Source organism: Halorubrum alkaliphilum, from assembly GCF_017873815.1.
Lineage (GTDB): Archaea > Halobacteriota > Halobacteria > Halobacteriales > Haloferacaceae > Halorubrum > Halorubrum alkaliphilum.
On record NZ_JAGGKQ010000022.1, the window covers coordinates 1 to 45,359 of the forward strand.

40 protein-coding genes are annotated in these 45,359 nt (G+C 66.1%); 15 read left to right on the top strand and 25 right to left on the bottom strand.

The window, feature by feature from the left end:
• Window positions 1–349 precede the first annotated feature (349 nt).
• Together nreA and J2751_RS12125 are read right to left on the bottom strand one after the other, a co-directional pair.
• Window positions 350–1,636, bottom strand: coding sequence for a DNA repair protein NreA (nreA, locus tag J2751_RS12120; RefSeq protein ID WP_209486352.1), 1,287 nt, complete (start codon window positions 1,634–1,636; stop codon window positions 350–352).
• 92 nt (window positions 1,637–1,728) lie between these two features.
• Entirely contained in the window at window positions 1,729–2,745 is a 1,017-nt protein-coding gene (locus J2751_RS12125; protein ID WP_209486353.1) for a transcription initiation factor IIB, read from the bottom strand.
• A gap of 369 nt (window positions 2,746–3,114) precedes the next feature.
• Between J2751_RS12125 and J2751_RS12130 the strand changes: the two genes are divergently transcribed.
• From J2751_RS12130 to J2751_RS12140, 3 genes are all read left to right on the top strand, one after another.
• Entirely contained in the window at window positions 3,115–5,226 is a 2,112-nt protein-coding gene (locus J2751_RS12130) for an acetate--CoA ligase family protein (RefSeq protein ID WP_209486354.1), read from the top strand.
• The gene (locus J2751_RS12135) at window positions 5,223–6,281 is read left to right on the top strand and encodes a phosphotransacetylase family protein (RefSeq protein ID WP_209486355.1); all 1,059 of its coding nucleotides are present in this window, start codon (window positions 5,223–5,225) and stop codon (window positions 6,279–6,281) included. Before J2751_RS12130 ends, J2751_RS12135 begins: the two co-directional genes overlap by 4 nt.
• A 103-nt stretch (window positions 6,282–6,384) precedes the next feature.
• The gene (locus tag J2751_RS12140; RefSeq protein ID WP_209486357.1) at window positions 6,385–7,416 is read left to right on the top strand and encodes a DUF7139 domain-containing protein; all 1,032 of its coding nucleotides are present in this window, start codon (window positions 6,385–6,387) and stop codon (window positions 7,414–7,416) included.
• A gap of 94 nt (window positions 7,417–7,510) precedes the next feature.
• Here the strand turns inward: J2751_RS12140 and J2751_RS12145 are convergent, their stop codons facing one another.
• Window positions 7,511–8,620 (bottom strand): DUF373 family protein, encoded by a 1,110-nt coding sequence (locus J2751_RS12145; RefSeq protein ID WP_209486359.1) that lies wholly within the window; start codon window positions 8,618–8,620, stop codon window positions 7,511–7,513.
• A gap of 80 nt (window positions 8,621–8,700) precedes the next feature.
• Window positions 8,701–9,438, bottom strand: a complete 738-nt coding sequence (locus J2751_RS12150; protein WP_209486361.1) for a DUF6517 family protein — start codon at window positions 9,436–9,438, stop codon at window positions 8,701–8,703.
• Between the two features lie 111 nt (window positions 9,439–9,549).
• Here J2751_RS12150 and J2751_RS12155 point away from each other — a divergent pair, with 111 nt between their 5' ends.
• Both J2751_RS12155 and pheA read left to right on the top strand, forming a co-directional pair.
• Window positions 9,550–10,548, top strand: a complete 999-nt coding sequence (locus tag J2751_RS12155) for a radical SAM protein (RefSeq protein WP_209486363.1) — start codon at window positions 9,550–9,552, stop codon at window positions 10,546–10,548.
• 95 nt (window positions 10,549–10,643) lie between these two features.
• Entirely contained in the window at window positions 10,644–11,450 is an 807-nt protein-coding gene (pheA, locus tag J2751_RS12160) for a prephenate dehydratase (RefSeq protein WP_209486365.1), read from the top strand.
• Window positions 11,451–11,993: 543 nt separating this feature from the next.
• Here the strand turns inward: pheA and cysS are convergent.
• Window positions 11,994–13,484 carry a cysteine--tRNA ligase gene (cysS, locus tag J2751_RS12165; protein WP_209486367.1) on the bottom strand — a complete coding sequence of 497 codons (1,491 nt, stop codon included), beginning with the start codon at window positions 13,482–13,484 and terminating at the stop codon, window positions 11,994–11,996.
• Between the two features lie 197 nt (window positions 13,485–13,681).
• On the opposite strand from cysS, the gene J2751_RS12170 reads away from it, so the two are divergent.
• Window positions 13,682–14,287 carry a hypothetical protein gene (locus J2751_RS12170; RefSeq protein ID WP_209486369.1) on the top strand — a complete coding sequence of 202 codons (606 nt, stop codon included), beginning with the start codon at window positions 13,682–13,684 and terminating at the stop codon, window positions 14,285–14,287.
• Window positions 14,288–14,482: 195 nt separating this feature from the next.
• On the opposite strand, the gene ilvA is transcribed toward J2751_RS12170, so the two are convergent.
• Window positions 14,483–15,724, bottom strand: a complete 1,242-nt coding sequence (gene ilvA, locus J2751_RS12175; RefSeq protein ID WP_209486371.1) for a threonine ammonia-lyase — start codon at window positions 15,722–15,724, stop codon at window positions 14,483–14,485.
• Between the two features lie 216 nt (window positions 15,725–15,940).
• On the opposite strand from ilvA, the gene J2751_RS12180 reads away from it, so the two are divergent.
• Window positions 15,941–17,572: a BCCT family transporter gene (locus J2751_RS12180; protein WP_209486373.1), complete on the top strand. Its 1,632-nt coding sequence runs from the start codon at window positions 15,941–15,943 to the stop codon at window positions 17,570–17,572.
• A 4-nt stretch (window positions 17,573–17,576) separates the two neighbouring features.
• Here J2751_RS12180 and J2751_RS12185 read toward each other — a convergent pair whose 3' ends face one another.
• Together J2751_RS12185 and J2751_RS12190 are read right to left on the bottom strand one after the other, a co-directional pair.
• Window positions 17,577–17,912: a hypothetical protein gene (locus tag J2751_RS12185; RefSeq protein WP_209486374.1), complete on the bottom strand. Its 336-nt coding sequence runs from the start codon at window positions 17,910–17,912 to the stop codon at window positions 17,577–17,579.
• An 83-nt stretch (window positions 17,913–17,995) separates the two neighbouring features.
• The gene (locus J2751_RS12190) at window positions 17,996–18,508 is read right to left on the bottom strand and encodes a DUF7523 family protein (RefSeq protein ID WP_209486376.1); all 513 of its coding nucleotides are present in this window, start codon (window positions 18,506–18,508) and stop codon (window positions 17,996–17,998) included.
• 100 nt (window positions 18,509–18,608) lie between these two features.
• On the opposite strand from J2751_RS12190, the gene J2751_RS12195 reads away from it, so the two are divergent.
• Window positions 18,609–19,478, top strand: a complete 870-nt coding sequence (locus J2751_RS12195; protein WP_209486378.1) for a CbiX/SirB N-terminal domain-containing protein — start codon at window positions 18,609–18,611, stop codon at window positions 19,476–19,478.
• Between the two features lie 2 nt (window positions 19,479–19,480).
• Window positions 19,481–20,647 carry a DR2241 family protein gene (locus tag J2751_RS12200; RefSeq protein ID WP_209486380.1) on the top strand — a complete coding sequence of 389 codons (1,167 nt, stop codon included), beginning with the start codon at window positions 19,481–19,483 and terminating at the stop codon, window positions 20,645–20,647.
• 45 nt (window positions 20,648–20,692) lie between these two features.
• Here J2751_RS12200 and J2751_RS12205 read toward each other — a convergent pair whose 3' ends face one another.
• On the bottom strand, window positions 20,693–22,183 hold the full coding sequence (locus tag J2751_RS12205; RefSeq protein ID WP_209486381.1) for an aldehyde dehydrogenase family protein: 1,491 nt from the start codon (window positions 22,181–22,183) through the stop codon (window positions 20,693–20,695).
• Window positions 22,184–22,391: 208 nt separating this feature from the next.
• Between J2751_RS12205 and J2751_RS12210 the strand changes: the two genes are divergently transcribed.
• From J2751_RS12210 to J2751_RS12220, 3 genes are all read left to right on the top strand, one after another.
• Complete coding sequence (locus tag J2751_RS12210) at window positions 22,392–22,754, top strand: hypothetical protein (protein ID WP_209486382.1); 363 nt, start codon at window positions 22,392–22,394, stop codon at window positions 22,752–22,754.
• Window positions 22,755–22,857: 103 nt separating this feature from the next.
• On the top strand, window positions 22,858–25,488 hold the full coding sequence (locus J2751_RS12215) for a DNA topoisomerase I (protein ID WP_209486383.1): 2,631 nt from the start codon (window positions 22,858–22,860) through the stop codon (window positions 25,486–25,488).
• A 314-nt stretch (window positions 25,489–25,802) separates the two neighbouring features.
• Window positions 25,803–27,215, top strand: coding sequence for a PAS domain-containing protein (locus J2751_RS12220; protein WP_209486409.1), 1,413 nt, complete (start codon window positions 25,803–25,805; stop codon window positions 27,213–27,215).
• A gap of 26 nt (window positions 27,216–27,241) precedes the next feature.
• On the opposite strand, the gene J2751_RS12225 is transcribed toward J2751_RS12220, so the two are convergent.
• The 14 genes from J2751_RS12225 to J2751_RS12290 form a co-directional block, all read right to left on the bottom strand.
• Window positions 27,242–27,592 carry a DUF192 domain-containing protein gene (locus J2751_RS12225; RefSeq protein ID WP_209486384.1) on the bottom strand — a complete coding sequence of 117 codons (351 nt, stop codon included), beginning with the start codon at window positions 27,590–27,592 and terminating at the stop codon, window positions 27,242–27,244.
• Window positions 27,593–27,653: 61 nt separating this feature from the next.
• Complete coding sequence (locus tag J2751_RS12230) at window positions 27,654–27,908, bottom strand: glutathione S-transferase N-terminal domain-containing protein (RefSeq protein ID WP_209486385.1); 255 nt, start codon at window positions 27,906–27,908, stop codon at window positions 27,654–27,656.
• Window positions 27,909–28,454: 546 nt separating this feature from the next.
• On the bottom strand, window positions 28,455–28,910 hold the full coding sequence (locus tag J2751_RS12235) for an HNH endonuclease (protein WP_209486386.1): 456 nt from the start codon (window positions 28,908–28,910) through the stop codon (window positions 28,455–28,457).
• A 49-nt stretch (window positions 28,911–28,959) separates the two neighbouring features.
• Window positions 28,960–30,390 (bottom strand): NCS2 family permease, encoded by a 1,431-nt coding sequence (locus tag J2751_RS12240; protein WP_209486388.1) that lies wholly within the window; start codon window positions 30,388–30,390, stop codon window positions 28,960–28,962.
• Between the two features lie 146 nt (window positions 30,391–30,536).
• The gene (locus J2751_RS12245) at window positions 30,537–31,253 is read right to left on the bottom strand and encodes a phosphoribosyltransferase family protein (protein WP_209486389.1); all 717 of its coding nucleotides are present in this window, start codon (window positions 31,251–31,253) and stop codon (window positions 30,537–30,539) included.
• A 116-nt stretch (window positions 31,254–31,369) separates the two neighbouring features.
• Window positions 31,370–32,638 carry an ABC transporter ATP-binding protein gene (locus tag J2751_RS12250; RefSeq protein ID WP_209486390.1) on the bottom strand — a complete coding sequence of 423 codons (1,269 nt, stop codon included), beginning with the start codon at window positions 32,636–32,638 and terminating at the stop codon, window positions 31,370–31,372.
• Entirely contained in the window at window positions 32,635–33,897 is a 1,263-nt protein-coding gene (locus J2751_RS12255) for an ABC transporter ATP-binding protein (protein ID WP_209486391.1), read from the bottom strand. The genes J2751_RS12250 and J2751_RS12255 overlap by 4 nt, the downstream gene beginning before the upstream one ends.
• 1 nt (window position 33,898) lies before the next feature.
• Entirely contained in the window at window positions 33,899–34,900 is a 1,002-nt protein-coding gene (locus J2751_RS12260) for an ABC transporter permease (protein WP_209486392.1), read from the bottom strand.
• Window positions 34,897–35,886 (bottom strand): ABC transporter permease, encoded by a 990-nt coding sequence (locus J2751_RS12265; protein ID WP_209486394.1) that lies wholly within the window; start codon window positions 35,884–35,886, stop codon window positions 34,897–34,899. Before J2751_RS12265 ends, J2751_RS12260 begins: the two co-directional genes overlap by 4 nt.
• A gap of 82 nt (window positions 35,887–35,968) precedes the next feature.
• Window positions 35,969–37,552 carry an ABC transporter substrate-binding protein gene (locus J2751_RS12270; protein WP_209486395.1) on the bottom strand — a complete coding sequence of 528 codons (1,584 nt, stop codon included), beginning with the start codon at window positions 37,550–37,552 and terminating at the stop codon, window positions 35,969–35,971.
• Between the two features lie 197 nt (window positions 37,553–37,749).
• Window positions 37,750–38,592 carry a polyprenyl synthetase family protein gene (locus J2751_RS12275; RefSeq protein WP_209486397.1) on the bottom strand — a complete coding sequence of 281 codons (843 nt, stop codon included), beginning with the start codon at window positions 38,590–38,592 and terminating at the stop codon, window positions 37,750–37,752.
• 68 nt (window positions 38,593–38,660) lie between these two features.
• Entirely contained in the window at window positions 38,661–39,329 is a 669-nt protein-coding gene (gene npdG, locus J2751_RS12280) for an NADPH-dependent F420 reductase (protein ID WP_209486399.1), read from the bottom strand.
• Window positions 39,330–39,424: 95 nt separating this feature from the next.
• Window positions 39,425–40,444 carry a carbohydrate kinase family protein gene (locus J2751_RS12285; RefSeq protein WP_209486401.1) on the bottom strand — a complete coding sequence of 340 codons (1,020 nt, stop codon included), beginning with the start codon at window positions 40,442–40,444 and terminating at the stop codon, window positions 39,425–39,427.
• Window positions 40,441–41,397, bottom strand: coding sequence for a ribose 1,5-bisphosphate isomerase (locus J2751_RS12290; RefSeq protein ID WP_209486402.1), 957 nt, complete (start codon window positions 41,395–41,397; stop codon window positions 40,441–40,443). Before J2751_RS12290 ends, J2751_RS12285 begins: the two co-directional genes overlap by 4 nt.
• 242 nt (window positions 41,398–41,639) lie before the next feature.
• Here J2751_RS12290 and rnhA point away from each other — a divergent pair, with 242 nt between their 5' ends.
• Entirely contained in the window at window positions 41,640–42,236 is a 597-nt protein-coding gene (gene rnhA, locus J2751_RS12295; RefSeq protein ID WP_209486403.1) for a ribonuclease HI, read from the top strand.
• Window positions 42,237–42,339: 103 nt separating this feature from the next.
• Window positions 42,340–42,990 (top strand): DUF7108 domain-containing protein, encoded by a 651-nt coding sequence (locus tag J2751_RS12300; RefSeq protein ID WP_209486411.1) that lies wholly within the window; start codon window positions 42,340–42,342, stop codon window positions 42,988–42,990.
• A 121-nt stretch (window positions 42,991–43,111) separates the two neighbouring features.
• Here the strand turns inward: J2751_RS12300 and J2751_RS12305 are convergent, their stop codons facing one another.
• Window positions 43,112–43,462, bottom strand: a complete 351-nt coding sequence (locus J2751_RS12305; protein WP_209486404.1) for a PadR family transcriptional regulator — start codon at window positions 43,460–43,462, stop codon at window positions 43,112–43,114.
• A 221-nt stretch (window positions 43,463–43,683) separates the two neighbouring features.
• Here J2751_RS12305 and J2751_RS12310 point away from each other — a divergent pair, with 221 nt between their 5' ends.
• The gene (locus J2751_RS12310) at window positions 43,684–44,220 is read left to right on the top strand and encodes an inorganic diphosphatase (protein ID WP_209486405.1); all 537 of its coding nucleotides are present in this window, start codon (window positions 43,684–43,686) and stop codon (window positions 44,218–44,220) included.
• A gap of 236 nt (window positions 44,221–44,456) precedes the next feature.
• Here J2751_RS12310 and J2751_RS12315 read toward each other — a convergent pair whose 3' ends face one another.
• A complete protein-coding gene (locus tag J2751_RS12315; protein WP_209486407.1) occupies window positions 44,457–45,254 on the bottom strand; it encodes a helix-turn-helix transcriptional regulator in 798 nt (265 codons plus the stop codon).
• Between the last annotated feature and the right edge of the window lie 105 nt (window positions 45,255–45,359).

Genomic DNA, 45,359 nt, shown 5'->3' on the forward strand with positions numbered 1-45,359 from the left:
ATAATTCACCGTCGATGGTTATATCTTCTATAACCCCCCACCTCTCTTTTTTTTTGGGGGGGGGGGGGGGGGGGGGGCCCGCCCCCCCCCCCCCCCCCCCGCGGGGGGGGGGGGGCCCCCCCCCCGCGACTCCCTCGCACCGTCGGTGAGCGCCGCAGCGCGGCGCTCACCGGGGCGCGCCGGCCGCATCGTTCTTTATAAGTAATCGTCCCAGCCGCTCGCAGTTGTATTAAATGCGATCTCGTCGCCGGCGATCTGATATACCCACTCCCGAGATCGCTCACGCGAGAGTATATAAACGAACGTTTCGCCCCTCAAGCAACGTATATAAACAATACAGTGGTCCCGCTTACGAGAACTCGGCGAGGTTCGCCTGTAGACCGGCCGCCATCGTCGACTTCCGCCGGAGGCGACCGAGCGATATCGGGAGGTGATCGGCGACGCCCCGTACCGCCTCGCCGAATGTCTCGGCGGTGCCGTGCTCGTCTGAAAAGGCGTTTCGGACGGCCTCGCGTACCTGCCAGACGCCGACGGGCCCCCAGTAGTCGTCGGAGACGTGTCGGCAGACGAGCGCCTTCGCCTGTCGCCCGCGGTCATCGAGGTGTTCCAGCACGCCCAGCCGCGCGGCGTAGTACGCGCCCGCCGTCTCTTCGACGTAGCCGGTGCGCCCCTCCCGCCCCTCGCTCGCAGCCGCGAGGTAGGTGCCGGCTTCGGGATCCGGGTTCCAGATCGAGCCCGGCGCTTTCAGCTCCACCAGCTCGTACTCCCAGTTTCCGGGGACGAGGACGACCCAGAAGGCGTTGCCGAGGTACTCGTTACGATGGACTTCGATGGCGTCTATCGTCGGGTTCGACCGGATCGACCCCCGGAGGAACTGTCCGACCGTGTCGTCGACGGCGGTAATCGACCACCGCGTGGGAACGAGTCGGCGGTTCGCCCCGCGTCCGAGCGCGCCCGCGGAGAGGATCGTGTTGATCTCGTACACGTCGAACCCGCGCCGGTAGAGGTAGGTCATCGCCCCCTCCGCGCGCCAGTCGTCGTCCTCCAGCGTCTTCTTCACCGGCCGCGGCACGTGCGGGTTCTCACCAAGCGCTGCGGTCCGAGCCGATGCCCGAGGGCCAGTGGGCGTCTTTACGTCCTCGACGCCGACCTCGAAGTCGAGGTCCGGCCGCCCGTCTAAGCCGATCTCGACATCGACCGGGCGGTCCGCAATTGCGACCTCGCGTTGGACGCCGAGCCACCCGTCCCACGCGTCGTGGACCCCGGCTCCGCCCCGCGCGCCGACGTCGTTCACGTCGATTCCGCGGTTCGCGTTCAGCAGGCTCGTTCGGCGTTCAAACACGTCGCCGATGGAGACGCCCTCGTCGTACCACGCAGCCGATGTTCGGAAGGCAGCAGCACGGTCCTCGCGCCCGACCGGGGAGAGCAACCCGGTCGAGACGCTCGGGTAGTTCGAGCGACCGACAAAGATCGACGGCGAGACGCTGCCGACGACCGCGTCGTCGGACACCTCCGCCTCGAAGCGCTGCTCGAAGGAGTCGAGGTGGTCGAGGATCCCGTAGTCCTTCTCGCGGGCGAGTCGCCGTCGCTCGGCGCGCTCGTTCGCCTCGAACGCCAGGTACTCGTCGAGCCGCATTCGATCGGTCGTTGGCGGCGGCGCGGCTTGAACGTTGCTCGTGGGGTCGGAGTGAGAAAAAACGAGGAGGCCGGAACGGCGCGCGGGCCGAGCTACGCGTGAATGCCCATCGCCTCGATCTGTTCCTGATACCGGTTGCGGATGGTGACTTCGGTCACCTGCGCGACATCGGCGACCTCGCGTTGGGTCTTCTTCTCGTTACAGAGCAGGGAGGCGGCGTAGATCGCGGCCGCCGCGTAGCCGGTCGGGGACTTTCCCGAGAGCAGCCCCTTCTCGGCAGTGGTCTCGATGATCTCGTTGGCTTTCCCCTGTACCTCCTCGCTCAGGTCGAGTTCCGAGGAGAACCGGGGGACGTACTTCTTCGGGTCCACCGGTCGCATCTCCAGGCCGAGCTCCTGTGAGATGTAGCGGTACGTGCGGCCGATCTCCTTGCGTTCGACCCGCGAGACGTCGGATATCTCCTCTAAAGACCGGGGGATCCCTTCTTTGCGACAGGCGGCGTACAGGGCGGCGGTGGAGACGCCCTCGATCGAGCGTCCCCGGATCAGGTCTTCAGAGAGTGCGCGTCGATAAATGACGGAGGCGACCTCCCGCACTGATCGGGGGACGCCCAGCGCGCTCGCCATGCGGTCAATCTCCGAGAGCGCGAACTGGAGGTTCCGCTCGCCCGCGTCTTTCGTCCGGATCCGCTCCTGCCATTTCCGCAATCGATGCATCTGCGAGCGCTTCTTCGACGATATCGAGCGCCCGTAGGCGTCCTTGTCCTTCCAGTCGATCGTCGTCGTCAGCCCCTTGTCGTGCATCGTCTTCGTCGTCGGCGCGCCGACGCGGGACTTCGACTGCCGCTCGGAGTGGTTGAACGCGCGCCACTCCGGACCGGGATCGATCTGTTCCTCCTCGATGATGAGCCCGGTCTCCTCGTGTATCAGTTCGCCGTCGGCCGTCCGGGTGAGCTCCGCCGGATCGAGGTCCTCGGCGTCCAGCTCCTCGGCGTCCAGATCGTCGATATCCAACTCCGCTAGCTCGTCACCCCCGGATCCGGTCCCGTCCTCGTCCTCGTCCCGCGTGCGCTGCCGGTCGTGATCCCGTTGCCGGGTTGGCCGTGTCATCGCATTTATATACTAAGCCGACCGACTGACTTAAAAGTTCGTGAGGTTCGGGGATCGAGCCGAGTTAGTGAGGGAAGCGCTCGACGACGGAGTGCGTATGAGCAAAACCGAACGCCTCGTCCGGTAATTTCACCTGACCAGCAACACCACTCCATCAGTTATAAGCAACCAACACAATACGGTAGGAGACCTACTCCCGGAGTCGCGCAAAGAGGAGTTCTCATCTGGTTCGTTCACGACGGGATTCACGTCGCTCGACGAAACCACGCCACCGATCCGTCCGTCATCCGATCGATCGTTCGTGATCGTATCGTGCGCTCACGGGCGTTTCAGGGCTATTAAACCGCTGGTCGACGTAGGTGGAGAACGATGGGTACGCTCAACGAGCTGTTCGACCCGGATCGGGTCGCGGTCGTCGGCGCAACGACTCGCGAGGGCGCGGTCGGCCGTGCCGTCACGTCGAACCTCCTCGAGGACTTCGACGGCGACACGGTGCCCGTCAACCCGAACTACGACGAGGTGCTCGGTCTCCCGTGTGTCGATGGGATCGACGACGCAGACGCCGACGTCGCCGTGATCGTCGTCCCCCCCTCGATCGTGTTGGACGCGATCGAGGCGTGCGGGGAGGCGGGCGTCCGCAACGTCGTCGTGATCACCGCGGGGTTCGGCGAGACGGGCGAGGACGGCGCGACCCGCGAGCATCGCCTTGCGGAGATAGCCGACGAGTACGAGCTGAACCTCGTCGGCCCCAACAGCCTCGGGATCATGTCGACGCCGTCCGGCATGAACGCCACCTTCGGCCCCGAGAACGCGCTCCCCGGCGGACTCTCCTTTATGAGTCAGTCGGGGGCGTTCGTCACGGCGGTGCTCGACTGGGCCAACGACAACGGCGTCGGGTTCAAAGACGTCGTGTCGCTCGGTAACAAGGCGGTCCTCGACGAGACCGACTTCGTCGACCACTGGGGCGACGACGAGGAGACCGACGTGATCATCGGCTACCTCGAAGGGATCGAGGACGGCCGTGAGTTCATCGAGACCGCCCGCGAAACCGCGCAGGACACCCCGATCGTGGCCGTGAAGTCCGGGCGCACGAGCGCGGGCGCACAGGCCGCCTCTTCACACACCGGCACGCTCGCCGGCTCCGAGAAGGCGTACGAGGCGGGGCTCGATCAGGCCGGCGTCATCCGCGCGGAGTCCGTCGACGAACTGTTCGACGCCGCCGGCATCCTCGGCAGCCAGCCGCTACCCGACACCGACAGCGTCGCCATCGTCACGAACGCCGGCGGCCCGGGCGTGATGGCGACCGACGCGGTCGGCGACACGGGTCTCGACATGGCGTCGTTCGACGACGACACGACGGCGGCGCTCCGCGAGTCGATGCCCGACGAGGCGAACATCCACAATCCCGTCGACGTGATCGGCGACGCCGATGTCGAACGGTTCCGCGAGGCGTTGGAGATCACCGTCGAGGACGACGGGGTCGGAGCCGCGCTCGTCCTTGCCGCGCCGACCGCGACGATCGACTTCGACGAACTCGCCGACGCGATCCTCGACGTGAGCGAGGAGATGGACGCTCCCGTCGCCGCCTGTCTGATGGGCGGCGACAGGACTCGGGAGCCGAAACAGCGGCTGCAGGCGAGAGGGATCCCCTGTTACTTCGACCCCGCACGCGGGATCGAGAGCCTCGCGACGCTCGCGGAGTATCGCGACATCAAGGCGCGCGAGTACGCCGAACCGATGTCGTTCGACATCGACCGCGAGCGCGCCCACGAGATCCTCTCGTCGGTCCGCGACCGCGACGACAATCGCCTCGGCGTCGAGGCGATGGAGCTACTCGACGCGTACGGCATCCCGACGCCTGCCGGCGAGATTGTCGATTCCCCGGCACGTGCGGCCGAGGTCGCAGCCGGCATCGACGGTGGCGTCGTGATGAAGATCGTCTCGCCGGACATCCTACATAAATCCGACATCGGTGGCGTCGCCGTCGACATCGACGATTCGGACGTCGCCGACACCTACGAGGATCTCATCACGCGCGCACGCAACTACCAGCCGGACGCGACGATCCTCGGCGTACAGGTGCAGGAGATGGTCGATCTCGACGCCGGCGTCGAGACGATCGTCGGCATGAATCGCGACCCGCAGTTCGGGCCGCTCCTGATGTTCGGGCTCGGCGGGATCTTCGTGGAGGTGATGGAGGACACCACCTTCCGCGTCGCTCCCGTCTCCGAGCCCGAGGCCCGTGAGATGACCGAGGAGATCCAGTCGGCACCGCTGTTACGGGGCGCCCGTGGACGTGATCCGGTCGATATCGACGCGGTCATCGGCACGATCGGCCGGCTCTCACAGCTCGTCACCGACTTCCCCGCGATCATGGAACTCGACATCAACCCGCTCGTCGCACTGCCCGACGCCGACGGGGCGAACGCCGCCGCCGTCGACGTCCGACTCACCGTCGACCCAGAGGAACTCGACCAATGACAGACACCACCACACTCGTCACCGCGACCGGAGAAGGGGCCGGAAAGACAGCGATCACCATCGCGCTCGCGCGGCTCGCCGCCGACCGCGGCGGGAGCGTCGGCTACATGAAACCCAAGGGCACCCGGCTCCAGTCGAACGTCGGCAAGACGCTCGACCAGGACCCGATGCTCGCCCGCGAGACGCTCGGGCTCGACGCCGAGATACACCAGATGGAGCCCGTCGTCTACTCACCGACGTTCATCGAGGGCGCGATCCGCGGCACCGAGGACGTCGAGACGCTCCACGACCGGGTGCGCGAGGAGTTCGACGCGCTCGCCGCCGACCGCGACCACATGTTCGTTGAAGGGGGCGGAGACTGGACCACCGGCGGGGTCGTCGATCTGACCGACGTGGATGTGGCCGAACTGCTCGACGCTCGCGTCGTCCTCGTGGCCGACTACGAGACGGCGGGCGACCTCGACGACGTGCTCGCGGCCGCCGATGCGTTCGGCGACCGTCTCGCCGGCGTCGTGTTCAACAAAGTGTCGGACGCCGCGTTCGACTCGCTGGATCAGGACGGGATCCCGTTCCTCGAATCGTCCGGGATCCCCGTGTTCGGGGCGCTCCCACACGAGAAGGAGCTCGCCGGCGTCACAGTCGGCGATCTGGCCGACGAACTCGGTGCGGACCTGCTGACGGACGCGCCGACCGACGCGTTCGTCGAGCGCTTCCTCGTCGGCGCGATGGGCGGCGACGAGGCGCTCCGTCACTTCCGTCGCGCCCGCGACGCCGTCGTCATTACTGGCGGAGACCGTGCCGACGTCCAGACGGCCGCGCTCGAGGCCTCCGGCGTGAAGTGTCTCGTCCTGACGGGCGGACACCGACCGTCGGGCGCGGTGCTCGGCAAGGCCGCCGAGGCCGGGAAGGCCGTTATCGCGGTGAACACGGACACGGTCACCGCGCTCGACCGCGTCGAGGGGATCATAAGCGGCGGCCGAACCCGAGATCGGCGGACGGTCGACCACATGGCTGACCTGCTCACCGCCCACGCCGACGTCGACGCGCTGATCTGAAACGAACGGGTCGCGATCGGCGGTCGTGAACGAGACCCGATCACCCCCGTCGCGCGCGAACGTCTGACGTACTGTTTTCAGGGAGGGACACGAAGGAGACGACATGACTAGTCTCTCGGAGACGTACGGGGGGACGGGACGCTCCGAGGTCGACCCACGCCGGCTGTCGATCGGTGCGGGGCTGTTCGTCGGCGGGGCGCTGTTTCTCGTCGCGGGGATCCTCGCTGCCGCGGAGGTACTCGTTCCGAGCGGCTACAGCTCCGGTGCCGCGCGTCGACTCGGCGGGATCCTCGGCGGTCTCGGCGTCCCGCTGTTGTTGCTCGGCGTGATGACCGTCCTGCCGGTCGACCGCCGAACGCGCGCAGCGGCGATCGTCGGCGCGGCGATCATGGCACTCGGCGTGGCGGTGTTCTCACAGGCGTATCCACACCACTGGGTGAACGGTCCGAGCCCGGAGCTCGTGGACCTCACGCTCCCGACGGCCGGGATCTACTTTCTGGGGGCCGCGACGACGATGTGGTGCGTGTTCGTCGGCGTCGCCAACTTCAAGACGCGCAACGACCCCGGTGGCACGGTGACGATGGAGGTGACTCACAAGGGCGAGACGAAGATCATCGAGGTCGAGCGCGATCAGATCGGGAGCCGCGGCGGCGTCGGTCTCCTCGGCAGTACCCCGAACGGGGATGTCGAGACGCAGACGAACCGTTCGGGCGAGGACGCGCCGTCGCCGACCGCCAACGGGGCCAGCGTGAGCGGGCCGTCCGCGACCGGACGGAACACGGACGGACGGAACACAGGAAGCCGCGTCGGGACCGGTCCGCCCGGCGTCAGCGACGGCGGCGACACGGCGACGGCGGAGATCACCTCCCCGATCGACGAGCGCGGGTCCGATGAGCCCTCGGGGCCCGACACGATCCCCTCCGGGCCGTCCCGGTCTGGACCGGCCGGATCGGGTCCGTCCACGCCGGGCACGGACGAGACCGCGGCCGCCCGCGACGGTCCCGGCGACACCTACTGCGGGAACTGCGCGGAGTTCGATTACGTCCGGACCGATGACGGAATGCGCCCGTACTGTGGCCACTACGACGAGTTGATGGACGACATGGACGCCTGCGACGAGTGGACGCCGCGATAGACTGAAACCACACGCTCGACTCGATCCCTCTTCTGTCGGGTCCGTCTCACGCCGAGCCCGTCGCATGTCCGACCGCTCTCACGCCGCGTCCGTCTCACGCCGGATCCGCCGACGGGATCTGGGACTCAGCGATCGCGAAGGCGAGCGTGCTCAACACGCCGATGAGCGTTCCGGCCGCCAGCGCCAGCGCCAGATCCCCGAGTTCCAGCGGCGTGACGCCCGGTGCTGCCGGGAGGAAGAACCCGGACACCGCGTACAACACGATCGCGATGGCGACGACGTAAAACGGCGCGTTGAGGTACCGCCACCGGAACCGCCCGGCGAGGTACTCGTCCGTGATCTGACCGAGACTGGAGGTGACCCCGGCGACCGCGAGCCACTGGACGAACCCGTGGACGAACGCGGCCAGCGTCGCTCCGGTCGGCAGCGCCCCGTCATGGACGCCGCGGACCGCGTCGATGGTGTCGGTACCCTGAACCACGCCGACGACGAGGAGCGCGAGCGCGACGACGTAGGTGATGAGCGTCACTCGTCCGGCGTAGAGGACGTTTCGGACGCTTTCGGCGGCTCCATCGACCGTCTCCTCTAGTCCGAGCCCGCGGAACAGCGAGTAGAGGCCGACCGCCCCGGAGATGATCCCGAGGACGGCCGCGCCGGCGACGTCGAAGAGGTTCGCGACGACGACGAGGGGATAGATGAGAAGCAGGATCCCCAGCGGAACGAGTATCGTTCCGCGGGTCTCGGGATCCGCGAGCACCTGCTTGATCGTGTAGTACATCGATTCGAGGTCCTGTGCCTGCCTGACGACGACGCGACGCACGCCGTCGATCGGCATCCGCGAGCGGATCACGGGGAGAACGGACTCGTCCTGTGCGCCGTCGGTGATCACGATGGCGGATATCTCCTCGCCGGTGGAGAGCTCGGCGAGGACGCGGTCGATCTCCGCACCGACCGCGCGGTTCGCCTTGATATCCGATCCCTCGACGCCGGTCACGGCGGCGACCTCGACCGCCTCGCCCGCCGCGGCCAACTCGTCGTGAACCGTCACGCCCTGAAACAGCACGTTGACGTCGGAGTCCTCCGGGTCAGCGGTCGCGAGCGCGACCGCGGCCTCGGTGACATCGTCGGCCCCGATCACGGGGGTCGGGATCCCCGTCTTGCGGCCGAGGTCGTCGTCGAGGTCGACACAGAGGACGAGCAGCATCGATCGGACGTATGCGAGGGGCCGGCATATGTTTTCGGCTCCCCGTCGGGGTCGACCGGCGAGGGACGTTCGCCGGAGGACTACTCTTCGGTGTACTCGATCCCGTTTATCATCGTTCTGACGGTCTCCCCGTCGCCGAACTCCTCCGGGTAGGCCGCCAGCGGGACGACGAAGTCGTCGCCCACTTCCACCGGCTCGCCGACGTGTAACTCGATGTCGACGTCGAGGCTCGTTCCCGCGATCTCCCCCTCCGCGGTGTAGACGACCACGTCAACTTCGGCGTCGAGCATCGAGGTGGTGTACTCGGAACCGCGTTCGAGGTCGTCGACCTCGTCATAACGGGTCAAGACCAGCTCCGCGCGCTCCTCGTTGTCGAGGTCCGCGATGGGGTTGAACGCCTGCCCCAACACCTCGACCCGCGGGGTCGCGAGCGCGGCGAACACCGCCGCTTGGTAGCGCTCGCCGAACAGCTCGACCGCGCGGTCGTACTCGGCCACGCGGTTCGTCACGCGGACTTCCTGGGTCGATCCGGCGACCTCAAACTCCTCGGAGACCGTCTCGCTCGTGACCTCGTTGAGCTCGTACCCCGTCTCCGAGAGCGTCTCGTCCGAGACGGTCGCCGTACCCGCAACGAACTCCGTCGGCTCGTCACCGGTGAACACGTCGAGGGCGGTACAGCCAGCCAGGGTGGCAGCACCAACTCCGCCGCCGACTGCGAGCGCTCGACGGCGAGTAATCGCGTCGCTGCTCGTGTCGTTGGTCGACGGATCGGCCGTCGTCGTATCGAGGTTCGTGTTGGCGTTCGATCGTCGGGTCATACCGGCGGTCGCGTCGCGAGCGCTACATACTTTGTGCTCGGTGTGATAACCTGTATCCCGGAGGACGAGAGTTCGGACGCTTTTTGAGGCCGGACGCCGAACGTACCGTAGATGATCTCCAAGGGCTGTGAACAGTGCGCCAAGGGCGGCAAGATGGTGCTGTTCGTCTACGGCTACTGTGACCAGCGGGACTGCTTCTACTGCCCTCTCGGGGAGAACCGGAAGAACGTCACCGACGTGTACGCCAACGAGCGGAAAGTGGAGTCCGACGAGGACGTGATCGCGGAGGCCAAGCGAATGAGCGCGCTCGGTACCTCGATCACCGGCGGCGAGCCACAGGAGGCGATGGCGAAGACGTGCCGATACCTCGAACTGCTCAAAGACGAGTTCGGGGAGGACCACCACACGCACCTGTACACCGGGATCCCCGGCGGCCGCGAGAACATGCGCCGGCTCTCGGAGGCCGGCCTCGACGAGATACGCTTCCACCCGCCGCTGGAGCTATGGGGAGACATGCACGGGACCGAGTGGGAGGAGATACTGTACATCGCCCGCGAGGAAGGGCTCACTCCCGCCTTCGAGATCCCCGGCATCCGCGCGGAGACGGAGTTCCTCGAGTTCCTCGACGAGGGGGCCGCCGAGTTCTGTAACGTCAACGAGTTCGAGATGAGCGACGGTAACTACCGCCGCATGCAGGAGGAGGGCTTCGAGCTTCAGGAGGGCCACATGTCCGCCGTCGAGGGGTCGAAGGACGCCGCCATCGTCGAGGAGATGGCTTCCCACGAGAAGGTGTACTTCTGTACGTCGGTGTTTAAGGACGCCGCCCAACACCGCAACCGCCTGAAGCGGATGGCGAAGAACATCCGCCGGGAGTTCGACGAGGTGACCGATGACGGCACCCTCGTTTACGGCAAGGCGTTCGCGCCGCCGGAACGGTTCGAGGCGCTCGGCGTTCCCGAGGAATTCTACACCGTGAAATCGGACCACGTCGAGGTCGCGTGGTGGCTCCTAGAGGAGATGGTGGAGGACGGCGACCTCGATGACGGTGAGATCGTCGAACAGTACCCGACCGTGAACGGGACCGTCGTCGAGCGGACCCCGGTCGCCTGAAACGGTCACGAGAGCCACGCCACCCTTACAAGAACCACGCCACCCTTACAAAAGCCCCGCCACCCTTTTCGCGTCCCCCCGTGTACGCCGAGTCGATGAACGCCGTCACCCTCGGTCCCGCCGGCACGTACTCACACCGTGCGGCGCGGGCCGTCGCCGCCGAGGTGTCGTTCCGCGAGTCGGTCACCGCCATCGTCGACGCCGTCGAGGCCGGCGAGTTCGAGCGCGGGGTCGTCCCCATCGAGAACAGCATCGAGGGCTCCGTCACGGAGAGTCTCGACGCGCTCGCTGACCACGACGTCGCCGTGACGCGAGAGGTCGTCACCCCGATCCGTCACGCGCTGCTCGCGCAGGGACCGGAGTTCGAGGTCGTCGCCAGCCACTCGCAGGCGCTCGCGCAGTGTCGAAACTGGCTGGAGGCCAACTATCCGTCCGCGGGACTCGAAGCCGTCGCGTCCACGGCTCGGGGCGTCGAGCGCGCCCGCGAGGACGCCCGTATCGCCGGGATCGGCCACCCCGACAACGCCGGCGACGACCTGACGATCCTCGCCGAGGACATCCAAGACCGGACCTCGAACGCGACGCGCTTTCTCGTCGTCGCGCCCGCGTCCGCGCGCTCGGATGCCGGCGGCAAAACGACGCTGATCGTCTACCCGAACGCGAACTACCCCGGACTCCTCTTGGAGCTGCTGGAGGCCTTCGCCGACCGCAACCTCAACCTCTCGCGGATCGAGTCCCGGCCGAGCGGCGAGCGCCTCGGCGACTACCTCTTCCACTTCGACGTCGACGCCGGGCTCTACGAGGAGCACATGGCGAAAGCCGTCGGGGATATCGAGGCGATCGCCGACAAGGGGTGGGTGAAGGTGCTCGGGTCGTACGACACGGAGCACGTGTTGGAGTAGGGTTGGACAGGCCGCCAACGGCGACGTGGTATAAAACTCGCCGGCCGGAGAAGATTTCTTTATAAATAAATTTGCGGTGGCGCGCCTCCGAGCGGCCGCCTCGGGCGGCCGCTCGGAGCCCGCGAGGGAGTCGATCGCCCGGAGCAACGCGGAGGGCGACCGACGAGGCTGGGGAGGCGTGAGGTGCTGTGCGGTTGCTGTGCGGGGTGGGACTCAAAGGGGCAGTCGCGAGGACGAAGACGGGCGACGCAAGGACCGCAGGAGCGAACAGCGAGGGACCGAAGGTCCCTCTGGCAGCCGGCGGCGGAGCCGCCGGCGACGGAGTGAGAGACGAGGACCGCAGCGAGCCCATCGAGTCCTCGCGACTGGGGCTTTGGGAGTGTTCACCGCTGATTCGGTGACAACCGTTTATAACCGAGCGACTGGGGCTTTGGCGGTGGTCTCTGCCAGTCAATCGTGATTCGCTGATAAGCGAGCGACCAGAACTTCGACGATCGACACCGCGACAACAACGACCACGTCACCGAAACGCGAATGGCCTTATTACTCGAATCGGTACGTCGCGCCGTCTGGACCATCTTCGATCTCAACGCCTACGTCACGAAGCGCGTCCCGGAGCTCGTCGGCGCGCTCGTAGTTGCCCGCCTCGCGCTCGGCTTCGCGCACGTCCAAGACGAGCTCGACCAGCTCGCCGGCCAGGTCAACGTCGCCGTCGCTCGGCGACTCGAACTGGAGGCCGAGCACGTCGCCGCCGAGTCTCTCGAACGCCTCGACTGCCTCGCGAAGGCCGCGGTAGTCGTGCGCCTCCAGCGATCCGTCTTCGACCGCGTCAACGTGCCAGTTCACCGCGTCGGTCAGATCGAGGAGCGCCGCGGTTGCCTCCCGGAGATTGAGATCGTTGTTCATCGCGGCCGCGAACTCGTCGCGAGCGGTTTCGACGGCCCCACGCAACTGGCCGTCCTCCGCCTTCGCGCGGGCTCCGGTGGAGTCGAGCGCGTCGACGGCGCGGTCATACGTGCGCGAGAGCCGCTCCCAGCGCTCCTCCGCCTCCGCGATCGTTTCCTCGGTGAGCGCCTGCTCGGAGCGGTAGGCCGCGCCGGCGTAAAAGGTCCGAACCACGTTGACGCCGAGTTCGTCTAAGGCGTCCGGCACGGTCCAGAAGTTGCCGATCGAGGAGGACATCTTCTCGCCGTCCATCGCAAGCAGGCCGACGTGAAGCCAGTGGCGCGCGAACGTCCCCCCGGTCGCGGCCTCGGACTGTGCGATCTCGTTTTCGTGGTGCGGGAAGACGAGGTCGCGCCCGCCCATGTGGATGTCGAGGGTGTCGCCGAGATGCGTCGTCGACATCGCCGAACACTCGACGTGCCAGCCCGGACGGCCCTCGCTCCACGGGGAGTCCCACGTCTCGCCCGACGGAGTCGACTCGCCGTGATCGTGTTTCGCGTGTTCGCGCGCGGCGGTTTCGCTCACGCCGTCGGCCTTCCAGAGCGCGAAGTCCGACGGGTTGCGCTTCTCCGACCGCTCGTCCGGCTCGCCCTGTGCCTCGAGTTCGTCGACGTCCTGGTTCGAGAGCTTCCCGTACTCCTCGAACTCGGTCACGTCGAAGTAGACGGAGCCGTTCGACTCGTAGGCGTACCCCCCCTCGATCAGCGTCTCGACGAGATCAATGATTTCCGGGACGTGTTCGGTGACGCGGGGGTACACCTCCGCGCGCAGCAGGTTCAGGCCACGCATCGCGTCGAAGGTGCTCGCGGTGAACGTCTCGGCCACGTCGCGCTCGCCGGTCCAGTCCTCGCGCTCCCCGACGCGGGCCGTGATCTTCTCGTTGACGTCGGTGACGTTCTCGACGTGGCGCACGTCGTAGCCGAGGTACGCGAGCCACCGGTGAAGCACGTCGGCGTGGAACCAGAGGCGGGCGTGTCCGAGGTGGGGGTCGTCCGACACCGTCAGTCCACAGACGTACAGCGTGACGTCGCCGTCGGCCGTGAACTCGACGCGCTCGTCTCCTAACGTGTCGGTAACGACGAGACTCATTACGAGGTGGTTGCCGGGGTGAGCGTTTTAAATCGTCGGATCCTGTCGATGTTCCGGTGAGGATCGGATCGATATCGTCGTTCGACTATTTGTCGGCCGAATAATACGACGGGAACTACTGTCACGGGAAGAGGCATCCTGTACGCGAGAGTTACTCGGACGAATATATAAATCGGAGACCGAAGCATGTTCTGGACGTGACTAGTGACTCGGCTGAAAGCGATGTTCGCCCTGAATGGCCTTCACAGAGAGAGCAAATCGTTTATCGAGAAGGGGTTCGGGTCTTAAAAGCACAGAAAGAGGACATCGACGATCTCGACGACAAAGCGCTACGAACGGTGCGTATCACCGCAATACTCCTCGTTGCGGGCGTTACGGCGATCGAGATAGGCGAGATAGATCCCAACTCGAACGTGCTATTTATAAGTATTCTCCCATTTCTGTTCTCGTCTGTATTCGGGATCATCGTATACAATGAGTCGGACGAACTGATCGGTCCGAAAGCATCCTATCTAACGAAGATCGCGAATGATGACATCGAGCACGGCTGGCGAAGCGATTTTCTCCACCAGCTACCCGGATGGATATCGAAGAACCAACGCGTCGTCGAACTAAACGGATATCTCCTCGGTATCTGTCAGGTGTTCTTTGCGATCGGCGTCGGCACGGGGATCCTAGCACTCGCTGGATTGAACACCGGGCATATAATCGGGTTGTTATCACTTATTAGTGTATTCACCGTAGTCATTCTGTTCTTTTTCGGTACCGCCGTTGCTGACGAGAGTAAACCCAACGTTGATTAGCTATCAAGTGATTAGAACGCATATGGAGCGTCAGAAGAGCGACGATGAAGGTACGCTATACACAGACCCCGAGGAGTCGGGTTTGCGTAGCGGCAAAGGAAACGGACTCATTCGTCGCCTCTTTTTTGATTGATCACGTGCCGTTTTGACCCCCGACACAAAACGGTAGTGTCGAGATCAACGTGGACCATCGTACTACATTTCGGTCGTCCACTCCACCGCGTAGCCCGCCTCGCGTACCGCACTCAGGACACGGTCGACGTGGGCCGGGCCGTTCGTCTCCACCTCGAACACGAGGTCGGCGTCACCTACTGGCAGGTCCGGGTGGCTCCGCTCGTGACGAACGGTGCGGATGTTCGCGCGCTCCGCGCCGATCAGCGTCGCGATCTCGCCCATCGTTCCGGGCGTGTCGTCGATCCTGACGGACAGTTCGATCAGCTGTTGGCGATCGACGAGCGCGTGTGTCACGACCTCTTTTAATGTCGTGACGTCGATGTTGCCGCCACAGAGCAGCGGGACGACGGTTTCTTCCGCCAGATCGAGGTCGTCGACGATCGCGTCGTTGAGGAGCGCGGCTGCGGCGGTCGCGCCCGCTCCTTCGACCATCTGTTTTGCGCGTTCGAGCAGGAGTAAGATTGCGCTCGCAACGTCGTCGTCGCTGACGACGACCACGTCGTCGAGATGCGCGTCGAGCAGTTCGAAGGTGAGTTCGCTCATCCCGCCGGTGGCGATCCCGTCGGCGATCGTGTCGGGCTCCTCGCGTGTCACGAGCTCGCCGGCGGCGAGGCTCTCGGAGAGCGTCGAGGCCCCTTCCGTCTGGACGCCGATCACCCGGACAGCCGGCGAACGCGCCTTGATCGCGGCCGCGACGCCGCCGGCGAGTCCGCCGCCGCCGACCGGGACGAGGACGGTGTCGACCGCGGGGGCCGAATCGAGCACCTCCAGTCCGATTGTCCCCTGCCCGGCGACCACGTCGGGGTCGTCAAACGCGTGGACAAACCGCGTGTGGGGATCGTCAACGAGCGTGCGGGCGTGGGCCATCGCCTCGGCGAAGACGGCTCCGTGGAGGACGACCTCCGCCCCGTACGATCGGGTGGCCTCGATTTTTGCGCCCGGCGCGGACTCCGGCATCACGATCGTCGCGTCGATCCCGGCGGCGGTCGCCGCGAGCGCGACCCCCTGCGCGTGGTTGCCTGCGCTCGCAGCGACCACGCGATCGACCGACGGCTCGGCCTCGACGAGCCGCGAAACCGCGTTGTACGCGCCACGAGGTTTGAACGAGCCGGTGCGCTGGAGGTGTTCCATCTTCAACACCACCTCCGCGCCGCACTGCTCGGAGAGCGACCGGCTTCGCTGGACGGGCGTCGACTGGACGACATCAGTGTCTGCGAACCGCGCTTGCGCGGCCTCGATGTCGTCGATCGTGACGCGGGACATGTGGCGGGGATCCGAGCGATCCGCGAAAAAGAACCCGGTTCCGAACTGGGGTTCCCACGTTTGCTTCCCTCCGCTATCCACGTCGTGACAGCGGTCTCTGATATCGATATTTTTATAAGTGCTTAGATTGCGAGCGAACGAGATCTGATCGACGTTAAACCCGTCAAAAACAGAGTTTAACCGTATTGAGGCCCATCAGATCGATGTACGTCCTTTATGAATCGCACGTCCGTCGTTGAGTCGATACGCTCGTTTCGCGAGGAGGTCGATCCGGTCCCGTTCGTCGTCGGGGCACTCGTCACGTTCGCCTTTCTCGGCTACACGGTCGTCGACACTGAGGGAGTAGCCGCGGCCATCGACACCGCGTTTGTCACCTTCGGTGAGGGGCTCGCGTGGCTTTACCTTGGGTCGGTGTTCGTGTTGGTGATCGCCGCCGCCTACCTCCTCGTCGGCCGCTACGGACGCGTCCGACTGGGTGAGGGCAGCCCGGAGTACGGCACGCTCTCGTACGTCGCTATGTTCTTTTCAGCAGGGTTGTCGGCCGGGATCGTGTTTTTCGGGCCGGTCGAGGCGCTGTTACACTACCAGACCGTACCGCCGCTGTTCGCCGATACGGTCGCGGCCGAGTCGAGCGACGCGGCGGTCCCCGCGGTCGCGTACACCGTGTTCCACTACGGAATCAGTGCTTGGGCCGGATACTTGGCGATCGGGCTTCCGGTCGCGTACTTCGCGTACCGCCACGACGCCCCGTTTCGCGTGTCGACGGCGCTCTACCCGGTGTTGGGTCCTGACCGGCTCGACGGAGTAATCGGCAGAACGGTGGACACGCTTGCGGTCATCGCCACACTCGGGGGAATCGCCACGGGACTCGGATTCATCGCGTCACAGCTACTCACCGGCGTCACGTACCGGACCGGCGTGACCTTTACCGACGCCGAGACGGTCGCCGTCATCGTCGGCATCACGCTGTTGTTCACGCTTTCGCTCGTCGCGGGCGTGCGGCGCGGAATCCGTCGTATATCAGTGTTCAACGTTGGCATCATGGGTGTACTGCTCGGTGTCGCGCTCATTGCCGGGCCGACCACAACGGTACTGAACACCGCCGTCGCGTCGATCGGAACATATGTCACCTCCTTTTTCGAGATGAGTCTGTTCACTGGCAGCGGTGCCGATGGTGGGGCCGGCTGGAGCGCGGCATGGACCGTGTTTTACTGGTCGTGGTGGATCGCGTGGGCTCCGTTCGTCGGCCTATTTCTCGCGCGAATCTCGAAGGGGCGAACGATCCGGTCGGTCGTCGGCACCGCGTTTGGGACGATGACTGTTGTCTCGGCGCTGTGGTTCACCGTGATCGGCGGCACGTCGATCCAGCTTCAGGACAGCGGTGCGGTCGACGTTCTCGGTGCCGTCGCAACGTTCGACGATGGCGTCTCAGGGTACGTGCTGTTCGGCTCGTTCCCCGGCGGTGAGCTGTGGCAGTTGCTGTTTTTGATTCTCGTGACGACGTTTTTCCTCACCTCTGCCGACTCCTCGACGCTCGCGGTGGGGATGCTCACCACCGGCGGAAAACGCGAACCGTCGAGCGTAAATCGCGTGTTTTGGGGGGTGTTACAGGGCGCGATCGCGTCGGTTCTCGTCGTGATCGGTGGAGCGACCGCGCTGCGGTCGTCAGTGATCGTTACCGGTGCGCCGTTCGCTGTCGTCTGTCTCGTCGCGATGGGCGGTTTCATCCGCTGGCTCGTGCGAGAATCGACGCCGGCACCGGACGCTGAGCCGGTTCCCCCGACCGAGCCTGAAACTGGTCCGGCTGCCGATCGGTCCGGCGCAACCGTCACGGCCGAGGACGACTGAAGCGTCACGGCAGCCGAAGCGTCCCTTCATATCGGTGCGTTCCGTCCACAGTTTCGACGTACGTGTACTCGTCCGGGGGGTCGATCCCCCACTCACCGAGCCGCTCGTCGACGCCGTCGACGTACGTCGTCAGAAACGACCCGCGCTCACGGAGCGTCCTCGGGGTGCGCGTGTGTTCGGTCTCGAACCGGCAGCGCGCCGTCCGATCGCCGCTGTTCGGTTCGATCCGCAGTCGCAGGTCCGAACGGAGACGCTCACGAACCGGTGTGGGATCGCCACGAAGGTGCCCCTCACCAAACGCGTCGATCGCCTCCAGTGCTGGGTCGGGAACGTGGTTCACAGTCGAGACGGACGCGCCGCGCACAGATATTGTTGGCCGGCTCGGTGGCTTCCGTGCCCACCGAATCCGTTCACTCACCCGACCTACTGAGTCTCCGGCGACGCGGTCAGCGCGTTCTCGACGACCCGAACCGCCGTCGCCCCCTCCCGTCTCCCTACGACGACGACGAGCGCGTCCCCTGCGACCCCCGCAGCGGCGGGGGTGATACCAACGGTCCGAAGCCGATCAAGCGTCTCCGCGAGCGCCGCGGCGTCCACGTCGCCGGTCGCAACGATCGCGGTGTCATCGCCTTCGGGGACGACTGCCGTGCCGGAGAGTCGTAGTAGTGCGTCCGCTCCGTGTTCCGCTGGCCCTTCGACCACACCCACGCCGCTCCGCATCGACACGCTCGCCGGGCGTTCGGCGGTCGCGTACGTTGGAAGATCCTCGCGGAACCGGCGCAGGGCGGTTGCGATCGCGTCGAGGTCGCCGCCGAGATCCGCGTCGTCAACGAGCCATGCGGCGGCGGCGCTGTGGTTCACGACTCCCGCGCGGAGCGCGTCGAAGAGGAACGGGCGCGCTTTGACCGCCTCCCGCGTCTCGGCTGCCAGCGACATACCCGACCCTGTGTCGCGAGCGGTGATGGCGATTTCGGTCGCGTTCCCGCGGCCCCGCACGCTCCGAAGTCCCTAAGAGCGGCGCGGCCCCAGATCGGGTATGCAGTCGCTCGTCATCGTCGCGCACGGCTCACACCTCAATCCCGAATCGAGCGCGCCGACCTACGCGCACGCAGACACGATACGCGCGTCCGGCGCGTTCGACGAGGTACGAACCGGCTTTTGGAAGGAGGAACCACACTTTCGGGAAGTCCTTCGAACCGTCGAAGGCGACGAGATATACGTCGTCCCGCTGTTCGTCTCGGAGGGCTACTTCACCGAACAGGTGATCCCCCGCGAGCTTCGACTGGAGGGCTGGGACGTCTCCGAGTGGGACTCCGACGGGCTCTCCGCCGATCAGGCCACGCTCGTCGCCGAGGACATCGACCGTGAGGTCCACTACTGCGGTCCCGTCGGAACCCACTCGGCGATGACCGACGTGATCGAGCGGCGCGCGGAGTCGGTTACCGGAGACCCCGACGTTGGTGAGGGGTTCGGGCTGGCGGTCGTTGGCCACGGGACCGAGCGCAACGAGAACAGCGCGAAGGCGATCGAGTACCACGCCGACCGGATCCGCGAGCGCGACCGCTTCGACGAGGTGCGGGCGCTCTACATGGACGAGGATCCGGAGGTCGACGACCTCCCCGACTTTTTCGAGAGCGACGATGTCGTCCTCGTACCGCTGTTCATCGCCGACGGCTACCACACGCAGGAGGACATCCCGGAAGATGTCGGGCTCTGTGAGGATTACACCCACGGATACGACGTGCCGACCGAGGTCGACGGCACCCGGATCTGGTACGCGGGCGCGGTGGGCACGGAGCCGCTGATGGCAGACGTGCTACTGGAGCGCGCCGCCGACGCGGGCGCGGACCTCGGGACTGCGCTCGACGACGTGCGTGAAACCACTCGCGTCGCAACGGGGGACTAACTGTGAGCGACACTGCCTCCGTCGCGGAGGACGACCCCGAGGTCCCCGAGATTGACCTCCCAAGCGACGCCTTCGATGCGGTCCTCGACGCGGTTTCGGATCTCGGTCCGGGTGAACCCCTTCGATTCGAGGGGTTCAGCGTCGCCCGCGACGCTGACGATCAGTACGTCATCGCGTACGGCGACCGCCAAACTGGATTGAGCGAGCGCGAATTCCACGAGGCGCTCGACGAGCGGGCTCCCGCGGTGACAGACTGGTACACGTTCGAGCACGTCGTCGGCGAGTTCGGCCCACGCCGGGCGTTTCTCCGGTGGATCGAGGACGCAGACGGCCGGACGGTCGCGGACAGATACGCCGCGCTCGCGGCGGGTATCGAGCGGGCATGGGGCCAACTGCGGATCACGGCGACGGTCACCGACCGCGGCGAGCGCCGGTACGACATTCGTCACGCCGACGACGCGGGCGTTCCGGCGGCGGAGCTGGACGCGTACGAGGACCCGCTCGACGCGCGCGATATCGTGAAACTCGACGCAAAAGGGCGCTACCGCCCACTTAAAACCGCGCCGACGCTCGACTCTGGGTGGGTGTTCCCTGCCCTGTCCCCACGGGACGCCTACGAGACCGTCGAGACGGTGTACCCAGCGACCGTGGTCAACTGGCACCGCGAGCGCCAGGGTGAACTCGACGTAACTCACTGGCGCGAGACGATGGCGCGGCAGTCCGGCATCTACGGGGTCGTGAGGACATGGGACCGCGGCGAGGGCCACGAGCACGCGAACTGGGTCGCTGAGGCCTGCTGTGACGACTCGCAGTGTCTCAAACGGCGCGAGTGGGAGTACGACGACGAGACTGACCTCGATGTCGACGGCGGCGACGGCGTCTTCCCCTGCCGCGAGCCGTGTTCGGTGGTCGTCAGCGGGGCGCGGAAGTGGACCCGTCTGGAAAGCGAGCAGTCCCGCACCTACGAGTTCGAGTTGACGCCGAGCGAGAAGGAGCAGGTCGAGGCAGTGATCGACGCGGTCGCCGACGGCCGGGTAGACGAGATTCGCGAGGCCGACACGAAGGACCCGGCGAACCGATACCGGACCCGGTTCCTGCGCGCGAAGCGGTTCGACGACGCGGGGAACCTGAGCGGAACCCCGACGGAGCCGGACGACGGGTCGCAGTAGTGGTATCGGACGCGATTCCGGCGATCTACCGGTCCGCTTCCGCTCTCAGAACGGGTACTCGCGCGGCTCGTGCTGGATCGAGATCCACTTCGTCTCCGTAACCTCACGCAGGAACGCGTCGCTGTTGTACTCGCCGACGCCCGAGGCACCGATCCCGCTGAACGGGACGTGGGCCTCGTCGTTGATCGGCTGGTCGTTGATGTGGACATTTCCAGTCTCCATGCGCCCGGCGATCTCTTTCGCGACCGAGAGGTCGCCGGCGTGGACCGCCCCGGACAGCCCGTACTCCGTATCGTTTGCGATCTCGACCGCCTCGTCGACATCCGAGAACGGGATCACGGGCGCGATAGGGCCGAAGTGTTCGTTACACGCCGCCGCCATGTCGTTCGTCACGTCTGAGAGCACCGTCGGCGCAACGACGAGCGAGTCGTCGACACCATCGATCGGGACCGTGCGACCGCCGGTCTCCAGCGTCGCGCCCGCCTCGACCGTCTCGTCGACGTACGCCAGCATTTCGTCGCGCTGGGAGTCGTCAATGATCGGCCCGACGACCGTGTCGGGCTCGTGGGCGGTACCGACCGCGAGCGACTCGGCGCGGTCGGCGAGCTTCGCGACGTACTCGTCGTAGATCGACTCGTGAACCACGTGGCGATTGATCGAGATACACACCTGCCCCTGATGAACGAAGGAGCCGAACGCCGCCGCGTCAACCGCCCTATCGACATCGGCATCGCCCGTGACGACATGGGCGTTGTTGCCGCCGAGCTCCATGGCCGCGACCGCGAGGTTCTCGCCCGCGAGCCCCGCGACGTGCTGGCCGACCGCGGTCGAGCCGGTGAAAGAAACCACGTCGCTCTCTGGATGGCTGGCGACGCGATCGCCGATCTCGGAGCCGCGGCCGGTGACGACGTTGAGGACGCCCTCAGGGAGCTCCGTCTCCTCGAAGAGCCGCGCGAACAGCAGTCCGCCCGTGATCGGCGAGTTCGTCGAGGGCTTGAGCACGACGCTGTTGCCCGCGGCGATGGCAGGGAGGACCGCCCGCGCGCTCAGGTTCAGCGGAAAGTTCCACGGCGAGATTACCGTCACCACGCCTTTCGGCCCGCGTTCGACGAGGTTCTCCTTGCCGGGGATGTTTGACTCGGCGTGCTCGCCCTTCATCCGCCGTGGCAGCGTCGCCGCCTCGCTCGCGTGGTCGGACGCGATATGGATCGAGGTCTCTCCCATGATCGCCGACCCGCCGACCTCGTGAGCCAGCAGGTCGACCACGCCTTCCTCGTGTTCGTGAAGTGCTTGGAGGAACTCTTGGACCACCGCCGAGCGCTGCGCCGGCGGTGCCTCCGCCCACTCCTCCTGTGCGGCGGCCGCTGCCTCGTAGGCGGCGTCGACGTCACCCTCGGTTGCGGCGGGCACCTCCGCGACGGCCTCGCGCGTCGAGGGGTCCTCGACGGTGATGGTCTCGCCGTCGCCGCCGGCGACCCAGTCGCCGTCGATGTACTGTGCGCCCCAGTCGGCGTCGATGGATACGTTCTCCGGCATGCGTGGTTCATCAAACGGTAGAAGAACCGAAAAGGCGGCTGATAGGAGTAGAATCGCCCGGATCACAGCTCAGCGACAGGTCGACGACCGGGAGTCGCAAACCCACGACGAGAACGAGCCGGCTAGGGAGATGCGTCCGGCGAGGCGAGAGCGAGGGCGGCATAGCACTTACCACGGTTGCGACCGTATCTCCGTGCGACGATCTGGCATGCGATCCGACACGATAGCGCGGTACCGGCCGGAGTTGGTCACGCTTCTGCTCCTCGCCGCCGTCTCAGTCGGCGTGTTGGCGGGGGTCCAGCGTGGAACGTTCACCGTCGCGGTCCTCGGCGCGCTGGTGGCCGGCATCGCCGTCCTCTCGGCCGGGCTAGTCCGGCTGTTCGCGGTCGCCGAAGGCGTGTTCGTCCTCGAAGCGCTCGGCGTCGCGGTCGTCTCGCCGCTGCTGTTCGAGCGTTCGGTCCGGTTCGAGCTGTACGGGTTCGGTCTGGCGCTGGCGTTCCTCGCCGGGGCGTTCCTGAGCCTCGCCGCAGAGCGGTCCTCGACTCGTGGGGAGGGCGACCGAGCCGCGTGATCCCGATTCGAGCGACCGATCTCGCCGCGAGCGACCGGTCAATCTCACGGTCCGACCCCGCGTCACGAAAGGTTTACGCGCGCCAGCGGCGTAGCCGGCGGCAATGAGTCGCGGCCCCGAAGTCATCGTCACCGAGAAGGACAACGCCGCGCGGCGGATCGCGGACATCCTCAGCGACGGCACGGCGACGGCCGAGCGGATGAACGACACCAACGTGTACGAGTGGGGCGGCAAGCGGTGTATCGGGCTCTCGGGTCACGTCGTCGGCGTCGACTTCCCGCCGGAGTACAGCGACTGGCGCGACGTCGAACCGGTTGAGCTGATAGACGCCCCAGTCCGCAAGGCCCCCACTCAGGAGGGGATCGTGGCCGCGCTCCGACGGCTCGCCCGCGACGCCTCCCGGGTCGTCATCGCGACCGACTACGACCGCGAGGGCGAACTCATCGGCAAGGAGGCCTACGAGCTCGTCCGCGAGGTCAACGAGGACGCGCCGATCGACCGGGTCCGGTTCTCCTCCATCACCGAGACGGAGGTCAAAACGGCCTTCGCGGACCCCGACGACCTCGATTTCGATCTGGCCGCGGCCGGCGAAGCCCGGCAGGTGATCGACCTGACGTGGGGGGCCGCGCTGACCCGGTTCCTCTCGCTTTCGGCCCGCCAGCTCGGCGACGATTTCATCTCCGTCGGCCGGGTCCAAGGACCGACCCTCAAGCTGATCGTCGACCGCGAGCGCGAAATCCGTGCGTTCGACCCCGAGGCGTACTGGGAGCTGTTCGGCGAGTTGACGAAGTCGGGCGGCGATCCGTTCGAGGCGCAGTACTTCTTCGAGAACGATGTCGGCAACGAGGCCGAGCGCGTCTGGGACGAGTCGGTCGCGGAGACGCTCACCGAGGCGCTCGCCGCGGTCGACGAGGCGGTCGTCGACGATGTCCGTCGCCGAACGCGGACGGACGAGCCGCCCGCGCCGTTCAACACGACACAGTACATTCGCGCGGCCGGTTCGCTCGGCTACTCCGCACAGCGCGCGATGTCAATTGCTGAGGAGCTGTACACCGCCGGCTACGTCACCTATCCCCGGACGGACAACACGGTGTACCCGGAGGATCTCGACCCGCGGGAGCTGCTCGGGGAGCTGGAAGGGTCCACGCGGTTCGGCGAGGACGCGGCCGCGCTGCTCGACCGCGACGAGATCGAGCCGACGGAGGGCGACGAGGAGACCACCGACCACCCGCCGATCCACCCGACCGGCGACCTCCCGAGCGCCGCCGACCTCTCCGAGGACGAGTGGGAGGTGTACGAGCTGATCGTCCGTCGCTTCCTTGCCACGTGTGCGGCCCCCGCGGAGTGGGAGCGGCTCCGCGTGGTCGCCTTGGCGAACGGCGAGGCCACGAGCATCGCCGCCGAGGCCGATCCGCTTCCCGCGCTCCGTAATCCAGACGACGCCGAGGGCACGCCGTCGCTGGTCGCCGACGGCGGCCTCCGTCTGAAGGCGAACGGGAAGCGGCTGCTGGAGGCCGGCTACCACGAGGTGTACCCGTACCGCTCCAGCGACGAGCGGATCGTGCCGGACGTCGAGGTCGGCGAGACGCTGGCGCTCTCCGGCCGTCGAACGGACGCCAAGGAGACCCAGCCTCCCCGTCGCTACGGCCAGTCACGGCTCATCGAGGAGATGGAGAAACGGGGGGTCGGCACGAAGGCGACCCGTCACCGGACCCTCGAAAAGCTGTACGACCGCGGCTACGTCGAGAGCGACCCGCCCCGGCCGACGCGACTCGCCGAGTCGGTCGTCGAGGCGGCGGAGACGTTCGCGGACCACGTCGTCAGCGAGGAGATGACCGCCCAGCTCGAACGCGACATGCAGGCGATCGCCGCGGGCGAGAAGGAGTACGATGAGGTGACCGAAGCCTCCCGCGAGCTGCTCGAACGCGTCTTCGACGACCTCACGGAGTCACGTGAGGCGATCGGCGACCAGCTCCAGACGTCGTTGAAGGCGGACAAGACGCTCGGCCCCTGCCCGGAGTGTGGCTCCGACCTGCTCGTTCGACAGGCTCGCGGCGGATCCTACTTCGTCGGCTGTGACGGCTACCCGAGCTGTGAGTTCACGCTCCCGTTGCCCTCCACGGGCAAGCCGCTGCTGCTCGACGAGACCTGCGAGGACCACGAGCTCCACCACGTCAAGATGCTTGCGGGCCGGAAGACGTTCGTCCACGGCTGTCCCCGGTGTAAGGCTGACGAGGCCGACGAGGCCGATGACGAGGTGATCGGGGCGTGTCCGGAGTGTGGGGAGGGCGCGGCTTCGCCGCGGAACGGAGGCAGTGAAACCGACGGCGGCGGCGAGCTCGCGATCAAACAGCTCCGGTCCGGATCGCGGCTGGTCGGCTGTACCCGGTACCCCGACTGTGACTACTCGCTGCCGCTCCCGCGACGCGGTGAGATCGAGGTGACCGACGAGACCTGCGAGGAGCACGACCTCCCGCATCTCCGGGTTCACTCCGGCGACGAGCCGTGGGAGCTCGGCTGCCCGATCTGTAACTACCGCGAGTTTCAGGCTCGACAGGAGGGATCGGAGCTGGAGACGGTCGAGGGGATCGGCGAGAAGACCGCCGAGAAGCTTCAGGGAGCGGGTGTCGACGGCGTCGAGGCGCTCAAGTCGGCGGATCCGGACGAGCTGGCCACGGACGTCGACGGCGTCAGTCCGGATACGGTCCGCGACTGGCAGGCGAAGGCGGACTGAGTCTCGGGCGCACGAGATATACGTCTCGGGATAGTTCAATACGACAACTGATGGGCCGAGACGGAAGCGAGGGGGAAAACGAGGATCCGGACGCGACCGGTAGCGACCGGGAAGCGGTCGGCAGCGATCGGGAGGCGTCCGGGGAGTCCGACCAAGGGTTCACTGAGTCGGACCGTCCGCCGGACATCGCGGACGCGGAGCATCCGACGAGGGCGGGCGGCGAGGCCACCCCGACGACTGACGACGACAGTCACGCAAGCGACTCCCGGGCCGACGCGTCGAGTCCGAACGGTCGGTCGGTCGACTTCGGCGGGATGGCCGACGAGGAGTGTGTCGAGGCCGCGTGGTCGTTCGTCGAATCGGTCCCGACGCCGACGCTCGCAGTCGACCCGGACACGACCGCGATCCACGCGGCAAACGGCCACGCAGCGTCGTTGTTCGGTCGGGACCGATCGACGCTCGCGCTAATGGGACTGACGGACATCGGGGGACCGACGACCGGCGACAACTCCATCGAGGAGACGTTCGCGTCGGTCGTCGCGTCCGGGGGCCCGGAGCACTTCGAGTGGGACCTCCGGACCGACGACGGGGAGCGGCGTCGCCTTGCGGTCGACGCGCACATGACGACGGTCGCCGATCGGGAATGGCTCGTCGTCACTCTCACGGACGCTACGGCTCGTGTCCGCTCCGAGCAGAGCACGAGCGAGCAGCTCCGGACGCTGGATGCGATCGCCTCGACCGTCCCGATGGCGCTGTTCCAGTGTGATGCCGCCGGCACGCTGACCCGCTGGAACGACCGGTTGGCGACCGACACCGGGTACGCCGCCGAGGGCCTCTCCGGGCGGGCTCTCCCCGACCTGTTCGACGACCGGAGTCGGTCGACCGTCGCCGACGCGCTCGCAGAGGTGTACGGGGAGGGCACGCACATCGAGCGCGAGGCGACCCTGCTGACGCGATCCGGCGAGCGAACCCCGTACCGGCTGACGGTCGGTCCCGTAACCGACACGGACGGATCGCCCGTCGGGCTCGTCGGTGTCGGCGAGGACCGCACGGAGGCGTCGCTCCGCGAGGAGCGGCTCGCGGTACTGACGCGAGTGCTTCGACACAACTTCCGGAACGAACTCAACGTGGTCACGGGATTCACACAGCAAGCCAAACGCAAGGTGGACGACCCAGAGACAATCGCCCAGCTCGACCGGGTGATCGATACTGCCGAACGGCTGTTACACCTCGGCGAGACCTCACGGAAGGTCGAACGCCTCCTCGGCGACCAACCGACGCCCGGTCCGATCCCGTTGGCCTCGGTCGTCACCGACGCGCTCGGATCGATCCCGGCGACGCTTCGCGATCGCGCCGACATCGAGACGGACGTCTCCCCGGGGATCACCGTGTCCGCGGTCGATCAGCTGTCGGACGCCCTCGCCGAGTTGGTCGACAACGCGATCCGCCACAACGACGCGGAGCGTCCGCGGGTCCACGTCGCCGCCGCCGAACTCCCCAGTGAATCGTGGGTGTCGCTGGTCGTCGCCGACGACGGCCCCGGAATCCCGCCGGCCGAGCGTGCGGTGCTCACCGGCGAGGAGACGCCGCTTGACCACGCCAGCGGGCTCGGACTCTGGTACGTCAACTGGGTGGTTACCGCTGCCGGCGGCGAACTCGCCATCACCGAGAGCAAGGGCGGCGGCACCCGTATCGAACTCAGTCTTCGGACGCCGAACGCCGGCTGAACGCCCTTCGATCGAGCCCGCGCCCGTCACTCCCGGAGCAGCATCTCATCGCCGACGGCGACGTCGTCGGCCGCGCCCGCGGGGAGTTCGACTATCCTGTCGGCGTGTCCGCGGCCCAGTCCGACGAACGGCGCGAGCCGCTTCGTGGCCGTGACCTCGCCGTCGACGAGCCAGACCGCGTCGATGGCGAACGGGACGAACAGCATATGGAGCCACTGTGTTTCCGGCTCGTCGAACGGAAAGACGAGCGCGTAGTCGTCCGGGACCGACCGGCGGAACATGAGCCCGCGCGCCTGTTCGAGCGTGGTTCGGGCGATGTCGACGTCGCTCGCGAGGACGCGAGACTCGCCGTCGTCGGGGCGATGAACGAGTCGCACGTCCGCGTCGTCGTCGTCGTCGGATAAATAGCCTCGTGGGTCGCAAGCGGCGTGGGTCGCGTTAGCTCGCGTTGCCGTACGTCTTCTCGAGGTACGCGACGATGTCGTCGCTCTCGGGCATGGCGTCGATCCCGTTCGGCTCGTCGACGAGGACGGGGACCCCGGTCTGACCGCTCAGCTCCTCGACCTCGGTACGCTCGCTGTGTGAGCGGGGCACCTCGATCGACTCGTACTCCAGATCGAGCTCGGCGAGTTTGTCCTTGACCTTCGCGCAGTACGGACAGCCCGGCAGTTCGTAGAGTGTCAGATCCGTCATCGGATAACTGTAGGGCGTAGACGCGTAAAGAAGTACGGCCGTCGGTGTATCCGTCGCGCACTGGCGTCGAGGTCAGGTTTATAAGTGATTCGTGGTGTCGCCGGTGGAGTTTATATGTCGTTGCCGGCGTGGTGGACGGTTCGGACGCTTCGGCCGAGCGTTTATAAGTAGTCGATGACTGATCGATAGAGGGCTCCTTCGGAGTCCCGACTGATCGTATATATATGGGTGAGTACGGACCGGCGGTGAACACCTCCAAAGCCCCACCCGCACAGCAACCGCACCTCACACTTCCCCACCCTCGTTGCGGCCGCCCGTCGCTTCGCTCCGGGACGGCCGCACCTCCCTCGCGCGCGTTCCTCGGGCTTCGCCCTCGTCTCACGCGCGCCGACCGCGATACTGGGTTTATATACCCCGCTCGCCGTTCCGGCGGTCATTTATATACTCTATCGGCCGAGTGTCGCGTTTATGATCGAGTGCCGCGTCTTATGATCGAGTGCCGCGTCTTATGATCGAGTGCCGCGTCTCACGGTCGAGTGCGGCGTCTCACGGTCGAGTGCCGAGCGCGGGCCGCGTCTCCTCGCGCGGAATCCGGTCCGCCCGTCGGTCGTGGACGTCCTCGTGACAGTCCGGACACAGCGTGATCAGGTTCGAGAGGTCGTTTGCCCCGCCGTTGGATCGGGGGACAACGTGGTGGATCTCCAGAACGCGCGCGGCGGTTCCCTGCGTCGACTTTCCGGGCGGGCGGCGTCGCGTCCGGCCGTCGCGGGCGCGCCAGACGCTCGCACCGTCGACGGTTTCGATCCGCCCGGCGGGACAGAGCGCGCATTTAAATTTGTCTCGGAGCCGAACGCTCGCTTTCCGTTCCCAAGAGGGTTGTGGCGACCGATACGACCGGGTGCCGTTCTCCGAGAGCTTCGAGAACAGCTGGGTGATCGTGAGCCGTGGGGGGTCGGGTAGCTCGCGAAGCTTCCACGCGCGAACCGACTCCCACTCCTCCATACCGACGAGTGACGGGGGACGAACAAAAAGCGCGCGACGATGCGCCGACCTAGAGAATGAACCCGCCCGTCTGGAGCGCGTAGTAGGCGACGAGCAGGGCGGCGAGCACCCACTGGCCGGGGTGGACGTCGTCTGTCTCGCCCATGGCGGCTTTGATGATCGGGAACGTGATGATCCCGGCGGCGAGCCCGTCGGCGATGGAGTACGTCAGCGGCATCACCAGAATAGTGAGCGCGGCGGAGACGGTCCACGCCGGATGGCTCCAGTCGATGTCGGTGACGCCCTGGAACATCATCACGCCGACGACGACGAGCGCGAGGAAGGAGGCGTAGTCGGGTAAAAGTGGCACGAGCGCGACAAACGGGATCGCGAGCAGGAAACAGCCGGCGACGACGAGCGCCGTGAGCCCGGTGCGACCGCCTTCCTCGATACCGGTCGAGGACTCGATGTACGTCGTCACCGTCGAGGTGCCGAGCATCGCGCCGACGGTGGTACCCACCGCGTCGGCCATCAGCGGCTCGTCCATGTCTGGCAGTTCACCCTCCTCGTCGAGGAAGTCGCCGAACTGCGAGACGCCGATGAGGGTTCCGGCCGTGTCGAAGAAGTCCACGAAGAAGAACGTGAACACGACGAACGTGAACGTCACGGGGTCGACGTCGGCGAGTCCGTCGATGAACGCCCCGGCGATCGGCGTGAAGTCGAACTGGACCTCGGTCACGAGCGTCGTCAGTCCGCCGACCAGTCCCTGCTCGCCGAACGTCGAGTAGAGGTCGCCGTCGACGACGTTGCCGGGTGTGGTCAGCCCCGCGATCGCGGCCACCCAGCCGGCGGTTGCCGTCGTCAGGATCCCGATGACGATGGATCCGGTGACGCCGCGCGCCCAGAGGATCAGGGTGAACAGCACGCCGAGAACGCCCAGCAGCGCGCCGGGCGTCGCGACGACGTCGCCGAGTTCGACGAGCGTTCCCTCGTAGGCGACGATCACCTGCATCTCCTGAAGGCCGATGAAAAGCAGGAACGCGCCGATACCGGCACCGACCGCGTACTTCACCGGCTTCGGGAACAGGTTGATGACGTACTCCCGCGCCCCGACCGCGGTGAGGAGGATGAAGAGGATCCCCTCGACGAACACCGCCGCGAGTGCGGTCTGCCACGGGATGCCGAGGCCGAGAACGACCGTGAACGCGAAGAAGGCGTTGAGCCCCATTCCCGGTGCGAGCCCGAACGGTCGGTTCGCGTACAGCGCCATCACCACGGTCGCGACGACGGACGCGAGGATCGTCGCGATGGCGATCATCTGGAACACCTGTATCTGCTCGTACCCCTCGATGACGATCGCTTCCGACAGGATCGCCGGGTTCACCACGATGATGTACGCCATCGCGAGGAACGTCGTGACGCCCGCGATCAGCTCCGTCCGCACGTCGGAGCCGTGCTCCGCCACGTCGAACCGCTCGGACAGCGTGTCTGTGATCCCCATTGAACGGGTGTTCGTACTTCGGGAACGGAATATAAACCTTGCTGATGCGTATCAATAGTGATCCGTACATATGGATCAAAACACCCTTCAGATCTATCGGATCGAGAAAGTGATGCGCATTCGTGTATACTCTTTCGGGGCGGGAGCTACTGATCGAAGGTCGTGAGCGCGCCGACCGGGGCATCGGTGATCGCTCGCGCACGATCCATTCCTTCGTCACCGACGGCGATGAGGGTGAACACGCCGCCGACGTCCGCGTCGGCTTGGAGCGCGATGTCGAGGAGGAGCTCCTGGGTCTCGCCCGACCGGATCAGGTCGTCGACGACGAGGACGGTGTCGCCCGCCTCGATGGCGCTCGCCGGCAGGTAGTAGGTGAGTTCGATGCCCGAGGCGAGCCGCTGGCGCGACTCGATGAACTCCTCGACCGCCGTCTCCTTCGACTTCTTCGCGTACCCGAGTCGAGCGTCGAAGAAGGAGGCCATCGCCGCACCGAGGGAGATCCCGTCGGTTGCGGCGGTGAGGACGACGTCGGGGGTCGCGAACTCGAACGTCTCGGCGGCCACGGGAGCGACGAGGTTCAGAAACGACTGGTCGAAGACGACGTCGGAGTTGTCGACGTACCCCTCGTCGTCGAACGTCACCCGGGAGACGAGCTCGTCCGCGAGCGCCTCGTGGCCGACGTCGACGACCACCTCACGGGCGCGCTCGGCCCCGGGTAACACGTGCCCGTTCACGTAGCGGTTCAGATCGCCGGCGGGCAGCCCGGTGAGCGCCGAGAGCTCGTCGTACGTTCGCGTCTCCTTGAGACTCCGCAACACGGCCACGGCACGTAGCTGGAGGGTCGCCTTCTCTGCGCGGTTCATACGAATGATCGTGATCGCACAAGTATGAATACACCGAAGTGATACGAGTGTTTAGTATCCGGATATCCGGACGTTTCTCGTCGACGATCGAGTGATATGGCCGTGTCTCGCGCCGTTCACCGATCCGGGAGGTGACACGCCACCGGATGGTCGGTGCCGTCGAGATCGGGATTCGTCCGTTCACAAACGCTCTCGAAGTCGTCACGTAGCGTCGCAGTCTCCCAGTTACCGCGTGCGACCGCCGCGAACGCGTCCTCAACGTGTACTCGATACTCCCTCGGCAACGACCGTTCGAGATGTCGTTCGATCGCGGCGTCGACGAACGCATCGACCGCCGCGTCGTCGGGCTCTTCCGGGGGTGAGTCGTACCCCGCACGCTCCCAGAGCTTCGTGACGCTGAGACTCCGGTTCTCGAGGAGGCCACGGAGGTTCATCACTTCCCGGTAGGCCTTCTGATCGATATCCAGCCCTTCCGGCGGGATCACCTCGGGACAGCGAGTCCGGAACCGACAGCCGCTCGGTGGGTCCCGCGGGGAGGGTACGTCCCCGGTCAGAACGTCGATCGTCCGGTCCTGCTCGGCGAGGGAGGCTCGCGGGACGCTCTCCAATAGCGCCTCGGTGTACGGGTGTCCCGGCGACTCGAACAGCTCGGCGGTGTCGCCGATCTCGACTATCTCGCCGAGATACATCACCGCGACCCGATCACAGATATGGCGGATCACGGAGAGGTCATGTGAGATGAGCAGGTACGTCAGGTCGAGCTCGTCCTGTAGATCGCTCAATAAGTTGAGGATCTGCGCTTGAACGCTCACGTCCAGCGCGCTCGTGGGCTCGTCGAGGACGACGAACTCGGGCTCCAGCGCGAGCGCTCGCGCGATAGCGACCCGCTGGCGCTGCCCCCCGGAGAACTCATGCGGGTACCGATCGTATTGGCTGCCCGATAGTCCGACGCGATCCAATAGGTCCCGGACCCGATCCTCGCGTTCCGCTTTCGTCCCCACGTCGTGGACGTCGAGCGGCTGCTGGACCGACTTTCCGATCGTTTTCCGCGGGTCCAGACTGGAGAACGGGTCCTGAAAGACGATCTGTGCTTCCCGGTGGAACTCGTCGAGCGCCTCACCCGAGAGGTCGTAAACGTCACGTCCCTCGAACTCGACGCGTCCCCCCGTCGGCTCTTGGAGTCCGAGGACAGTCTCGCCGGTCGTGGACTTCCCGCAGCCGGACTCGCCAACCAACCCGAGGGTCTCTCCGCGTCGGACATCGAAGGTGAGTCCGTCGACGGCCCGGACCGCAACCGGGTCGTTCCCCAACAGGCGATCGACAAGCGAGTTCTGCTCCCAGAAGTACTTCTGTAGCCCCTCGACGCTGAGCACCGGATCGCTCATCGCGAGTCACCCCCGTCGGGCGAGGCCGACTTGTCGCTCGCGTCGGCACTCTCGTTCGAGCCACCGTCGCTCGCGTCGGCACCCTCGGTTTCGAAGTGATCGTCCGGAAGCGGCGGGCTCTCGCCGTACTCCAGATCCGTCAGAACGCATTTGACGACGTGGTCGCCGTCCGCTTCGACCCGGGTGTCCGGCGGACGCTCCAGACACGCCTCCATGGCCTTCGGACACCGATCCGCGAAGTAACAGCGGTCCTCCATCTCGTGATCCAAGAGGCTCGGCACGTTCCCGGGAACCGGATCGAGTGACCCGCCGACGCTTTCGAGGTCCGGCACGGATCCCAACAGCCCCTCCGTGTACGGGTGAACGTTGTCCCGAAAGACGTCCTCCAGTGTCCCACGTTCGACGATCTCGCCGCCGTACATGACGCCGACGCGGTCACACATGCGTGCGATCACGCCGAGGTTGTGTGTGATGAGCAGGATCGTCATTCCGGTCTCCGCTTGAAGCTCCGAGAGCAGATCGAGCACCTGCGCCTGAATGGTGACGTCGAGCGCGGTCGTCGGCTCATCGGCGACCAACACGTCCGGCTCGCCCGCCAGCGCCTGCGCGATCATCGCCCGCTGAAGCATACCGCCGGAGTACTCGTGTGGGTACTCGTCGGCCCGCTCGACCGGGTCAGGAATTCCGACCAGCTCCAACAGCTCAATCGCCCGTTCCCGACTCTCCTCGCTGACGTACCGCCGCGAGGGTAGCGCAAACGAGAGAACGAGCGACCCCAGCGAGTACTCCTCGCCGTCGGTCCGCGCGCGCGTCGACCGCGGCCGCGAGCTCGCGCGCTGCTGTACCTCGACCGCCTCGGCGATCTGCTCGCCGACGGTCAGGCTCGGATTAAAGCTGCTCTCGGGGTCTTGGAAGATCATGCTGAGGCTCGTTCCCCGAAGCGACGTTCGCACCGACTCGGGAACGCCTCGAAGGTCGACGTACTCGCCGTCAACGACATCGGGGAACTCCTCGCGCACCTCGTCCGCCAGTTCGGCGTCACGGTACCACAACTCTCCGTCCGTGATCTCTCCCGGCGACCCGACGAGGTCGACGAGCGAGAGGCCGGTGACGCTCTTGCCCGACCCTGACTCCCCAACGATCCCGAACACTTCCCCTTCGCGGACGTCGAACGAGACGTTTTCGACGGCGTTGACCTGTCCCTCGCCGGTGAAAAACCGGGTCGAGAGTCCCTCAACGCGGAGGACGTCCTCGCGCATCTCAGGCACCCCGCTGTCCTTCGTCCAGGTTCGGGTCCAACGCGTCACGGAACCAATCGCCGAGCAGGTTCACGGCGATCACCGTCAACACGATACCGATGCCGGGAAGCGTCGACACCCACGGTCGGGTCCGAAGAATGTCCTGTCCGCGTTCGATCTCGTACCCCCACGAGAGCGTCGTCCCCGAGAACCCAAGATACGCTAACGACGCCTCCAGAAGAATGATCACTGCCACTTGGATCGTCGCGAGCACGATGATCGGGGTGACGCTGTTGGGGAGGACGTGACCGATCAATACGTCGCGATCGGTCGTTCCGAAGCTCTTTGCCGCCTTGACGTACTCCTCATTGCGCAGCGACAACGCCTCTCCGCGGGCGACACGGGCGAACCACACCCAGATCACGAGCGCGGCGACGATCGTGACGGTCCCCGGTATCGGTATCGATTCGGGCATCCCGTCCGCGAGCCCGAGAGAGACGATCGGATCGGGCACGTACACCGGTGATTCCCCGAACACCCCGATCAACGCGAGCGCGAGAACGAGCGCCGGGAACGCCAGCATCGTGTCCGCGACCCGCATGAGCGCGTCGTCGACCCGCCCCCCGTAGTACCCCGCGATCAACCCGATCGGCACTCCGACGAGCATCGCCATCAACGTGGCGGAGAACCCGACCAGTAACGATATCCGCGCGCCATACACGAACCTGGAGTACACGTCCTGTCCGACGTTGTTCGTTCCGAGGACGTGTGCGGAGTCCGCGGTCACTTCCACCTCCTGTATCTCGCCGTCGACCGCGATCTGTGTCGTGTACTCGGTCCCGATCGGCGGGTACGCGTTTCCGCCCTCGTCGTAGTATCCCGTCCGGGTCGGATCGTGTGTCGCCAACAGCGGCGCGAACACTGCCATCAGCACGATACTTACGAGAAGCACCATCCCGATCTTCGGGAGGAGGCTCTCACGGAACGTCCGTCGGAGATTGGAGGTGATCCTATCGGAGATCATTCGTCGTTCACCCGTGGGTCGAGGGAGGAGTACAGCGCGTCAACGAAGACGTTGATCGTCACGAACGCGACGGCGATGAACACGATTATGCCCTGCATCAGTGGCCAGTCACGCGCGTCAAGCGCGTCGATGAGCCGAAGCCCGAGCCCCGGCCAGTTGAACACGGTTTCCGTGATCACGGCACCACCCATCAGGGTACCCATCTGGAGTCCCAAGACGGTCAGGATCGGGATCATCGTGTTCCGGAGGACGTGTTTGTACCGGACGAGCACCGCCGGAAGCCCCTTCGCTCTCGTCGCCGTCACGTACGGTTTACCGAGTTCGTCGACCATCCCGCTGCGAGTCAGCCGCGTGATGAGTGCGGTGAAGTACGTTCCGAGCGTGAGCGCCGGCAGCGTGATATGTTGGAGCCACGTGAGGAGATCGCCCGCCGAGCCGAACGCGACGAGCGTCCATATCGCTTCGACGAGTCCGACCGGACGCCGTCCGGTCGGGAAGATCCCGAGCCAGACGCCGAAAAGCAGGATCAACATCAATCCGAGCCAGAAGTTCGGCGTACTGATCCCGAGCAGGGAGAACAGCGTCGCCCCGTAATCGGCGGGTTCGTTCCGGCGAGTCGCCGACACCACGCCGAGCGGGATCGCGATGACAAGCGCGACGACCGTTGCCGCGATGGCGAGCTCGAGGGTGGCAGGGATCCGCTCTATCACCATCGCCTCCACCTCGCGGTTCGAGCGCCAAGAGTAGCCGAAGTCGCCGATGAGCAGCCCCTGTACGTAATCGAGGTACTGAACGTAGATCGGCTCGTCGAGGCCTTCCTGTGCTCGCACCCGAGCGATCGTCTCCGCGGTCGCCCCCTCGCCGAGCATCAACGTTGCCGGGTCCCCGGGCGAGACCGCTCGAAGCCCGAACATGATCGTCACTACGCCCCAGACGACGAACACCGCCTGAAGCGTCCGCCGTACGAGGAACTTCGCGATCGACATCTGGATATGTGCTCGAAACCCGCGCCACGATAATTACCTTTCGACACGATCATCGACGTCGACGAACACGGCAGCCGGGAGGTTACTGGTTCATCCCCCAGACGTACACCGTTTCGTCCTCGCGGGGGTCCCACTGGATGTCCTCGCGAACGCCGTAGATGCTCTCTTGGGTGTGCAAGAAGACGAACGGTGCCTTCTCGTGGGCGATCCGATTGACCTCTTCGAGTTGCGCGCGACGCTCGTCCGGGTCCTCGATCGACTGGCTCTCCGCGATCGCGTCGCTGAGTTCCTCGTCGTCGAACGACCGCGTCTCGGCGTCCTGGCTGAAGAAGCCCTGTACGCCGTAGTCGGTGTCGCCCGTGATCGTTCCCCAGCCGATCATGTAGAACGGGATCTCGATCACGTCGGGGTCGACACCGGCGGAGTTCGCGTCGGAGACGACGCCGAAGTCGACGATGTTTGCCTCACAGTTGACGTTGTCGAGCTGGTCGATCTGGTCGGCCGCCGTTTCGCCGACGGCGGCGTCGTTGAGGTACCGACCCTGCGGAACGGTGAGCTCGATCTCGATCCCGCCGTAGCCGCTGTCCTCGACGAGGCTCTCGGCCATTCCGATGTCCTGTTCGTAGGGTTCGATGTCGGAGTTGAACCCGTTGATGCCGGGCGCGACCGGCTGTCCGCGGGCCTCGCCGAAACCGCTGAGCACCGAGTCGACGATCCCTGCGTTGTCGACGGCGTAGTTCATCGCCTGCCGGAACTCCTGGCTGTCGAACGGCTCGACGGTGTTTTTCATCGGCAGGAAGATGTTCCGGAAGCTCGTCACGCGACGGATCTCGACGTTGTCGGCGTTCTGTACCGTGTTGACGTCCTCGGGGAGGATGTTGATCGTCACGTCCGTCTCGCCGGTTTCGAGCGAACTGACCCGGCCGCTGGACTCGCCGTCCGAGTTAAAAACGACGCGCTCGAAGGGTGGCTCCTCGCCCCAGTAGTCGTCGAACCGCTCCAACACGACCTCCTCGCCGGAGGTGAACTCGACGACCTCGTAGGGGCCGGTTCCGTTGAAGTCCTCGGGGTCCGCACCGGAGATGGACTCACCTTCCTGATCGGCGTCGTGGTTCTCGATCGACCAGTCGCGGTTCATCGCGCGGGCGTAGTTTCCGAATTCGAACTCGGCGAGCCCGGGCGCGCCGCTATAAGAGATCTCTACCGTCGTGTCGTCCATCGCCTCGGCACCGGTGATCGAGCCAAGCCCGAACGCGCCGATGTCGCTGGCGACGCCGATGTCGTTGTCGACGGTCCGGTTGATCGTCCACGCGACGTCCTCCGCGGTCATGTCGTCGCCGTTGTGGAACACCACGTCGTCCCGAAGTTGGAGTTCGGTCACCCCGCCGCCGAGGATCTCCGTCTCCTCGACTACCCGCGGGAAGATACCGTCACCGGGCTCGAAGTCGAACAGCGGCTCGTAAATGTGGTCCAACACGTCGAAGTAGTCCCCGGTGATGTGATCGAGCGGGTCGATCGTGTCGGGGAACTGTGACAACGTGATCGTGAGTTCGTCCGGCGCTTCCTCGCCGAGACACCCGGCGAGGCCGGCCATCGAAACGCCGGCGACGCCGGTAGCTTTCAGCACGTCCCGTCGACGAAGGTCGAATCCTGATCCTTGCGACATGGTACCATCCTTACCCGTCAGTTATATATATTTATTGGTAGGGGATCGCCGTACTCCGGCGAGATCGCGGACGTACGCCGATCCGGTCGTCGGAAAAGAGTGACCCCCGGAACGGGATCGATCGTACAACAGAAGCGACCATACGATGAGACCGACCGCACAACGGGAGCGACCGGTACGGATCCCTGAGTTCTTGGCTACCGCTCCCGAACGACAACGAACTCGGCGAGATCCCGGAGGTACTCGATCGCCTCCGTCTCCGGCGGGTTCGCATCGTCGAGCGCTTCAAGCGCGAGCTCCGACTGTTCGCGAGCTCTGTCGTTGATTTCTTCGGGCGACAGCGATGTCACCTGTACGACCGACGGGCGATCCATCTCGGCGTCTTGGCCCGTCGGCTTCCCGAGGTCGTCGGCGTCGGCGGTGGCATCCAACACGTCGTCACGCATCTGGAACGCGACGCCGACGCGCTCGGCGTATTCGCCGAACGACTCGACCGCGTTGGGATCGGCGTCGCCGGCGACCGCGCCGAGTTCTGCGGCCGCACGGAACAGCGCGCCGGTCTTTCGGCGTGCCAAGTCCATGTACTCGGCCTCTGTTGTCGGGCGGGCGGCGAGCTCGGTCGCCTCGCCCTCGCCCAGTTCGACCATCGCCTCGGCGACGGTTCGCATCGCCCGATCGTCGGTCGAAAAGAGTGCGAACGCCTCGCCGAGGAGCCCGTCGCTCGTCACGATCGCCGGGCCGTAACCGAACTCGGCCCACGCCGAGGCGGTTCCGCGGCGGACCGCCGAGCGGTCGATGATGTCGTCGATCACGAGCGAGGCGTTGTGGACGAACTCGATCCCGGCCGCGAAGTCGACGGCGTCCTCGGGATCGCCGTCGAACGCCTCACAGGCGAGGATCGTCACCGCCGGCCGGACGCGCTTGCCGCCCGCGAGGACGACGTGGCCGAGCTCGTCGGACAGCTCCTCCGGCTCGGCCTCGTCGATGACCGTCTCGATCCGGTCCTCGACTAAGGCGACCCGGCGCTCCAGGTACTCCATCTACCGCGGTGAGGAGCCCGCCGCGCAAAGGCCTAACGGAACGCGGGTCGGTTCCGGGTTGAGCCCCCTCACGTGAACCGGATCCCGAGGTCGTGAAGCCCGTCGTTGTTGCTCCCTACGTTGATCAAAAGCGGTGTGACCGCCTCGATTTCGGGTGCGTTGGCGACCCCTCCGGCGTCGAGCGCGCGAAGCCCGTCGATACCCTCCGCGATATCCGTTACGATCCCCTTGGCGTCCTCGTCGTCGCCGATGACGAGCGTGTCGATCCCTAACTCCGCGTCGAGATTCGCGAGGCGAGCGGCTGCGAGGTTGTGGAACGCTCCGACGACCGCGACCCCGTCCGGGGCAGCCCCCGCGGCGATCCGCGTGACCGAACCCGCGCCGGGTTTATGATAGTGGAACCCCTCGTCGTCTCGTTTCATTCCGGTCGCCGGCGAGACGAGCACGTCACCGTCGTCCAAGGCGTCCGCCACCGCCTCGACGGTGTCACCGATGTGGTACGGCGGGACCGCGAGCACGACGACGTCGGCCCGTTCCGCGGCCGCGACGTTCTCGAAGCCGGTCACCTCGCGGTCGAGCCCGCGGCTGTCGAGCTCGGTCGTGTACTCCTCCGCCTTCGTCTCCGCCTTCTCGGCGTCACGCGAGCCGATCAGGATCTCGTGGCGGGTGTCCGCGGCGAGCCGGAGCGCGAGCCCCTCGCCGATGTCTCCGGTGCCGCCGAGTATCGCGATATCCATATCGAACGTGGGTCCGTCACGCTCTTAGGGGTTGCGTGACCGGCCGTGCTCGCCACCGTCGCCGAGTCGGCGGACGTGGACGCAGGCGACCCGCGTTAGCCCCGAACCTCGATCAGGAGGTCCGACTCGGGTGACTCACCCATCATCGATCTGACCCGGTCCCACGAGAGGTCGGTCCGCGCGGTGACGGTTTCCGCCGCGATCGCGCCGCAGGCGTTCGCCACGAGCAACGGGACCTGATACTCTCGCGGGTCGTGTGGGAATCCGTCCCCGGTGATCGCCGAGTCCCGGAGCGCCGCGCCGAGGAATCCGGCCGCGAACGCGTCGCCCGCACCGGCAGTATCGACCGCGTCGACCTCGAAGCCGGGATGCGAGACGTCGCCGTGTGGGGTGTGGACGGTTGCCCCGGATCCGCCGTGTTTCACGGCGATCACGCGGTCGGTCGGTGCTCGCGGGTCGATGTCGGTCCCCGCGGCGAGCGCGTCGGCCTCCCGATCGTTCACGAACAGGAGATCGGCGGCGTGGAGCGCGGCGTCGTACTCGCGGTCCCTGACGCGTCGGCCGGGGTCGAAGCTTCGAGTCACGCCGACCTCCGCCGCGCCCGTCGCCAGCGCGGCCGCGGTCGCCGGCTGCTGCCCGGTCAGATGGAGGTGGTCGGCGGCCGCGAGGGTATCCCGGTCGAGGTCGGCCGCCGAAAAGGACTCGTTCGCCCCCTCGTTGGCGAGCATCAGCAGCTCGCCGCCGCCGTCGACGATCACATAGGTGACGGAGGTCGCCTCCCCGGCGTCGACGAGGACGTGTCCCGGGTCAACGCCGGCGTTCGCGAGTTCGCGCAACACCAGCGCGCCCGACTCGTCGCCCCCGACGCTCCCGAAGACGATCGACCGGCCGCCGAGCCCGCCGAGGCCGACCGCCACGTTCGCCGCGCTGCCGCCACCCGACTGTTCGAGCCGTTCGATCCGGGTCTCCCCGTCCCGTTCGGGCAGCTCGTCGACGTGGATCGTCACGTCCCAGTTGATATGACCCGCGGCGATCACCTTCGGAGAGCCCCCCTGGTCGTCCGGCCGGAGGTCGGGATCCGGCGTCGGCCGGGCGGGTCCGTCTTCGTCGCTCATGGCTCCGCCCACGGCTCGGCGGCACCCTCACCGAACAGCTCCCGCATCAGCGTCACGATACTCTCGGGCGGGAACTGCCCGTGTTCGGTGACGATCGCGTCCATGTACCGTGGCGGCGTCACGTCGAACGCGGGGTTCTCGACGCTGATGTCGCCGATCGCCTCGCGGGCGTCCTCGTCGATCACCTCCGACTCCGAGCGCATCTCGATCTCGACGGTGTGGCCCGTCAGCGTCTCCGGGTGGAGCTTGATCGTCTGGGCCGCGGTCATGATCGGGACGCCGCGCTCGCGGGCGTTGACGGCGAGCCCCGAGGTACCAACCTTGTTGATCACGCCGCCGTCGGCCGCGATGGAGTCCGCGCCGACGACGACGTGGTCGACCGTATCGAGGTAGCGCCGCGCCGCGGAGTCGACAATCAGCGTGACGGGAACGCCGGCGTCTCGGAGCTGTTCGGCGGTAATATGTCCTTGATTGCGCGGGCGCGTTTCTTTGACGACCGCCGATATCGACTTCCCCTGCTCGACGGCAGCCTCGATACACGCGAGCGCGTCCGTCGAGTGGCAGTGGGTCATCACGGTGTCGCCGTCGGCGAGCCGGTTCGCGCCGACTCGTCCCAGATCCGTCTGTGCACGGTCGAGTTGGTCGACGAACTCCTCGACCGCGTCGACGACGTTCCGGCGAAGCGTCTCCACGTCTCGGCCATCCATGCGCTGGAGGACGTAGCGGAGGGCGTTCGGCAACGAGACGGCTGTCGGTCTCGTCTCGTGAAGGGTGCGGGCGGCGGCGCGCAGCGACGCGCAAAACGCCTCCGGTGAATCCGGGTCGATCCCCCGCGCTTGGGCCGCGAGCGCCTCGGCGGCCGCCCCGGCGATCGTCGCCGCGCCGCGGATCTCCATCGTGGCTATCGCCTCGGCGGTGTCACGTACCGAGGCGGTCGGCTCGTGTGCGGTCATACCGCTACCGTGGCCGCCACGGTACTTATAAAACCGGCTCCGCCGTCGGCGTCGTGGACGAGAAACCGCGCCGGCGATCGTTCACCGTGATCGCCTTTTGTGATCGATGACGGGAGTACGTCCCGCGATACGTTGTCCCGATCGTTTATAAATGGACGAACGGGCTCGGCTGCCGACGGAGGTCGCGGTGGTCGACTGGCGGACGGACAACGCTTTGGGTTCCCGCCTCCGATTCCGATCGAATGCCGACGATCGACTGCGATCCGGCGGCCGCACGGTCCCGTCTGGAGGAGGCGAACGTCCGGATCGAGGCCGGCAACACCGACCACGAGCGGTGGCGCGCCGAGCGGGACGGGGCCGTCGCCGTCGCATACGACGACAAAGTGGTCGTCCAGGGGAGCGATCCGACCAGGCTGACGAACCTCCTGAACGAGGGGGGCGGACGGGCCCACGTCTACTTCGACGGGGCGTCCCGCGGGAATCCCGGTCCGGGAGCGGTCGGCTGGTGTCTCGTCACGTCGGACGGCGTCGTCGCCGAGGGGGGTGAGCGGATCGGCCGCGTTACCAACAATCAGGCGGAGTACGCGGCGCTGATCCGGGCGCTTGAGGCCGCCGACGAGTACGGGTTCGATGCCGTCGACGTCCGGGGCGACTCCGAACTGATCGTCAAGCAGGTGCGCGGCGAGTGGAACGCCAACGATCCGGAACTGCGCGAGAAGCGGGTTCGGGTTCGGGAACTTTTAGAGCGGTTCGACCGCTGGTCGCTCGCTCACGTTCCGCGAGAAATAAACGACCGGGCAGACGACTTAGCGAACGAGGCACTCGATGACCGAAACTGACGAACACGAGGGGAGCCGGGTCGCTGCCGACGACGAGAACTCCGACGACGAGAACTCCGACGACGAACCGCCCGAGTGGGCGAGGGAACGCGCACGCGAGATCATGGAACCGATCGGAGACAACGCGGAGGCGACCGAAGACGGCGGCGACGGGATAGCGGCCGGAGCCGACGAAAACGATGGTCTCGACGAGGAGCGTCGCGTCCCCGACGTTCCCGTCGATGTCGTCGACGAGGCGGAGCGGCTCACCCGTCTCGCCCGCGAGGCGGCGGATCCTGACGCCGCCGCACACTACCGCGAGCGTCGCGACGAACTCGTAACGGACTACGAGTACACGCCACGGCTCCGTAAGGAGGACGACACGCTGGTGTTGTACCCCGACGAGTGGATGGAGTCAGGGACGGTACGGATGGACCGGATCGAGGAGACGGATCGCGCGGTCGAGGTGTCGCTGTCGGGACCCGGAGACGCCGACCGCTATCAGGCGGTGGCCGCCTACAACGACGCGGTCGTCGAGGCAGTCGCCGACCGCGCCGCCGACGTCCACGCCGCAACCGCTCGGACGTTCGCGGCGTTCATGAGCAACCACTACGTGCGGCCCGTCGACGACGCGACGCCGGCGATGCGTGAGGAGTTTCGCGAGGAGTTTCTCCCCCGAAACGGCTGGCCGACCGACGAGCAGCTCGCGGTCGTTACGGAGTCGCTCGACAGGATCGAATCGATCGCCGAGACCATCGAGGAGTCGGACGGCTGACGCCGGAAACGGATGGCTGACGCCGGAAACGTAGTGACGGAGAGACGATCCGCGTCGTGTGCCAGCACGCGGATCGCGGCCGAGTGAGACGTGAACGGCAGAACGGACTCCGAGGCGTGGACTACTCGAAGAGACCGCGGACCTCGTCGGCTCGCGTCTCGTCGGTGACGAACCGGTCGAGAACCCACTCCAGTTGGCCAAGAACGACGTCATGGCCGTCCTCCGTGAGCTCGTACTGGTTCGTTCGCTTGTCGAGTTCGCTCTTCGCGACGAAGCCCTGCTCGACGAGGTCGTCGAGGTTGGGGTAGAGTCGACCGTGGTTCACTTCCGAGCCGTAGTACGACTCGAGTTCGCGTTTGACCGCGAGCCCGTACATCGGTTCCTCGGCGAGGATAGTCAGGATGTTCTGCTGAAACGCGGTCAGGTCGTGTGCGGTCGTCGATGCCTCGGAAACGGATCGTGCCTCTGACATGCTTGATGGGATGGTTCCCGTACTTATAATCTTTCTCAACGTTCACCGGGTTTTATTCCGCAAAGACCGCCACACGGCCATGAACGTTCATACAGAGGTCTTCGACCGCGCCGCACGCGGATCCGATGACGCCACGTCGTGACGGATCCGAACGAGCGAGAACGAGACCAGCCGTGTCGTCCCGAAAGGACTTTGGACGCGTTCGCCGGACTGTGTCACACATGGTAAACCTCTGGGAAGACCTCGAAACGGGGCCGGACGCGCCCGAGAAAATATACGCGGTCGTGGAGTGTCTCAAGGGCGAGCGAAACAAGTACGAGTACGACAAGGACATCCCTGCCGTCGTGCTCGACCGGGTCTTACACTCGAACGTTCACTACCCGTACGATTACGGGTTCATCCCCCAGTCGTACTACGACGACGGCGACCCGTTCGACGTGATGCTGCTCGTCGAGGACCAGACGTTCCCCGGCTGCGTGGTCGAGGCTCGCCCCGTCGCCCTGATGAAGATGGACGACGACGGCGAGCAGGACGATAAGGTGATCGCCGTTCCGACCGAGGACCCGCGATTCGATCACGTCGAGGACCTCGATGACATCCCCCAGCAGATCCGCGACGAGATAGACGAGTTCTTCTCGACCTACAAGAACCTAGAGGCAGGCAAGGAGGTCGAAACCCTCGGTTGGGAGGACAAAGCGACTGCCACGACGGCCATCGAACACGCCCAAGAACTCTACGCCGAGGAGTTCGGCGAGTAGTTCGCCGGATCCCAATATAACCCGGGCGTATCGTTCACGCACCGGGCGATGTGTTATGCGTATGGGTAATCTTTAGGGAGACGAAGCCGTGGTATCGGATAGGACCATGAGCGAGCACTCGCCTTCCGTTGGCATCGACCATCCGACCGTCGTGCCGGCGAACTTCGATCCCGACCGTCCGGACGGCTCGAACGAGACACGACCGTCGGTCGACGACTCCTGAAGCGACGGCTCGGTCAGTTCTCCTCCATTGCCGCGGATAGCGGCGTCGCGTCCGCGACGAGCGCCTCGAACCGCGAATCGACCCACTCGATCACCGACGGGTCGGTCGATTCGAACACGTACCGCGGGTTGTTGGCATTCCCGTACGCGATCACGCACGCGACATCGGCGTATCGGAACAGACCGTACTCGATGGCTTCGGGGGCGACGTAGACGGTGGCGTCATCGTCGAAGAGGGCCCGATCGGTCGCCTGACCGAACTCCTCGATCGACGTCTCGAGGACCGCACCGTCGATCACTAGTTCCACGCTTCCCCCTTCATCAAGCGCCGACGCGGCCGCCTCGTTGTACTGGGTGGTCACGATGGGTGAGACCGCCCGGATCGTCGCCCCGTTCGCCAGTCGAACGAGTTCCACGACCCGATCGAGCGCCGCGAGCGGGTCTCGATCGGTCGCCGCGGTGACCTCGCCGCGGTCGAGCGCCGAGGCCGGGAATCCAGCGTCCACACGTTCGAGATCGGCCGCAAACCCGCCGTATCGGTCGGCACGGTCGATCTCGGTCAACAGTCCCTCGTAGGCGTCGTGGACTCGTTTCCCGGTCGCCGTGACGTGGTACTCACCACTCCGTTTGACCACCCACTCGCGCTCGCGGAACCCGGCGAGGATCCGCTGGACCGTGGTCCGAGTGGCGTCGACCGCGTCGGTCAGATCCGCCGGGCGACGCGGATCCTCTCGAAGCGTCCTGAGGACGGTGGCCCGAACCGGCGACCCGGCGAGGTAGCGTGCGTCGTCGTGTCCGCTATCGGACGGCATCGTTCGAGTCACGGTACGTGTTTAGCCCGAACTGATTTCGCTGCTATCTCATAGAAGGCGCACAACTTAGCCTGTATGAACTGGCAGCAGAGGTTCGTGATGATT

Excerpts from the sequence above, each read along its gene's own strand:
- J2751_RS12125 (WP_209486353.1), bottom strand. The coding sequence starts at position 2,745 with ATGACACGGCCAACCCGGCAACGGGATCACGACCGGCAGCGCACGCGG.
- J2751_RS12250 (WP_209486390.1), bottom strand. The coding sequence starts at position 32,638 with ATGAGCGATCCGGTGCTCAGCGTCGAGGGGCTACAGAAGTACTTCTGG.
- J2751_RS12305 (WP_209486404.1), bottom strand. The coding sequence starts at position 43,462 with ATGTCAGAGGCACGATCCGTTTCCGAGGCATCGACGACCGCACACGAC.
- cysS (WP_209486367.1), bottom strand. The coding sequence starts at position 13,484 with ATGAGTCTCGTCGTTACCGACACGTTAGGAGACGAGCGCGTCGAGTTC.
- J2751_RS12215 (WP_209486383.1), top strand. The coding sequence starts at position 22,858 with ATGAGTCGCGGCCCCGAAGTCATCGTCACCGAGAAGGACAACGCCGCG.
- J2751_RS12310 (WP_209486405.1), top strand. The coding sequence starts at position 43,684 with ATGGTAAACCTCTGGGAAGACCTCGAAACGGGGCCGGACGCGCCCGAG.
- J2751_RS12255 (WP_209486391.1), bottom strand. The coding sequence starts at position 33,897 with ATGCGCGAGGACGTCCTCCGCGTTGAGGGACTCTCGACCCGGTTTTTC.
- J2751_RS12180 (WP_209486373.1), top strand. The coding sequence starts at position 15,941 with ATGAATCGCACGTCCGTCGTTGAGTCGATACGCTCGTTTCGCGAGGAG.
- J2751_RS12135 (WP_209486355.1), top strand. The coding sequence starts at position 5,223 with ATGACAGACACCACCACACTCGTCACCGCGACCGGAGAAGGGGCCGGA.
- J2751_RS12315 (WP_209486407.1), bottom strand. The coding sequence starts at position 45,254 with ATGCCGTCCGATAGCGGACACGACGACGCACGCTACCTCGCCGGGTCG.
- J2751_RS12130 (WP_209486354.1), top strand. The coding sequence starts at position 3,115 with ATGGGTACGCTCAACGAGCTGTTCGACCCGGATCGGGTCGCGGTCGTC.
- J2751_RS12275 (WP_209486397.1), bottom strand. The coding sequence starts at position 38,592 with ATGGAGTACCTGGAGCGCCGGGTCGCCTTAGTCGAGGACCGGATCGAG.
- rnhA (WP_209486403.1), top strand. The coding sequence starts at position 41,640 with ATGCCGACGATCGACTGCGATCCGGCGGCCGCACGGTCCCGTCTGGAG.
- ilvA (WP_209486371.1), bottom strand. The coding sequence starts at position 15,724 with ATGTCCCGCGTCACGATCGACGACATCGAGGCCGCGCAAGCGCGGTTC.
- J2751_RS12190 (WP_209486376.1), bottom strand. The coding sequence starts at position 18,508 with ATGTCGCTGGCAGCCGAGACGCGGGAGGCGGTCAAAGCGCGCCCGTTC.
- J2751_RS12270 (WP_209486395.1), bottom strand. The coding sequence starts at position 37,552 with ATGTCGCAAGGATCAGGATTCGACCTTCGTCGACGGGACGTGCTGAAA.
- J2751_RS12290 (WP_209486402.1), bottom strand. The coding sequence starts at position 41,397 with ATGACCGCACACGAGCCGACCGCCTCGGTACGTGACACCGCCGAGGCG.
- J2751_RS12210 (WP_209486382.1), top strand. The coding sequence starts at position 22,392 with ATGCGATCCGACACGATAGCGCGGTACCGGCCGGAGTTGGTCACGCTT.
- J2751_RS12150 (WP_209486361.1), bottom strand. The coding sequence starts at position 9,438 with ATGACCCGACGATCGAACGCCAACACGAACCTCGATACGACGACGGCC.
- nreA (WP_209486352.1), bottom strand. The coding sequence starts at position 1,636 with ATGCGGCTCGACGAGTACCTGGCGTTCGAGGCGAACGAGCGCGCCGAG.
- npdG (WP_209486399.1), bottom strand. The coding sequence starts at position 39,329 with ATGGATATCGCGATACTCGGCGGCACCGGAGACATCGGCGAGGGGCTC.
- J2751_RS12245 (WP_209486389.1), bottom strand. The coding sequence starts at position 31,253 with ATGAACCGCGCAGAGAAGGCGACCCTCCAGCTACGTGCCGTGGCCGTG.
- J2751_RS12145 (WP_209486359.1), bottom strand. The coding sequence starts at position 8,620 with ATGCTGCTCGTCCTCTGTGTCGACCTCGACGACGACCTCGGCCGCAAG.
- J2751_RS12260 (WP_209486392.1), bottom strand. The coding sequence starts at position 34,900 with ATGATCTCCGATAGGATCACCTCCAATCTCCGACGGACGTTCCGTGAG.
- J2751_RS12265 (WP_209486394.1), bottom strand. The coding sequence starts at position 35,886 with ATGTCGATCGCGAAGTTCCTCGTACGGCGGACGCTTCAGGCGGTGTTC.
- J2751_RS12195 (WP_209486378.1), top strand. The coding sequence starts at position 18,609 with ATGCAGTCGCTCGTCATCGTCGCGCACGGCTCACACCTCAATCCCGAA.
- J2751_RS12300 (WP_209486411.1), top strand. The coding sequence starts at position 42,340 with ATGGAACCGATCGGAGACAACGCGGAGGCGACCGAAGACGGCGGCGAC.
- J2751_RS12155 (WP_209486363.1), top strand. The coding sequence starts at position 9,550 with ATGATCTCCAAGGGCTGTGAACAGTGCGCCAAGGGCGGCAAGATGGTG.
- J2751_RS12140 (WP_209486357.1), top strand. The coding sequence starts at position 6,385 with ATGACTAGTCTCTCGGAGACGTACGGGGGGACGGGACGCTCCGAGGTC.
- J2751_RS12205 (WP_209486381.1), bottom strand. The coding sequence starts at position 22,183 with ATGCCGGAGAACGTATCCATCGACGCCGACTGGGGCGCACAGTACATC.
- J2751_RS12285 (WP_209486401.1), bottom strand. The coding sequence starts at position 40,444 with ATGAGCGACGAAGACGGACCCGCCCGGCCGACGCCGGATCCCGACCTC.
- J2751_RS12240 (WP_209486388.1), bottom strand. The coding sequence starts at position 30,390 with ATGGGGATCACAGACACGCTGTCCGAGCGGTTCGACGTGGCGGAGCAC.
- pheA (WP_209486365.1), top strand. The coding sequence starts at position 10,644 with ATGAACGCCGTCACCCTCGGTCCCGCCGGCACGTACTCACACCGTGCG.
- J2751_RS12230 (WP_209486385.1), bottom strand. The coding sequence starts at position 27,908 with ATGACGGATCTGACACTCTACGAACTGCCGGGCTGTCCGTACTGCGCG.
- J2751_RS12220 (WP_209486409.1), top strand. The coding sequence starts at position 25,803 with ATGGCCGACGAGGAGTGTGTCGAGGCCGCGTGGTCGTTCGTCGAATCG.
- J2751_RS12235 (WP_209486386.1), bottom strand. The coding sequence starts at position 28,910 with ATGGAGGAGTGGGAGTCGGTTCGCGCGTGGAAGCTTCGCGAGCTACCC.